Source organism: Stappia sp. MMSF_3263, assembly GCF_030733745.1.
GTDB lineage: Bacteria > Pseudomonadota > Alphaproteobacteria > Rhizobiales > Stappiaceae > Stappia.
In genome coordinates this window covers 57672-113825 of sequence record NZ_JASHIK010000008.1, presented here as the reverse complement: position 1 = coordinate 113825, position 56154 = coordinate 57672, and the positions used below count along the sequence as shown (strand labels likewise).

52 protein-coding genes and 2 pseudogenes (2 of these 54 running past the window's edge) are annotated in these 56154 nt (G+C 64.7%); 41 read left to right on the top strand and 13 right to left on the bottom strand.

The features are described 5' to 3' along the window. From aepX to RBB46_RS10980, 9 genes are all read left to right on the top strand, one after another. Positions 1-1551 carry the 3' portion of a phosphoenolpyruvate mutase gene (gene aepX / locus RBB46_RS11020; RefSeq protein WP_306029028.1) on the top strand. 87 nt of this gene lie to the left of the window's left edge, so 1551 of the gene's 1638 nt are visible here — the last part of the coding sequence; its start codon lies off the left edge, out of view; the stop codon is at positions 1549-1551. A 3-nt stretch (positions 1552-1554) separates the two neighbouring features. Continuing rightward, entirely contained in the window at positions 1555-2700 is a 1146-nt protein-coding gene (gene aepY, locus RBB46_RS11015; RefSeq protein ID WP_306029027.1) for a phosphonopyruvate decarboxylase, read from the top strand. After that, the gene (locus tag RBB46_RS11010; RefSeq protein ID WP_306029026.1) at positions 2697-3818 is read left to right on the top strand and encodes a 2-aminoethylphosphonate--pyruvate transaminase; all 1122 of its coding nucleotides are present in this window, start codon (positions 2697-2699) and stop codon (positions 3816-3818) included. Before aepY ends, RBB46_RS11010 begins: the two co-directional genes overlap by 4 nt. 587 nt (positions 3819-4405) lie before the next feature. After that, a complete protein-coding gene (locus RBB46_RS11005; RefSeq protein ID WP_306029025.1) occupies positions 4406-4528 on the top strand; it encodes a hypothetical protein in 123 nt (40 codons plus the stop codon). A 23-nt stretch (positions 4529-4551) separates the two neighbouring features. Further along, entirely contained in the window at positions 4552-5790 is a 1239-nt protein-coding gene (locus RBB46_RS11000; protein ID WP_306029024.1) for an aminotransferase class I/II-fold pyridoxal phosphate-dependent enzyme, read from the top strand. A 184-nt stretch (positions 5791-5974) separates the two neighbouring features. Beyond that, positions 5975-6517, top strand: coding sequence for a DUF4833 domain-containing protein (locus tag RBB46_RS10995; RefSeq protein ID WP_306029023.1), 543 nt, complete (start codon positions 5975-5977; stop codon positions 6515-6517). Between the two features lie 135 nt (positions 6518-6652). Next, positions 6653-7765 (top strand): inositol-3-phosphate synthase, encoded by a 1113-nt coding sequence (locus RBB46_RS10990; protein WP_306029022.1) that lies wholly within the window; start codon positions 6653-6655, stop codon positions 7763-7765. Next, positions 7762-8592: an SDR family oxidoreductase gene (locus RBB46_RS10985; protein ID WP_306029021.1), complete on the top strand. Its 831-nt coding sequence runs from the start codon at positions 7762-7764 to the stop codon at positions 8590-8592. The genes RBB46_RS10990 and RBB46_RS10985 overlap by 4 nt, the downstream gene beginning before the upstream one ends. A 5-nt stretch (positions 8593-8597) precedes the next feature. After that, a complete protein-coding gene (locus RBB46_RS10980; RefSeq protein ID WP_306029020.1) occupies positions 8598-9365 on the top strand; it encodes a phosphatidate cytidylyltransferase in 768 nt (255 codons plus the stop codon). 19 nt (positions 9366-9384) lie between these two features. On the opposite strand, the gene RBB46_RS10975 is transcribed toward RBB46_RS10980, so the two are convergent. After that, positions 9385-9864 (bottom strand): phosphatidylglycerophosphatase A, encoded by a 480-nt coding sequence (locus tag RBB46_RS10975; RefSeq protein ID WP_306029019.1) that lies wholly within the window; start codon positions 9862-9864, stop codon positions 9385-9387. Positions 9865-10049: 185 nt separating this feature from the next. Here RBB46_RS10975 and RBB46_RS10970 point away from each other — a divergent pair, with 185 nt between their 5' ends. Next, positions 10050-11261 carry an LptF/LptG family permease gene (locus RBB46_RS10970; RefSeq protein ID WP_306029018.1) on the top strand — a complete coding sequence of 404 codons (1212 nt, stop codon included), beginning with the start codon at positions 10050-10052 and terminating at the stop codon, positions 11259-11261. Between the two features lie 85 nt (positions 11262-11346). Next, a complete protein-coding gene (locus RBB46_RS10965; protein ID WP_306029017.1) occupies positions 11347-12501 on the top strand; it encodes an LptF/LptG family permease in 1155 nt (384 codons plus the stop codon). 47 nt (positions 12502-12548) lie between these two features. On the opposite strand, the gene RBB46_RS10960 is transcribed toward RBB46_RS10965, so the two are convergent. Next, positions 12549-13301 (bottom strand): phosphocholine cytidylyltransferase family protein, encoded by a 753-nt coding sequence (locus RBB46_RS10960; RefSeq protein ID WP_306029016.1) that lies wholly within the window; start codon positions 13299-13301, stop codon positions 12549-12551. Between the two features lie 189 nt (positions 13302-13490). Here RBB46_RS10960 and RBB46_RS10955 point away from each other — a divergent pair, with 189 nt between their 5' ends. Continuing rightward, complete coding sequence (locus RBB46_RS10955) at positions 13491-14141, top strand: CDP-alcohol phosphatidyltransferase family protein (protein WP_306029015.1); 651 nt, start codon at positions 13491-13493, stop codon at positions 14139-14141. Continuing rightward, positions 14138-15271, top strand: coding sequence for a glycosyltransferase family 4 protein (locus RBB46_RS10950; protein WP_306029014.1), 1134 nt, complete (start codon positions 14138-14140; stop codon positions 15269-15271). The genes RBB46_RS10955 and RBB46_RS10950 overlap by 4 nt, the downstream gene beginning before the upstream one ends. On the opposite strand, the gene RBB46_RS10945 is transcribed toward RBB46_RS10950, so the two are convergent. Beyond that, positions 15241-16248, bottom strand: coding sequence for a stealth conserved region 3 domain-containing protein (locus tag RBB46_RS10945; protein WP_306029013.1), 1008 nt, complete (start codon positions 16246-16248; stop codon positions 15241-15243). The genes RBB46_RS10950 and RBB46_RS10945 overlap by 31 nt on opposite strands. Before the next feature lie 159 nt (positions 16249-16407). Between RBB46_RS10945 and RBB46_RS10940 the strand changes: the two genes are divergently transcribed. After that, the gene (locus tag RBB46_RS10940; RefSeq protein WP_306029012.1) at positions 16408-18018 is read left to right on the top strand and encodes an FGGY-family carbohydrate kinase; all 1611 of its coding nucleotides are present in this window, start codon (positions 16408-16410) and stop codon (positions 18016-18018) included. Between the two features lie 29 nt (positions 18019-18047). Further along, a complete protein-coding gene (locus RBB46_RS10935; RefSeq protein ID WP_306029011.1) occupies positions 18048-18737 on the top strand; it encodes a CDP-alcohol phosphatidyltransferase family protein in 690 nt (229 codons plus the stop codon). Here RBB46_RS10935 and RBB46_RS10930 read toward each other — a convergent pair. Beyond that, a pseudogene (locus RBB46_RS10930) lies at positions 18697-19035 on the bottom strand (rhodanese-like domain-containing protein); the annotation flags it as partial. The gene RBB46_RS10935 and the pseudogene RBB46_RS10930 overlap by 41 nt on opposite strands. A 42-nt stretch (positions 19036-19077) precedes the next feature. Then, positions 19078-19455, bottom strand: a pseudogene (locus RBB46_RS10925) (FKBP-type peptidyl-prolyl cis-trans isomerase); the annotation flags it as partial. Positions 19456-19627: 172 nt separating this feature from the next. On the opposite strand from RBB46_RS10925, the gene RBB46_RS10920 reads away from it, so the two are divergent. The 18 genes from RBB46_RS10920 (at position 19628) to RBB46_RS10835 (ending at position 38255) form a co-directional block, all read left to right on the top strand. Further along, a complete protein-coding gene (locus tag RBB46_RS10920) occupies positions 19628-20446 on the top strand; it encodes a 2-keto-4-pentenoate hydratase (protein ID WP_306029010.1) in 819 nt (272 codons plus the stop codon). A gap of 124 nt (positions 20447-20570) precedes the next feature. Next, positions 20571-22670: a 3-hydroxyacyl-CoA dehydrogenase NAD-binding domain-containing protein gene (locus RBB46_RS10915; RefSeq protein WP_306029009.1), complete on the top strand. Its 2100-nt coding sequence runs from the start codon at positions 20571-20573 to the stop codon at positions 22668-22670. Positions 22671-23137: 467 nt separating this feature from the next. After that, entirely contained in the window at positions 23138-24418 is a 1281-nt protein-coding gene (locus RBB46_RS10910) for an ABC transporter substrate-binding protein (protein WP_306029108.1), read from the top strand. A 188-nt stretch (positions 24419-24606) separates the two neighbouring features. Next, positions 24607-25569, top strand: a complete 963-nt coding sequence (locus RBB46_RS10905) for a carbohydrate ABC transporter permease (RefSeq protein WP_306029008.1) — start codon at positions 24607-24609, stop codon at positions 25567-25569. Further along, complete coding sequence (locus tag RBB46_RS10900; protein WP_306029007.1) at positions 25566-26516, top strand: carbohydrate ABC transporter permease; 951 nt, start codon at positions 25566-25568, stop codon at positions 26514-26516. The genes RBB46_RS10905 and RBB46_RS10900 overlap by 4 nt, the downstream gene beginning before the upstream one ends. 107 nt (positions 26517-26623) lie before the next feature. Further along, on the top strand, positions 26624-26821 hold the full coding sequence (locus RBB46_RS10895) for a hypothetical protein (protein WP_306029107.1): 198 nt from the start codon (positions 26624-26626) through the stop codon (positions 26819-26821). Positions 26822-26827: 6 nt separating this feature from the next. Beyond that, complete coding sequence (locus RBB46_RS10890) at positions 26828-27943, top strand: ABC transporter ATP-binding protein (RefSeq protein WP_306029006.1); 1116 nt, start codon at positions 26828-26830, stop codon at positions 27941-27943. 1 nt (position 27944) lies between these two features. Further along, complete coding sequence (locus tag RBB46_RS10885; protein WP_306029005.1) at positions 27945-28958, top strand: ABC transporter ATP-binding protein; 1014 nt, start codon at positions 27945-27947, stop codon at positions 28956-28958. Further along, entirely contained in the window at positions 28959-29567 is a 609-nt protein-coding gene (dhaL, locus tag RBB46_RS10880; RefSeq protein ID WP_306029004.1) for a dihydroxyacetone kinase subunit DhaL, read from the top strand. Beyond that, positions 29564-29953, top strand: a complete 390-nt coding sequence (gene dhaM / locus RBB46_RS10875; protein WP_306029003.1) for a dihydroxyacetone kinase phosphoryl donor subunit DhaM — start codon at positions 29564-29566, stop codon at positions 29951-29953. Before dhaL ends, dhaM begins: the two co-directional genes overlap by 4 nt. An 11-nt stretch (positions 29954-29964) precedes the next feature. Next, a complete protein-coding gene (locus tag RBB46_RS10870) occupies positions 29965-30264 on the top strand; it encodes an HPr family phosphocarrier protein (RefSeq protein ID WP_306029002.1) in 300 nt (99 codons plus the stop codon). 32 nt (positions 30265-30296) lie between these two features. Next, positions 30297-31910 carry a phosphoenolpyruvate--protein phosphotransferase gene (gene ptsP / locus RBB46_RS10865; RefSeq protein WP_306029001.1) on the top strand — a complete coding sequence of 538 codons (1614 nt, stop codon included), beginning with the start codon at positions 30297-30299 and terminating at the stop codon, positions 31908-31910. Further along, the gene (locus RBB46_RS10860; RefSeq protein WP_306029000.1) at positions 31903-32334 is read left to right on the top strand and encodes a hypothetical protein; all 432 of its coding nucleotides are present in this window, start codon (positions 31903-31905) and stop codon (positions 32332-32334) included. Before ptsP ends, RBB46_RS10860 begins: the two co-directional genes overlap by 8 nt. Before the next feature lie 30 nt (positions 32335-32364). Next, positions 32365-33354 carry a dihydroxyacetone kinase subunit DhaK gene (gene dhaK, locus RBB46_RS10855; RefSeq protein WP_306028999.1) on the top strand — a complete coding sequence of 330 codons (990 nt, stop codon included), beginning with the start codon at positions 32365-32367 and terminating at the stop codon, positions 33352-33354. 52 nt (positions 33355-33406) lie between these two features. Then, positions 33407-34465 (top strand): sugar phosphate isomerase/epimerase, encoded by a 1059-nt coding sequence (locus RBB46_RS10850; RefSeq protein WP_306029106.1) that lies wholly within the window; start codon positions 33407-33409, stop codon positions 34463-34465. A 38-nt stretch (positions 34466-34503) separates the two neighbouring features. Then, entirely contained in the window at positions 34504-35676 is a 1173-nt protein-coding gene (locus tag RBB46_RS10845; protein WP_306028998.1) for a Gfo/Idh/MocA family protein, read from the top strand. A 122-nt stretch (positions 35677-35798) separates the two neighbouring features. Further along, a complete protein-coding gene (locus RBB46_RS10840; protein ID WP_306028997.1) occupies positions 35799-36869 on the top strand; it encodes a metal-dependent hydrolase in 1071 nt (356 codons plus the stop codon). A gap of 141 nt (positions 36870-37010) precedes the next feature. After that, a complete protein-coding gene (locus RBB46_RS10835; protein ID WP_306028996.1) occupies positions 37011-38255 on the top strand; it encodes an MFS transporter in 1245 nt (414 codons plus the stop codon). A gap of 11 nt (positions 38256-38266) precedes the next feature. Here RBB46_RS10835 and RBB46_RS10830 read toward each other — a convergent pair whose 3' ends face one another. The 3 genes from RBB46_RS10830 to RBB46_RS10820 are packed head-to-tail and all read right to left on the bottom strand — an operon-like array spanning position 38267 to position 43203. Beyond that, positions 38267-38998, bottom strand: a complete 732-nt coding sequence (locus tag RBB46_RS10830) for a hypothetical protein (protein WP_306028995.1) — start codon at positions 38996-38998, stop codon at positions 38267-38269. A gap of 51 nt (positions 38999-39049) precedes the next feature. Beyond that, a complete protein-coding gene (locus tag RBB46_RS10825; RefSeq protein WP_306028994.1) occupies positions 39050-41038 on the bottom strand; it encodes an adenylate/guanylate cyclase domain-containing protein in 1989 nt (662 codons plus the stop codon). Further along, positions 41035-43203, bottom strand: coding sequence for a caspase family protein (locus tag RBB46_RS10820; RefSeq protein ID WP_306028993.1), 2169 nt, complete (start codon positions 43201-43203; stop codon positions 41035-41037). Before RBB46_RS10820 ends, RBB46_RS10825 begins: the two co-directional genes overlap by 4 nt. A gap of 181 nt (positions 43204-43384) precedes the next feature. On the opposite strand from RBB46_RS10820, the gene RBB46_RS10815 reads away from it, so the two are divergent. From RBB46_RS10815 to htpG, 3 genes are all read left to right on the top strand, one after another. Continuing rightward, positions 43385-44431, top strand: a complete 1047-nt coding sequence (locus RBB46_RS10815; protein WP_306028992.1) for a Gfo/Idh/MocA family oxidoreductase — start codon at positions 43385-43387, stop codon at positions 44429-44431. After that, complete coding sequence (locus RBB46_RS10810) at positions 44428-45222, top strand: glycerophosphodiester phosphodiesterase family protein (RefSeq protein WP_306028991.1); 795 nt, start codon at positions 44428-44430, stop codon at positions 45220-45222. The genes RBB46_RS10815 and RBB46_RS10810 overlap by 4 nt, the downstream gene beginning before the upstream one ends. Before the next feature lie 107 nt (positions 45223-45329). Beyond that, complete coding sequence (gene htpG, locus RBB46_RS10805; RefSeq protein WP_306028990.1) at positions 45330-47291, top strand: molecular chaperone HtpG; 1962 nt, start codon at positions 45330-45332, stop codon at positions 47289-47291. Between the two features lie 54 nt (positions 47292-47345). On the opposite strand, the gene RBB46_RS10800 is transcribed toward htpG, so the two are convergent. From RBB46_RS10800 to RBB46_RS10780, 5 genes are all read right to left on the bottom strand, one after another. After that, positions 47346-47975, bottom strand: coding sequence for a LysE family translocator (locus tag RBB46_RS10800; RefSeq protein ID WP_306028989.1), 630 nt, complete (start codon positions 47973-47975; stop codon positions 47346-47348). Positions 47976-48072: 97 nt separating this feature from the next. After that, positions 48073-48543: a nuclear transport factor 2 family protein gene (locus RBB46_RS10795; protein ID WP_306028988.1), complete on the bottom strand. Its 471-nt coding sequence runs from the start codon at positions 48541-48543 to the stop codon at positions 48073-48075. Further along, entirely contained in the window at positions 48540-49814 is a 1275-nt protein-coding gene (locus RBB46_RS10790; RefSeq protein ID WP_306028987.1) for a DUF6421 family protein, read from the bottom strand. The genes RBB46_RS10795 and RBB46_RS10790 overlap by 4 nt, the downstream gene beginning before the upstream one ends. A gap of 3 nt (positions 49815-49817) precedes the next feature. Next, complete coding sequence (locus tag RBB46_RS10785; protein WP_306028986.1) at positions 49818-50366, bottom strand: hypothetical protein; 549 nt, start codon at positions 50364-50366, stop codon at positions 49818-49820. After that, positions 50363-51238, bottom strand: coding sequence for an aminotransferase class IV (locus tag RBB46_RS10780; RefSeq protein WP_306028985.1), 876 nt, complete (start codon positions 51236-51238; stop codon positions 50363-50365). The genes RBB46_RS10785 and RBB46_RS10780 overlap by 4 nt, the downstream gene beginning before the upstream one ends. Before the next feature lie 310 nt (positions 51239-51548). On the opposite strand from RBB46_RS10780, the gene RBB46_RS10775 reads away from it, so the two are divergent. From RBB46_RS10775 to RBB46_RS10755, 5 genes are all read left to right on the top strand, one after another. After that, positions 51549-52472, top strand: coding sequence for a LysR family transcriptional regulator (locus RBB46_RS10775; RefSeq protein ID WP_306028984.1), 924 nt, complete (start codon positions 51549-51551; stop codon positions 52470-52472). Positions 52473-52575: 103 nt separating this feature from the next. Beyond that, positions 52576-53406, top strand: a complete 831-nt coding sequence (locus RBB46_RS10770; protein WP_306029105.1) for a putative hydro-lyase — start codon at positions 52576-52578, stop codon at positions 53404-53406. Positions 53407-53428: 22 nt separating this feature from the next. Continuing rightward, positions 53429-54475, top strand: a complete 1047-nt coding sequence (locus RBB46_RS10765) for a TRAP transporter substrate-binding protein (protein ID WP_306028983.1) — start codon at positions 53429-53431, stop codon at positions 54473-54475. A gap of 25 nt (positions 54476-54500) precedes the next feature. Then, positions 54501-55049 carry a TRAP transporter small permease subunit gene (locus RBB46_RS10760; RefSeq protein ID WP_306028982.1) on the top strand — a complete coding sequence of 183 codons (549 nt, stop codon included), beginning with the start codon at positions 54501-54503 and terminating at the stop codon, positions 55047-55049. After that, positions 55046-56154, top strand: the 5' portion of a protein-coding gene (locus RBB46_RS10755; protein ID WP_306028981.1) for a TRAP transporter large permease. The gene runs 172 nt beyond the window's last position; only the first 1109 of its 1281 coding nucleotides appear in the window; it begins with the start codon at positions 55046-55048; its stop codon lies beyond the right edge, outside the window. Before RBB46_RS10760 ends, RBB46_RS10755 begins: the two co-directional genes overlap by 4 nt.

Genomic DNA, 56154 nt, shown 5'->3' with positions numbered 1-56154 from the left:
CCGGAACTTGCCTTCCTGATGGAGGCGCATAGCGGGCTTTCCGCCAAGATCGTGGAAGAGGCCGGCTTCGAGGGCATCTGGGCGTCGGGCTTGTCGATGTCCGCGTCGCTGGGCGTGCGCGACAACAACGAGCTGTCCTGGACGCAGGTGCTCGACATGCTCGAATACATGTCGGACGCCTCCAGTCTGCCGATCCTGGTCGATGGCGACACGGGCTATGGCAATTTCAACAATTTCCGCCGCTTCGTCGGCAAGCTGTGCGCGCGGGGCATCGCAGGCGTCTGCATCGAGGACAAGATCTTTCCGAAGACGAACTCGTTCCTGGGAGAGAACCAGCCGCTGGCCGACATCGAGGAGTTCTGCGGCAAGATCAAGGCCGGCAAGGACACGCAGAGTCATCCCGACTTCCAGGTGGTGGCCCGCGTCGAGGCGCTGATCGCGGGACGCGGCGTGGATGAAGCGCTGCGGCGCGCGCATGCCTATGCCGATGCGGGTGCAGATGCGATCGTCATTCACTCGAAGAAGAGTTCGGCTGACGAGATCCTCGATTTCTGCCGGCAATGGGAGAACCGCGTGCCGGTGGTTCTGATCCCGACCAAGTACTACCGTACGCCGACCGAGCGGTTGCGCGAGGCCGGAGCCTCGATGATCATCTGGGCCAATCACAATCTGCGCAGTTCGATCAAGGCGATGCGGGAGACCTGTGCGACCCTGCGGGCGCAGGAAACGCTGCTCGAGGTGGAAAGCGATGTCGCCCCGCTCGGCGACGTCTTCTCGCTTGCAGGTGCCCAGGAACTGGAGCAAGCGGAAAAGCGCTACCTGGCGGCGTCCAGTCCGGCGCGGGCCGTCATTCTCGCCGCGACGCGCGGCGAGGAGCTTGGCGCACTGACGGCAGAACGACCGAAATGCATGCTGCCGGTGCGCGGCAAGTCGTTGCTCGGCCGGCAGGTCGACGCGTTGAAGCGTCACGGGGTGGAGGAGATTCGCGTTGTGGTCGGTTATCGCGGCGATGCGGTGGCCGTTGCCGGTATCTCCAAGATCGACAATCCCGATCACCAGACGACCGGCGAGGCGCGTTCTCTGGCGCTCGGTCTCGGCTCGGAAGCCGCCGGCACGATCGTGTCCTATGGCGATATTCTCTACCGGCCGTTTTTCCTCGCGTTGATGGAGGATCGGCAGGAAGACATCGTCCTGCTGGTCGACCCGCGTGCCGAGGGGACGCGTAGCGGTCGCGATTCCGTCGCATGCACCGCACCGTTTACCGACGATCCGGGTCTCGAGGGCGACGCGCCGCGCCTGAGCGGTTTTGTGACCGGCGAAGGAGACGGTGAATGGGTCGGCCTGTTGAGAGCCAGTGTGGCGGGCACGGCGCGGCTTCAGGAGACACTCCGACGGATGGAGGCTAGCGGTGAACTGGATGAGGCGGATCTCGGCCGCGTGCTGACGGTGATGGCGGGTGAGGGAGAGGCGATCGGCGTTGTCTATGTGCGCGGTTTCTGGCGCAACGTGAACGACCTGATGGACCTCGCCCAGGCGCGGGACGCGGTGTAACCGATGATCGAGGCAGACGACTTTCTCGCCGGTGCCAAGCGGCAGGGCATCGATTTCTTCACTGGTGTTCCCTGCAGCTTCCTGACGCCGCTGATGAACGCGGTGATCTCCGACCCGGGCGCCCGTTATGTCGGAGCCACCAGCGAGGGAGAGGCCGTGGCGATCGCGGCAGGCGCCTGGCTCGCCGGTCGAGAGACTGTCGTGATGTTCCAGAATTCAGGGCTTGGCAATGCGGTCAATCCGCTGACCTCGCTCAACCACCCGTTTCGGATACCGACGCTTGTCATCGCCACCTGGCGCGGCGAGCCGGGTTTGGCGGACGAGCCGCAGCACGCGTTGATGGGCGAGATTACCGCGCCGCTGCTCGATCTGGTGGGAACGCATCGTGTCGGGTTTCCGACCTCGGCCGGGGAGATCGAGCCGGCCCTTGCCGTCGCGGTCACGCATATGCGGGCAACCGGACAGCCGGTGGCGATGATCCAGCCCAAGGGGGCGATTGCATCACGCTCGCTTGACGAAATGCGCCCGGAGCCGCTTCCCAGGGTCGAGGTCGGTGACTTCGGCGGCGCCGCCCCGGCGCGGCGGATGGATCTGCTTGCGGCGATCCGCGATATCGTTCCGCAAAGCGCGGGGATCGTTGCGACCACGGGGCATACGGGGCGTGAGCTTTACACGTTGCAGGACCATCCCGGCCATCTCTACTGCGTCGGCTCGATGGGGGGTGCCAGTGCCATCGGGCTCGGGGCGGCACTGAACACAGGGCGCCAGATCGTGGTGCTCGACGGAGACGGTGCCGCGCTGATGAAGCTGGGCAACATGGCAACGATCGGAGCGCAACAGCCCGACAACCTCACCCACGTCATCCTCGACAATGAACGTCACTTGTCGACAGGCGGTCAGGCGACGGTTTCGCCGGGTGTAGACTTTGCCGCGATCGCCAGCGCCTGTGGCTATCGCTTTGCCGCGCGCGCCAGCGGGTTGGAAGCGGGCCTTGCGGCAGTGAGGGAAGCGCTTGGCGCTCCGGGGCCGCGCCTGCTGCATCTGAAGGTCGCGGCCGAACAGGTCGCCGGTCTCGGTCGACCGGGCATCACTCCGGCAGAGGTCGCGCGCCGGTTCCGGACGCATCTTGACGAGAGCAGCGCGCGATGACGGGGGATGTCCGGGTCGGGACGGTGCTGCTGACGCCCGGCCCGTTGACCACCAGCGCAAGGGTCAAGGCGGCGATGCAGCGCGACTGGGGGTCGCGCGATCCGGAATTCGTGCGGCTCAGCGCAGCGATGCTTGACAGGCTTCGGGTGCTCGCCGGCGGAGACGCGGAGCATGTCTGCGTGCCGCTTCAGGGCAGCGGCACGTTTGCCGTGGAGGCAATGCTGGGCAGCCTCGTGGCGCCTCAGGAGCGGGTGCTTCTGCTCGTCAACGGGGCTTATGGCCGGCGCATGGCAGAGATCTGTCGACGGATCGGCCGGGATTTCGATGTTTACGAGGTTGAGGAGACTGCGACCCACGATCCCCAGGAACTGGGGCGCAGACTTGCCGGCGATCAGGGCCTTTCGGTTGTCGCCGCGGTTCATTGCGAGACGACCTCGGGGCTTCTCAATCCGCTGGAGGACATCGCGACGGTCACACGCGCCGCCGGCCGTCGCCTCCTTGTCGACAGCATGAGCGGCTTTGGAGCGCTGCCGCTCGATATGGCCGCGCTCGGCATTTCGGCAGTTGCGGCCTCGTCCAACAAGTGCCTTCAGGGGGTGCCCGGACTTGGTTTCGTGATCGCCCGGCACGATGAGCTCGAGGCGCGTGCCGGAGTGGCTCCTTCGCTCGTGCTTGACCTTCACGATCAGGCAAGGGCTCTGTCAGGCGACGGGCAATGGCGTTTCACGCCACCGACGCATGTCGTGGCGGCTCTTGTCGAGGCATTGGCGGAACTGGAGGACGAGGGCGGTCCGGCAGCACGCCTCGCCCGCTACCGGGGAAACCGCGACGCACTGGTCGATGGCATGCGCAGGCTGGGTTTTCGCCCGGCACTGGAACCCGAGCTGCAGGCACCGGTGATCGTGTCCTTTGTCGAGCCGAAGGCGGAGTGGTACCGGTTCGATCCGTTCTATGACGCGCTCGCTCGCCGGGGCTTTGCGATCTATGCCGGCAAGATGCGGGAACTCGGCACATTTCGGGTGGGGACCATCGGGGCGATCGATACCGGGGTCATCGAACGGTTTCTGGCGGCGGCAGAAGCCGTTGTGACAGAAATGAAACAGAAATTGATCCGCTAGCCTTGCCGGTCTGGAACGAGCTCCGTCCCGATGATATCGGCCAAAGCGGAGTCGGTTACAAAAAAATCAATTAAAACATTGGCTTGCGGAGTTTCCCAAGGGTAAGTTCACCTGCCCAGGCGTGCCGGAGGCCGTGGAAAACGTCAGCCAAGAAGGAAAGTGCGAGAAGCGGAGGCAGCTTGTCGCAGTCCTCCCCATATCTCGGTGTTGTTGCGTATCGGCAAAGGGCCTGTCTTGTGACCCAATCGGATGGTTTCAAAACCTAGCAATTTCCGCCTGTTGCAGGCCGGATGCGATCCTTGGTGACGCCTTTCGCAGCGCAGGCCACGGAACAGGCACCTGTCCGGCGCGCAGAGGGACTGCGGGGCTGTTGGGTCGTCTGATGGCGGTGAGCGTTTCGTTGGCTTACTCGACAGTACCACGCCTTTCGGCTATTTAGCGAAATCAGCCTGAACAGAATTCAATAGCGGCGGCTGGCGTCGGACCTTCGGGTTGGGGAGCTCTCTGGCGGGAGATGCGCCGGTTACGATCATCTTGCCGTTCCTGTCGTCGAGACAGGTTGCGGCTTCCAGACCGCCGGAAGACCGATGGATGACATCGGTGCATGCAGGACAGCAGAACCCCCTTGCGAGGTTCCTGCTGTGGGCGTCGCCGAAGCAAATATCGCAACTGAAGAAATTGACAAGGCCCGAATTGTTTTCGACAGTTGATCGGGTTCTGGGGGTAAACAAGAATGAAGCCTGATCGGCCGAGCTTTGCCGTAGTCGCTGAACGGCGTTTTCGCCTTGCCGGCAAGGCAATCATCGAACAGCACAACCCCTATTTTCTCCCGGTCGACCAGCAACGTGAGCTTTGCGAGCGGAACGGCATCCCGTTCATCAGCTTCGCCCACTACGACTATCTCGGCCTCAGCAAGCATCCTGACGTGGTCGCGGCGGCGAGCGAGGAACTGCACCGCCAGGGCACCGGCGTGGGCGCGTCGCGCCTCGTTGGCGGCGAGCGGGCCGGTCACCGTGTATTTGAGCGCAAGCTGGCCGATTTCCTGGGCGTGGGGGACGCGATGTCGCTGGTCAGCGGCTATCTCGTCAATGTCTCCCTTATCAACTACCTGATGGGGCCGCGCGATCTGGTGCTGATCGACGAACTGGCCCACAATTCGATTTTCGTCGGGGCCAAGAACGGTCGCTACGATCATCGGGTCTTTGCCCATAACGACCTCGACGACCTCGAGCGTCAGCTTGACGAGCTCAGGGGCCAGTATCGGAACGTCCTTGTTGTCGTCGAGGGGCTGTACTCGATGGACGGCGATATACCCGACCTTCCCAGGCTCGTGGCGCTGAAGGAAGCGCATGATGCATGGCTGCTTGTCGATGAAGCTCATTCCTATGGCGTTCTCGGGGCCACCGGTCGTGGGCTTTGCGAACATTTCGACGTCGATCCGAAACGGATAGAGCTGACCGTTGGAACCTTGTCCAAGTCCTTTGTGTCGTCGGGCGGGTTCATCTGTGCCGAACAAGGCGTGATCGAATGGCTGCGTTTCACGCTGCCCGGTTTCGTCTACAGCGTGGGCCTTTCGCCGGCGGCCCTGGGAAGCGCCCATGGAGCGCTAGACCAGTTGCAGGCCGATCCGCAGCGGGTGACGCGTCTCCACGATAATTCCCTCTACTTCCGGGATCGTGCCCGCGAGGCCGGTCTCGACACGGGTGCGGCCATCGGATGCGGCGTCGTGCCCGTCCTCTTCGCCACCTCGATGCAGACGATGATCGCATCGCAGGTGCTATTGGAGCAGGGCGTCTATGCACCGCCGATTGTCCAGATGGGAGTACCCAAGGACCAGCCGCGCATCCGCTTCTTCATCTCGGCGGATCACACGTACGAGCAGATGGACAAGGCAATCGGGATTGTCGCCGGAGTGGTCGCGGGAAACGCGGGCGCCGGCGGCGAGCTGCAGACGGCGGTGATGGGCGCCTGAGGGCGGACGCGGGGCAGGATCGGGCAGAGTGGGTCTTGCGATGAAACCGCACCGACGGAGCTTCTGGCGCGCCTCGCTTGCGGCCTTGCCATGGCGGCTGCTCCCTTCGCCTGTCCCTTGCGTGCTGGCCGCGGGCATCGCGATTGCGGCTCCTGCCGTTTCCGCGTTCGCCCAGGAAGGCACCGTGATCACCCATGGGAGCGCGCAGCAGCGCGCCAGCGGGTCTGTCGTCGAAGAGGTCGACAGCCTGCCGGTTGTCCGTCCGGACTTCCCGGTGCCCGACGATCCGGGCATGGTGTTCTACCTGCAGCGGTCCACCAACTCGAACACGGTCGTCTATGCCGCGCGGTTTCTCGACGATGGCAAGCTCGATCCGCGCCAGCCGATCGTGGCCTACTGGCGGCGCTTCAACACGACGGGCGAGCGGCTTGCGCTGAAGATGATCGAGGACAGTTTCGCTTTTGGCGTGCGCGCCCGCGCCACCGACGATCCGGATGTCTTCTCCCTTTATGTGGTTTCCTACCCGGAGCGCAGGGCGACCTTGCGCTTGGTCGAACCGGGGCGGGCGGAACTGCTGCTTCCGGTGGACGGGCGCCAGATGCGAATGCGCTACGCCTATGTCGATGTGGATGAAAGCGGCCTCATGCCGAGTGTCCGGGAAGTTGTGGTCACCGGCCACGATACGCAGACCGGCCGTGCGCTGGTCGAACGCATCCAGATAGAGTAACCCTTGCTCCGCCGGCGACCAGGCCGGCGGGCAGGAGATTTCCACCCGGAACAGGGTTTCCGGGTGTGGGCAAAGGATGCCCGGACGGCGCGCGGACCATGCAGCCGGGCCGGGTTCGGGGGTAACAACACGATCATGACCGCTTCTTCCGCCAGAACGATCCGCACTGCCGTTGTGGGTGCCGGCAATTGCGCCAGTTCGCTTGTCCAGGGCGTCGCCTATTGTCGCGCGCTTGGCGAGGCCGCCGTCGGCGTTCCGTTTCCCGTTCTTGCCGGATATCGCCCGCAGGATGTCGAGATTGTGCTGGCGCTTGATGTTGATGCGCGCAAGGTCGGTCGGACTGTCGGGGAGGCGGCGGTGGCGCTTCCCAACTGCACCGAGATCTTCCATCGGGACCTCTCGGAAATGACGGCGCCGGTGCTGCGAGGTCCCGATCTTGACGGGGTCTCGGCTTTCATGCGCAACCAGGCGCCGGATCGCAGCTTCGTCGTCTCGAGCGCACCGGCGCTCGACAAGGCCGGCATTGTCGCGGCGCTGCGCGCGGCCGAGGCGGAGGTGATGATCAATTTCCTGCCGGTCGGTTCGATCGAGGCGACGCAGTTCTATGCCGAATGCGCGCTGGAGGCGGGATGCGCCTTCGTCAACGGGATTCCGGTCTTCATAGCCTCCGACCCGGTGTGGGCTGCCCGCTTCACCAGCGCCGGTCTGCCGATCCTCGGTGACGACTTCAAGGCGCAGTTCGGCGCGACCATCACCCACCGGGCACTGGCGCGGCTTGCCGACATGCGCGGGGTCAAGGTCGACCGCACCTATCAGCTCAATGTCGGCGGCAATACGGATTTTCTCAACATGATGGACGGCGACCGCCTGGCGATGAAGCGCGAGTCCAAGACCGAGGCGGTGCAGACCGCGATGAACGCGCGTCTCACCGAAAACGAGATCCGCATCGGCCCGTCCGACTACGTGCCCTGGCTGGAGGATCGCAAGGTTGCCTATGTGCGGCTCGAGGGCAGGCTTTTCGGCGGGGTGCGCACCCATGTCGAGATGCGGCTCGAGGTCGAGGATTCGCCCAATGCGGCGGCGATGGCGCTGATCGCCATTCGTTGCGCGGCAATCGCCCGCGACAAGGGGCTTTCCGGTCCGGTCGAGGATGCGAGCGCATTTCTTTTCAAGCATCCTCCGGTTCAGATCGAGGATGCGGAAGGATATGACCGCCTTCTTGCTTTCGCCGGGGAACGGGCCGCGTGAGCACGGCGACCTCGTCCGGCGGCGACGCAATGCGCCCCGTGGCTCTGATCACCGGCGGCAGCAGTGGTATTGGCAGGGCGCTGGCATTGCTGCTCGCCCAGCGTGGATACAACCTTGCGCTGGTGGCCCGAGGGACGGAGCGTCTTGCCGAGGTCCGGGATGCCGTTGTCGCCGAGGTTCCGCACGCGCGTGTCGAGTGCCGCTCCGCCGATGTCGGCGATCCGGTGGCCGTCAGTGCCGCATTGGTCGACCTTGTCGATGTGCTGGGCGTGCCTCGCTGGGCCGTGATGAATGCGGGTATTGCCCGCCCGGGGCACTTTCTCGATCAACCGCTTGACGATCATGCCGCCCAGATGCGCACCAATTACATGGGCGCGCTGAATGTTGCTCACGCGCTGGCGCCGCGGATGGCGGCGGCGGGCGGCGGACGCATGGTCTTCGTTTCGTCTGGCGCGGCCTTCTTCGGCATCTACGGTTATTCGGCCTACGCACCTTCGAAATTCGCCATGCGCGGTCTTGCAGAAGTGTTGCGCGTTGAGCTTGCCCCGCATGGCATCGGCGTAACGCTGGCTTACCCGCCGGACACCGACACGCCGCAACTCGCCGCCGAAAACGAGACAAAGCCGCAAGCGACCCGGGAAATCACAGCCGGTGGCGGGTTGTGGTCGGCCGAGGCGGTGGCGGAACGTATCGTCAAGGGGGTGGAGAACGGGCGCTTCATCGTTGCGCCGGGCGCACAGATGACATTGCTTGCCCACGCGCACAGCCTGCTGGCGCCGGCTCTGCGGATCTGGCAGACGCGGGTAGCGCGCACCCGTCGCGGATAGGCGCGATGTCGACCCAGACACTCTCCTTCGAACTCGCCGCCGTTGCTGTTCTCGCCTGCCTGGTCATTGGCGCGGTGCTGCTGGGTGTCGGCAGCCTGCTGCCGGCGACGGCACCGCGCGCGCGTCCTCTCTGGCCGGTCTTTGCCACCGAATGTGCAATCGTTGCCGGCGCCCTGCTGCCTTTCGCGCTCGGATCGCCCTGGCTGGACGCGCTGCTCGGCCTGCTGGCCGTCCGGATCGCCTACGAGGCCTTGTGCGTCGCGGGCCTGCGCTGGCCGGGTGCAACGGCGACCCAGCGCATGCGGCTTGCCGTCGAGGTCGCCGTCTTTCCGGGCTTTCCCGTGCTGCTGTTCGTCATGGTGGCGCGTGAACCCGAAAACTCGGGACTGGTGCTCGTCTCGTTTCTTCTCGTCGAAACCTATGACAGCTATGCATTGCTTGGCGGAAAGCTGTTCGGGCGCCGGCCGGCCTTTCCCAGGCTAAGTCCCCGAAAAACCGTCGAGGGGCTTGTCGCGGGCGCCGTCATGCTGGGGCTGACGGCCGCGCTGGCCGGTCCGCTCGTTGTCGACTGGAGCATCGGCGCGTCGCTGTCCGCCGCGATCCTGATTGCGGTGACGGCGATTGCCGGGGACCTTGCCGGCTCGCGCTTGAAGAGGGCCTCCAGTGTAAAGGACTATCCGCAGGTGCTGCCGCGGCAAGGGGGGCTTCTCGATATCACGGATGCCTGGCTGATCGCGGCGCCCGCCCTTGTGTGGCTGGCGGGTCTTTGGTGAGACCGGGATTGTTCCGTCCTTACACAGCAAGCAATCGGGACACGGGCCAGAGTACGGCGATGGCATAGAGGGCGGCGGCGGCGTCATCGAGCATGATGCCGGTGCCGCCTTTCACATGGTCCTGCACCCAGTTGACCGGGAATGGCTTGACGATATCGAAGAAGCGGAAGGCAACGAAGCCCAAGGCCCACCACAGCGGTTCCGGCGGGAGGGCCAGGACGGTGGCGGCCGCGCCGAAGCTTTCATCGATGACGACGCATTGCGGATCGTCTTCCCGGCATGCCCTGGCGACAATCGCGGATGCCCATATGCCGATCATCAACATCAGAACCAGTCCGGCGACCTGGCCGGCTGGCGGGACAGTGCGGAGGAGGACGGCGCAAAGGAGACCCACCGCCGCGCCCACCGTTCCCGGCCAGACCGGAGACAGGCCGGCGCCAAAGGAAAGGGCGAGCGTATGCGCGAGGCCCTGCTTCACTCTATGAACAAGACGGGACATGGCGACGGCCCTATGATGTCGTGACGGAATCGCGGCGCACCCGCGAGCACGGGACCGATGCCGGTGCCGCAATAGCATGAAACATGACGGGGAGCGATGAGACGGAAGGACAATCCGGGACGGGAATGCCTGGCGGGGACGGAGCCGCTCGCATCGAACGAGGCAACCGGTCGGTGAGACCGTTGATGTCGCTTGCCGCGCGATCTCTCTTCCTGCGTGCCTTGGGCAGGGTCGCGATCGTCGTCGTGACGATCGAGATCGTATTCCTGGCGGAAAAGCTCACGGGCATCCTGGAGGAGGTGCTGGGCAATGGCGGTGACCTTGCTTCCGCGGTTTCCGTGCTGTTGCTCACCTCGCCCGAGATATTCGACTTCGCCCTGGCGCTTGCCTGTGTCATCGGCGGTTACTTCGCTTTCTCCGCCGCCCGTGAGGAGCGCGAGATGGTGGCGCTGTCGGCAGCGGGGGTTGCGTGGACCCTGCCGGTTCGCGTGGCTCTGTCGCTCGGCGGACTTGCCTTCCTTGCAAGCCTTGCCGTTTCCGGCGTGATCGATCCGCTGGCACGCAATGCGACGCGCACGGTTATCTTCAAGTTGAAGAGCGAACTCCTGTTCGACCGCATTACCGGTCCGAGCGAGGGTACCCTGATCGAGACGATCCGGGGCAAGACCTTCGCTGCGCTCTCCGATACGAGTGTTGATCCACCGCATGAGAGTCTTTTCGTTCACCAGCCCGGCGAGGCAGGGCGTTGGCGGGTGACGCAGGCCGGCGACTGGAAGCTGATCGGCCCCGACTTGAAGGGGGACTACAATCTCGGCCTGGGACGCGTCATCGCCTATGATTTTGTCCGGGTGGAACATCGCGAGGGTGCCGGAGTGCTCCGCCGGGGACGCGGCCCCAACCTGCTGGCGCTCGGGCAGACCGACATGGCGAACGTCCCGTCCCTTCCGCAGGTGAAGGTGGAGAACGTCTCCCTGCCGGTCAGTCTCGACAATATCCTAAACCATGCGCTGCGCCAGGATGTGGCGAGCGAGTGGACGGTGTTCGAGGCACTGGGGCCTGACGCGGCGGGCGGCGAGACGGCGCGCGAGGCGCGGCGGATTGCAGGCGAGAGGTTGGCGCGGGCCGTCGCGGTGCTGGTGGCGCCACTTCTGGCGCTGATTGCCTGTGCCTTCGCCGGGCGCGGCGTTGCCGGAATGCTGGCGATGCCGCTGGCATGTGCGACGCTTCTTGTCTTCGATATTCTCTTGCGCAACCTTCTCGGCGGCTTGTCGGCGGTTGAGCCTCGAATGGCGCTGCTTGCGGCGATGGGCGTGGGCGTGGCCGCGTCCCTGGCGGCGACCATGGCTGTTCGGGACAGGGCAGCGGCGCTTTTGCGGCCCGTGCGCGAGCGGGCTTGAAGCGATGACGATCACACCAGGCACGCCATATCCTGTACGGCACGGCCAGCCGGTTCCCTTGCAACGGACCGGAGCGCGCCCGCGCATGCCGATCCTCGGTCTTTTGGCAAGACGTGGTTTCACGCAACATCTGGGCGCGGCCATTCTGGTCATGGCCATGTTCCTGATTGTTGCGTGGGCCATCGATCTGGCCCAGACGCTGGACCAGGTGCTGGAGCAGGCCGGGAAACTCGATCGCAATCCCGCTCTGCTGCTGGCGACTTATCTCGGCTTGCGGGCTGTCGACATCGCGACCCGGTTGTTCCCTGTCGCCTGTTTCATCGGGGTCTTTGCGGCCGAACTGATCCGCCTCTTCAACCGCGAGACGACTGTGATGGGGGCGGCCGGCTGGTCTCCGCGACAGACGCTTGCCGTCGTGTGCCTGTTCGCGCTGGTGACGGGCGGCTTTCAGTTCGCGCTGGAACGCTGGTTGCGGCCCGCTGCCGTTTTCGTCCAGGCCGAACTGGAGCTTGGCGGCTACGGGCGGCGGTTTGCCGCCGGCGATTTCGGTGAGCCGAGCTGGTTTGTCGTCAATGGCGGTGCGCTCAAGGCCAGGGTCCTGAGGTCCGGGGAACCGGAGTTGACGGATGTTGAGTTCTACCGGGGTGTCGTGGCGGGCGACCTGAGGGACGTGATCGTTGCCCGACGCGGCGAACCGTCGAGCCGGCCGGGGTTCTGGCGGTTCCACGGGGTCGACCTGTGGGCGCGCCTGCCGGGAGAGGAGACCGGCACCGAGGGGCAACCCCCCGCCTTTGCCCAGACGTCGCTCTACCTGATCAGTCAGTATCCGGTCCTGGAATTGCGGCTGGATCTCCTGCCGGAAACGCTGACCTATTACGACATTCCGGCGTTCTACCTGCCCCAGCGGCCTCTTGAACGGCTGGCTGATGACGACAACCCGCTGAAGGGGCCGGATGTCGACGCTGCCTTGTGGCGACGCTGGGCGGCATTCTTCCTGCCGGGAGCCTATGCATTGCTCGGCGCGAGCCTTGCGCCGGTGGCAGGGACAGGGCGGATCGTCTCGCCTTTCAGGATCGTGATGCTGGCCCTTTGCGGCTATCTGGCGCTGGTGGCGACGAAAGTGTCGTGGGCGATGGGAGAGATCGGTGTGCTGTCGGGGTTCACCAGCAGCTGGCTTTCGATCGTTCTGGCACTGCTCGGGACGCTGGCTGCCCAGGCGGTGCTGTCACGCCCGCACTGATGAAGGGAACCGGCCGCTCCCGGAGTGTCCGGCACAACGTGCGGTCGTCAGCGCGCCCGGGCGGCGAGAATGCGCGGATACACCTGCTCGGCGGCGCGGGCCAGCATCGCCTCGTTGTCGACCTCGGCCCAGGCAAGATCAGTCACTTTCGGACAGGTCACGGGATGTGAGCGGGCAAGCTCCACAAGACCGTTTTCATAGTCTTCCATGGCGTTGTCGAGCACGAGATCGGGACCGATGCGCTTCAGGTAACGGACCGCGTCCCCGGTGAGATAGGTGAGGCCGACAAGCTCGCCATGAGGAACATCGGGCCAGCGATCGACAAGCTTCGACATATCGCGAAGACAGTGGTCGCCCTCTGTTTTGTCGGCCCAGACATGAACCTCGTCGCCCGCTCCGGTCGCACCTGACACAAGCAAGGCGGAGCGATCCGGTCGCGCGATGACGGTGGCGACAGCACGCGGTTCGAAAATGAGATCCGATTCGAGCAGCAGGCAGGGACCGTCCTCTCCCTCAAGCCCGACGAGCAGGCTTTGAAGCGAACCCTTCACCTCGAAATCGGGATTGTGCCGCAGGTCGAGATCGGGGCAACGGATTGCAGCCAGATCGCGATACTGCTCGGCAAGATGGCCCGTGACGACGCGAGCGTTGCCCATTCCATTGTCGGCCAGGGTCGTTACCGCCTCCTCGAGGAAGGTCCGCTCGCCGATCGAGATAAGGCCCTTGGGCGTCATGCGCCCGCGTTCACCCATCCGCACGCCGCGACCGGCGGCCAGAAAAATCGCTTTGATATCGAGCATGAAACCGTCGGAGTGTGGTAAGGCAGTCCAGTAATAGGGGAGGTGTCCGGCCGGGGCAATAGCCGGTTGGCACTGCTGAAAGCAAGCGTGAACGGGCGAACGGGGATGCAGCCGTCGATAACCGTAAAGGGCCTCTGGTCCGAATATCGGCGGGGGAAGCTAAAGGCGGAATTGCGAGGCGACTGGGCGGTGGCTGTTTTCTACCGGTTGCCGAGCATGCTTCTGATCGTGCCCCTGGCGCGACTTGGCGTTGCGCCCGTTGCGGTGACTGTTGCGGCGTTGGTCGTGGCGCTTGCGATGCTCCCTGCAGCGTTCCTGCCGTCGGTGCCGTTGGCCGGCACGACCGTCGTCTGTCTCGCCATCGCGTTTCAGGTGCTCGACTGCGTGGATGGGGGGCTGGCGCGGGCGACAGGCGGCACGAGTGTCCGGGGAGCGACGTTCGATTTTCTCGTCGACATGGTCCAGTGGGGAGTGCTCTACGCCAGCATCGGAATACTTGCGGACCGTGCAGGGGAGGGAGGCGCGTTCTGGAGCGCGATCGGGCTGGCCGCCGGCTGGAGCCGGCTTTTCGCGCGTGTCGTGCGCGATGCAGGCGAGCGTGCCGAAACATGCACGCCGGCTCCAGCGGTTGAGGCGAAGCAGGAACAGGTGACCTTCACGGGCCTGATCCTTGCGCTCCTGGCGGGACTGAGCGGGCTGATACCGGTGCTGCTCGCGTTTGCGCTGGCAACCGGCCATCTCGCAATTCTGACGCTGTTCCTGCTGGTCTACGGGCTTTCGGATATCGCCGAGGGGCTGAGCGGGGTTCTCGCCAAGGGGCGGGACAGCGGGCCGCGATGAAGATCGTCCAGATCTGTCCTTATGACATGACCCGGCCCGGCGGGGTGCAGTCGCATGTCCGCGACCTGTCCCGCTGGCTGAGAGAAGAGGGGCACGCGGTACGTGTCGTCACGCCGTATCCGCCTACCGGCGTTGCCGGCGGAGAGGCAACCTGTTGCGGTCGGGCGCGCATGGTTTCCATGTTCGGCACCCGGTTCGAAGTCAGCCTTGCCGGGCGGCGCGAATTGAGGGACCTGGCGGCGGATCTTCACGGATGGGGCGCGGAGGTCGTCCATCTGCATACGCCGTGGACCCCGCTGATGGCCTGGCAGATCTGGCGGAGGCTGCATCTCCCGACGGTGACAACGTTCCACGCAACCCTGCCCGCGGCCAATGCCGGTGGATTGTCCGGACGTGCGCTGCACGCTGTCGCCGGCTATTTCATGAAGCGCTCGCAGGCTGTCGTGGTGCCGTCGGAGGCGCCGCTGGCACATCTGCGCCCGCAAGAGCGAGGCATCACGGCGCATGTTCTGCCGCCGGCCGTGAACCTGGCTCCCTGGCGGGAGGCCGGTTCCGGGCAAGGGCAACGTATGCCCGGGCGGCTGGAGGTCGGCTTTCTGGGCCGGTTCGAGGCCCGCAAGGGCCTGCATGTTCTTCTCAAAGCCTGGCCGTTGATCGCCGCGCAGGTTCCGAACGCATATCTGACGATAGCGGGAGGCGGACCGCTTCTGCCGTCTGTCCGCGAAGCGATGGCGGGTATCCATGGCGATCGCATACGACTGGTCGACACACCCGATGATGCAACGGCGCGGCAACTGGTGGCCGGCTGGGATATCTTCGTTGCTCCCGCACCCTATGGCGAGAGTTTCGGTCTTGTGCTCGTCGAGGCAATGGCCGCCGGCGCGCTGCCGGTTGCGGCGGCCAATGCCGGCTACACCGGTGTCTTGGGGCACGAAGAGGGCGCCAGCCTGCTGGTCCCGCCTGAAGATGCAGAGGCGTTGGCCAGGCGCATTGCCGAACTGGCTGCAACGCCGGACCAGCGGGCCGCGCTGAGCCGCTGGTCGGCGGCGCGTGCCCGGGACCTTGATCTGCCGGCGACGGGCAGGCGGCTTGTGGAGATCTACCGAGAGGCGCTGGCGTTGCCTGGCTGAACGGCTTTCTCGAAACGCGAGGGACGCGGGTACCAGCGTTCGAGAGTGTGGCGCACATGGGCGACGACGCGCGGATTGGGGGCGTCTTCGAAGCTGTCGTTCAATGTGATCGTGGCGGGTTTGCGCCACTCCAGCCGGCGCAGTTGCAGCCAGGTCCAGGCGTACCAGTTCTCCAGCGACGCATAGCCGGCCATCTGCCGGACGTCCGCGCGGTCGGCCCGGGCGGCCGCATCGGTTTCCAGCGCGAAATGCGGATAGAGATATTCCGGAGGGACATTGCCGTGGGCCCGGAAACGGCTCTGGCGCGTGGCGGCGATCTCGTCGGCAAAATGCTCGCACATCCGTGCGAAGAGATCCCGGTCGATGATTTGCGGTCCGTGGGCAAGATAGGAAAAGGGTTTTGCGCCGAATGCCACCGCCAGCACCTCGTTGGCCCTGGCGAGCGCAAGGTTCCAGGGGCTCGAACTGGCCGGGTCGAGCGCTGACATCACGGGCGACGGCCGGTCTTCCAGAAAGACCTTCGACCGCCCGTCCGCCGCCTTGAAGTCTTCTGGCTTCAGCGGCCGGAATGCCAGCATGTCGTCCTCGAAATAGAGAAATTGGGGAGACAGGTCCGGGATCCTCGCCAGATGGCTGACGATGGCAAAGGAGTTGAATGTCGGCAGGACCTCCGGCGCCATGATCCGGTCGTGATGCACGACGCGGATGTCCGGATGGCCGGTGTCGAGCCATGCCGGCACCTGCGGCCGGCAGCTTACGATGTGAACCCGGCGCACGAAGGGCATGTAGGCTTCGAGCGAGCGCAGCGAATAGCGCAGAAGATCGAGATTGTCGCGTGTGCGATTGGGATTGGTGTCGCGTCGGTCGGTCGCGTGAGCGCGCAACGTTTGCGCATAGCCGGGGAAGCTGTCGTCGACCCATGTGTAGACGACGTCGACGCAATTGGGCTGAAGAGCGTCGGCTCGATCGGTTGGCATCGGTATGTCACCAGTCTCCGGAAGTCATGTGCGGACGTTGCCGTCCGTGGTGCCGATGCGGCCCCGGCCTGTTTCCCCGGTTCTCAAGGGGCGCCGAAATCTATAAACCCGATGCCGGCGAAGGAGCAAATGCTCTGGAGATGCCAGCAGGCGGGGGCAATGCAAGTGGGCGAAAACGGTTCTCAGGACTCGGATGTGCGCGATGCCGGGATTGCCGGTGCCGGCCGGTTGTCGCGCGACCTCGTGATTGCCGCCGATTTCGGGACATCCGGCGTCAAGCTTGCCGCGCTCGACAGGTCGCTGGCACTGAAGGCGGTCGCGATGCGGGCCTATCCATTGTCGCTTCCCGCGTCCGGCCAGGCGGAGCAGGCTCCGGCCGACTGGTGGAAGGCCCTCGCCGAAGGCATCGCGGACCTGCGCGGGCTGATACCCGATCTTGCCGAACGCGCCGCCGCATTGGTGTTCTGCGCACAGATGTGCGGTGTTGTCGCGAGCGACGCGTCGGGCACGCCCTTGCGTCCGGCGATCGTCTGGCTCGACAAGCGGGCCGGCACGATGTCGCGGCAGATGAATGGCGGTTTTCCCTCGCTCGCCGGCTATCGGCTCGACAAGCTCCTTGCATGGACCCGCATCGCCAATGGCGCGCCATCGCACAACGGCATGGATCCGCCGGCCAAGATGCTGTGGCTGAAACAGTTCGAGCCGGACGTCTTCGCCAGTGCGCACAAGCTTCTCGACGTCAAGGACTGGTTGTTGAACAGGGCGACGGGGCGCTTCGTGACGACTGCCGACAGCGCCAACCTCACATGGATGATGGACACCAGGAAGGGGCGGGAAGGCTGGTCCGCCTATCTTGCCGGACGGCTGGGTATTCCGCTCGACAAGTTGCCGGAGATCGTCGACGGCACCGAAACGGTTGGTGGTCTGCTGACGGATGCGGCCACCGAACTCGGGTTGGAGCCGGGATTGCCGGTGATTGCCGGTGCCGGCGACGTGGCGGCGACGGCCATTGGCTCCGGCGCGATGGCCGATGGCGAATTGCACGCCTATGCCGGCACCAGTGCCTGGCTCAGCGGGTTCTTCCCCTCCCGGCGAATCGACATCTTTCATTCCTTCGCGACAATTTCCTCAAGCGTCGGCTACAGGCCCTTGCTGATTGCGACTCAGGAAAGCGCGGGCACGGCCTTTGCCTGGGCCGCACGCCTGACCGGCGAGGCGGAAGGCGATGCCGATAGCGCACTTGCCCGTGCCTATGAAGGGATCGGTCCGGCGCGGGCCGATGACCCGCTGTTCGTGCCGTGGCTGGCGGGCGAACGGGTTCCCGTCGATGACGACCGCCTGCGCGGCGTGTTCTACGGGCTGGGCATGCAACATGACCGGAGCGCTCTGTTGCGCTCGGTGCTGGAAGGTGTCGCGCTCAACATGCGCTGGGCTCTCTCCAAGGTGTCGAAACAGAAGAGCGTGCTTCAGGACGCGCCCCTGCCGCTCGTCGGCGGGGCTGCGGTGAACCCGCTTTTTGCGCAGGGGCTTGCCGATGCTCTCAAACGGCGTGTCGTGGTTCGCGCACCCCGGCATGCGGGCGTTCGCGGAGCGGCGGCAATCGCCGGTACGGGCCTGGGCTGGTTTGACAGCGTGGAGGCCGCGGCGCCGGCGCTGGCGGCGGGGCCGGCCGAGACCTACGATCCGCAGCACGAGGGCATGGCCTTGAGCGATGCCCGCTCCGCCATGCTCGAACGGCACCGTTCGCGCCTCATTGCGCTTTATCGCTGAACCGGCCTTTCGGCCTCAAGGACAACGCCATGATCGACGGATTGTTCAAGCGCCATATCGACCCGCTGTGGGAACGCATGGCGAGCCCCCTCATCAAGGCCGGCATGAGCCCCAACCAGGTGACGGCAACAGGGCTTGCGCTCGTGGCGCTGAGCTCGGCGCTCTACCTTTGGCATGAAAAGCCAGCGCTGTTCGGTCTTATGCTCGCCTTTGCCTTCGCCTTCGATGCGCTGGACGGTGCCGTGGCACGGCGGCGCGACATGTGCACCAAGTCCGGCGGTTATTTCGATGCGATGGTCGACCGCTATCAGGAACTGGTGGTGCTCGCGGGGATCGCGGCGGTCAACGATCAATGGGCGCTTGCCCTGATCGCCTTTTCCGGCGGGGTCATGACCAGCTATGCGAAAGCACGCACGGCGATCGAGATCCCGATCAGCAACGAGGCCTGGCCGGACTTTTTCGAGCGGCTCGAACGGATCATTTTTCTTTGCGCGATGCTGCTTGCAGCGGGAGGGCTGTCGCTTGTCGGTCTGCCTGCCGGGACGACCATCGCCGCCGGCCTGGCGATCTATGCGCTTCTTGCGCATGCAACGTCGGTGCAGCGCATCCGGCGCGCGGTCTCATTGTTGCGCGCCGCCGACATGGCGCAGAAGGATGAGTGGGGGCCGGACGACGGCGTCAGCAAAGCCAGCAATTTTCCGGCAGGGACGCGGTCGTGACCTGGTTGCCCTCCGCGATCCAGTTCATGACGCCCTTCTCGACGCTGTCGATCTTGCTGTAGCCGGCGCGCTCCGCCAAATAGCGGGCGACAACGGAGGAACGACTGCCGGTTCGGCAGATCAGCACGACGGGATCGTTCCTGTCGGCCAGAGCCGTGAAGTCTGCGAGAAAGCCGGGATTCACCTTGCCGCTTCCATCGAAGAAGGTGAGGAGACGGGCGCCCTCGATAACACCCGTTTCCTTCCATTCCTCGGGTCGGCGAATGTCGACCAGAACAGCGCCGTCGGCGAGTTTCCGTTTCAGCGCATCATTGTCGAGACTGCCGAAATTGGCCTTCGAGACGGCGAGCAGCTCGACCTCGAAGCGCAGTATCGCGTTGGGCGGGATGACGCCGCCCGCACCACGCGCGCCATAGCCCAGTTCGGGAGGGATGACGAGTTCGCGCTTGCCGCCGACCCGCATCCCCTCGACCCCCTGATCCCAGCCTCGGATCACGCGGCTTGCCCCGAGCGGAAAGGAGAAGGGCTCGCCTCGATCGAGGCTTGAGTCGAACTTCGTGCCATTGGCGAGCCAGCCCGTGTAGTGCACTGTCACGGTCGACCCGGGAACGGCTTCCTCTCCGGTGCCGATGACGATGTCGCGGATTTCGAGTTCGGCGGCGACTGCGCCCAGCGACAGGGGCAAAAGGGCGCAAAGCGCGATAAGAAGTCTCAGCATCGAGATGATCTCCGGGATCGGACAATGGGTCTGGCGGAAGATAGCGCGGAGCCCGGCTATCGGAAAGCGGACCGTCGGAAGGGACGGGCGTGGCGCCGAGCTTGCCAGGTCCGGGAAGCCCGGCCATCGTGCCACGGCATCGAAAGAGCGCGCGAGAACAGGACCATAACCCATGAGAGATGACGACGCGGAACTAGCCAGCCGGCTGCTGGACCTTGCCGGGCATGCGGGGTCCTGCCCGCCGATAACGGATGACGACGCGACCTTCGGGCTGGTGCGGGCCTACGAGGTGTCGGCGGCCATCATCAAGCAAAGACGAGCGCGGAGCGAGCGCCCTGCCGGATGGAAGATCGGTTTCACCAACCGAACGATCTGGGACGAGTACGACGTTCATGCCCCGATCTGGGGACCTGTTTACGACACGACGGTCGCCGAGGTGGCAGGGCCGGACGTTTCCACCTGCGACATCTCGGGGTTGATGGAGCCTCGGATCGAGCCGGAAATCGTGTTTCGTATCGCCGCCCCGTTGCGGCCCGGCGCCGGAGAGGGGGAGTTGCTCGCCTGTATTGACGGGGTGGCGCTGGGATTTGAACTCGTGCAATCGCCGTTTCCCGGATGGCGGTTCCAGGCGGCCGACACCGTTGCGGCGTTTGCCTTGCACGGATTGCTGAGGCACAGGGCCTTCGCGCCGGTCACGCGCGAGAACCGGGATGCCTGGCTGGCGCGCCTTGGCGACTTCACGCTCGACCTCTTCAAGAACGGACAGCATGCCGATTCCGGACATTCGGAAAACGTTCTCGGCGGGCCCTTGAGTGCGTTGAAGGCGATGGTCGACGGCTTGCCCGATACCGCGCTCGCGACGGGGATAGGGGCGGGTGCCGTGGTCACGACAGGGACGCTGACCCGCGCCTTTCCCGTGGCACCCGGCGAGACATGGAGCACGCGGATCGCCGGGTTGCCGCTCGATGACATTACCCTTGCGCTGACGTGACCTCGGTGCACGAGACGTCCGGCACCTCCGATATTTTAAGATTGAAACACCTGACTTGGCCCCTAAACTGCGCCCGCCCGGCGGTCAGGAGCCGCCGTATAGCCATTTGCAAGGAGACGCCTTCGTGATCGAACCCGTTCGCTACTCTGTCGAGGACGGCATCGCGCTGATCGTCATCGACAATCCGCCGGTCAACGCGCTCTCCCAGGCCGTGCGTGCGGGCCTGGCCGCCGCCATCGGGCGGTTTACCACGGATGGAGAGGCAAAGGTCGCGGTGATTGCCGGCGCCGGGCGCACTTTCATTGCCGGTGCGGACATTCGCGAGTTCGGCAAACCGATGGCCGAACCGTTCCTGCCCGACGTGATCAACATGGTCGAGGCCTGTGCCAAACCGGTCGTCGCCGCCCTGCACGGGACGGCGCTTGGCGGCGGGCTGGAGGTTGCTCTGGGGTGTCATGTGCGCGTTGCTCTCACCTCGACCAGGGTCGGGTTGCCGGAAGTGACCCTCGGCATTCTCCCCGGCGCCGGCGGCACGCAGCGGCTGCCGCGTCTGGCCGGAGCGCCCGCCGCGCTCGACATGATCACCAGCGGCCGCCATGTCGGAGCGGTAGAAGCACTCAAGCTGGGCGTTGTCGACGCGGTGGTGGACGGAGACGACCCGCTGGAAGCGGGCAAGGCGTTTGCCCGCACCATGATCACGGACGGGAACAAGGGGCGGCGCAGCTGTGAACTGGATCCGGGCGAGAAAGACCCGGCTCTGTTTGCCGACTGGCGGGCAAGCACGAAGAAGTCGGCGCGCGGGCAGCTGTCGCCGATGGTCGCGATCGATGCAGTCGAGGCGGCCTTCGACCTGCCTTTCGCCGAGGGGCTGGCGCGCGAGCGGGCGCTTTTCACCGAACTGATGAATTCCGACCAGAGGGCCGGTCTGATCCATGCCTTCTTCGCGGAACGCGCCGTGGCGAAGATCCCGGAGGCGCAGGGAACAACGCCGCGAGACATTGCCTCTGTCGCTGTGATCGGTGGCGGCACGATGGGTTCCGGCATCGCGGTCGCGGCTCTCAACGCGGGATTGCCGGTTACCCTGGTCGAACGCGATGAGGCAAGCGCGAACCGGGCGCGCGGTATCGTGACGAAGCTGCTCGACGACGGCGTTCGTCGTGGCAAGCTGTCCCAGGCGCGCCGCGAACAGATCCTCGGGCGCGATTTCAGCACGGCAACCGACTACGCTGCGCTTGCCGAGACCGATCTCGTGGTCGAGGCGGTCTTCGAGGACATGGACGTGAAGAAGGACGTTTTCACCAAGCTCGATGCGGTGGCACGTCCGGGTGCGATCCTGGCAACGAACACCTCCTACCTCGACGTCGACGAGATCGCTGCCGTCACCGCGCGGCCCCAGGACGTCATCGGTTTTCACTTCTTTTCTCCTGCCCATGTGATGCGGCTTCTGGAGGTGGTTGTCGCCAAGGGGACGGGCGCGGATGTCGTGGCGACCGGGTTTGCGCTGGCCAAGCGATTGAAGAAGGTCGCCGTCAGGGCGGGCGTTTGTGACGGCTTCATCGGAAACCGCTTGCTCAACACCTACCGGAAGGCCGCCGACTACATGGTCGAGGATGGCGCCAGTCCCTACGAGATCGATGCCGCCCTGGTCGGCTTCGGTTTTCCCATGGGCCCATTCGCGGTGGGCGATCTTGCCGGGCTGGATATCGCCTGGGCAGGACGCAAGCGTCGTACGGCGACACGCGATCCCCGTGAAAGGGTCGTGGGTTTTGCAGATCGGCTGTGCGAGCGGGGCTGGTTCGGCCAGAAGACCGGGCGCGGTTTCTATCTTTATGAGGACGGTGCGCGGCGGGGAACTCCGGACCCCGAGGTGGAGGCCATCATCGCTGCCGAGCGTAAGGCAAAGGGAATCACGCCCCGCAGCTTCTCCACCGAGGAGATCGTCAAACGCTATATGGCCGCGATGATAAACGAGGCCTCGAAAATCGTCGAAGAAGGTATTGCCCTGCGTCCGCTCGATGTCGATGTGACGATGATTGCCGGTTACGGTTTTCCGCGCTGGCGCGGCGGCCCGATGCATCACGCGGACCGGACCGGTCTTGCATCCGTGCTTGCCGATCTTCGGCAGCTTCATGCGGAAGATCCGTTCTTCTGGGAACCGGCTCTCTTGCTTGCCCGGTTGGCCGAAGCCGGCGAGGATTTTGCTTCGCTGAACGGGCAGGGTTGAACCCCACTCCGAATTTTTTATCTGGGGCCCTGTTGCGCTGCCAGACGACCCCTTTTCTACAGGCACCGGGAGCCAGAAGCTTCCGGTGCTTTTTTTGGCATGCGAAGAAAATCGAACGGAAAATGTTTATAATCAGCGTTTTCATTTTTTCGGGCAGCCGCGTAATGATGTTACCTTGACCCGTTTCATATCGAAATTAATTCATTATTTTTCCGCTTTTGACACGCAATGGTTGTTGCGCTGCGGAAGAAATATGCGGCTTTGCAGCAACGAAATCGCTTGATTTGTTTAGCATTCACTATCCAACTAAACATCGCGGTAAACATCCGAAACGGGTGGAGTCCACGCGGGAGGCGGGGGCGCGGCCGGTGACTGCACATTGCGGGCCCGACACAACAGCCGCGAGACTGTGGGAGGATCACGTGAACAGATATCGGAAGACATGGGCTGCAGCCCTGTGCGGTACGATGATGAGCGGGTTGGCCGTCACGTCGGCACAGGCGGAAGACATCACCTTGTGCTGGGCTGCCTGGGACCCGGCCAACGCGCTTGTTGAGCTGTCGAAGGATTTCACCGCCGAAACCGGCATCGGCATGAAGTTCGAATTCGTGCCGTGGCCGAATTTCGCCGACCGCATGCTCAATGAGCTGAACTCCGGCGGAAAGCTCTGTGACCTGCTGATCGGCGACAGCCAGTGGATCGGCGGTGGTGCGGAGAACGGGCATTACGTCAAGCTCAACGACTTCTTCGAAGCCGAGAAGATCAGCATGGACGATTTCGCCCCGGCGACTGTCTATGCCTATTCCACCTGGCCGAAGGGAACACCCAACTACTGGGCACTTCCGGCGATGGGCGATGCCAACGCCTGGTTCTATCGCAAGGACTGGTTCTCCAAGCCCGAGATACAGGAAGCCTTCAAGGCCGAGTACGGTCGCGACCTGGTGCCGCCCAAGACCCAGAAGGAACTGATGGAGATCGCCAGGTTCTTCCAGGGCCGGGAGATCGACGGCAAGACCCGCTACGGCATCAACATCTTCACCGAACGCGGTTCCGAGGGCATCACCATGGGTGCGACCGGCGCGCTCTATGCGTGGGGGTTCAAGTACGAGAACACGCCGGGTAAATACGACATGGAAGGCGCGGTGAACTCGCCCGAGGCGGTGGAGGCGCTGGAGTTCTACAAGGAACTCTACAAGTGCTGCACGGCGCCGGGCTACACCGACAGCTACATGCAGGAGAGCCTCGACAGCTTCAAGTCCGGCCAGGTGGCGATGGCGATGAACTGGTTCGCTTTCTTCCCGGGCCTTTACAAGGACGAGCAGGTCGGCGGCGACAAGATCGGCTTCTTCGTCAATCCCGGGCAGAACGTCGAAGCCTCGACGCTTGGCGGACAGGGCATCTCCGTCATTTCCTATTCCGACAAGAAGGAACAGGCGCTCAAGTACATCAAGTGGTTCGCCCAGCCCGAGGTGCAGGCCAAGTGGTGGTCGCTTGGTGGCTACTCGGCCCACAACTCGGTCCTGAACGACCCGGGCTTCAAGGACAGCCAGCCGTTTGCGGCCGACTTCCTCGTGGCAATGGGGGGCGTGCAGGACTTCTGGCAGGAGCCGGCCTATGCCGAACTGCTTCTGGCCATGCAGAAGCGGCTGCACGACTACGTTGTGGCCGACCAGGGCACCGCCCAGGAGGCCCTCGACAAACTGATCGAGGACTGGACGGAGACCTTCGAGGACGAAGGCAAACTCTGAAACGCATCCCCAGTGACGCTCCCCCGCCGTGCAATCGGCGGCGGGGGAGATGCCGGAGTGAACCGGGTGCGGACATCCCGCGCAAGGGTACGGTTCGCGAACCTCCGGGAGATCCGGCCGGTCCGCGTCCTGCGCACTTCGCCTGAATCCTGCCTGCCGCCCGACCGTCGCCCAATCGGAACCTCGTCATGTCACAGCAAGAGATCAGCAGCAGCGTCGCCGAGCAGGTGGCCGGCCGGACGCCGGCCGGCGTTGCGCGGAAAGTGCGCGGCCTGTCGGACCGGGCGATCGCCTGGATCTTCATCGCGCCCACGATCGTGCTTCTGCTCGCGATCAACGTGTTCCCGCTGATCTGGACGGTCTATCTGTCCTTCACGAATTTTCGCGCCAACAGGCCCAACCGGGATGTCGAATGGGTGGGCCTGCGCAACTACGAGCGCGTGCTGACCGACAGCGACATCTGGCACAACATGCTGGTGACGTCGCATTTCCTGTTCTGGACGATGTTCTTCCAGGTGCTGATCGGCTTTGGCCTTGCATGGCTGATCAACAAGAACTTTCGCGGACATGGGGTCTGGACGACGATCATCCTGCTGCCGATGATGCTGTCGCCTGCCGTCGTCGGCAATTTCTGGACCTTCCTCTACCAGCCGCAGATCGGCCTCTTCAACTATGTGGTGAGCTTCTTCACCGGCGCCGATCCCTCCTCGTTCCAGATGATCGGCAGCGTCGACCTGGCGCCCTGGGCGATCGTCATCGTCGATACGTGGATGTGGACGCCCTACACGATGTTGATCTGTCTCGCGGGGCTGCGCTCAATTCCCGACTATATCTACGAGGCGGCTGAGGTCGACCGGGCCGGACCTTTCCGCACCTTCTGGTCGATCACGCTGCCGATGGTGATGCCGTTCCTGATGCTGGCGGTGCTGTTTCGCGCCATCGAGAACTTCAAGATGTTCGATCTCGTCGTTGAGTTGACATCGGGCGGTCCCGGATCAGTGACGGAACTGGCCTCGATCAACCTGAAGCGCGAGGCCTTCGAGAAATGGCGTACGGGCCTGTCCTCGGCCTTCGCCATCATCCTGTTCGTGACGGTGTTCGGCGCGGCCAACATCTACGTCAAGGCGCTCAACACGGTGAAGAGCAGATGAGCACGACAACCGCCCACTCCGTCGTCGCTCCGGGGCGCCGGACACGATTTGTCGCCGGCCTGCTGGTGGTCATCTACGCACTCGTCACCATGGTGCCGCTGGCGTGGATCTTCCTGACGGGCTTCAAGACGCCGCCCGATTCCATCTCCTACCCGCCGAAGGTGGTGTTCGAGCCCTCGCTCGAGGGTTACGTGAACCTCTTCACGACGCGTTCGCGGCAGACGCCGGAATACATGGAAAGCCTGCCACCGCCCCAGACCTGGTATGAGGAGCTGGTTCGCTCGCGGCACATGGTCATCGCCGGTCCGTCGAAATTCGGCGAGCGTTTCCTCAACTCCGTGATCATCGGTTTCGGGTCGACCTTCCTGTCGGTCTTCCTCGGGACGCTGGCTGCCTACGCGTTTTCCAGGTTCAAGGTTCCACTGGCCGACGATCTGCTGTTTTTCATCCTGTCGACCAGGATGATGCCGCCGATCGCCGTGGCGATCCCGATCTTCCTGATGTACCGCACGGTCGGACTTTCCGACACGCATCTGGGCATGATCATTCTCTATACGGCGGTCAACGTGTCGCTCTCCGTCTGGTTGCTGAAGGGGTTCGTCGACGAGATCCCGAGAGAGTACGAGGAAGCGGCGCTGATCGACGGCTACACGCGGCTGCAGGCGTTCGTGAAGGTGGTGCTGCCCCAGATGGCGACGGGCATCGCGGCGACGGCGATCTTCTGCCTGATCTTCGCCTGGAACGAATACGCCTTTGCACTGCTGCTGACCTCCGGGACGGCGCAGACGGCCCCTCCCTTCATTCCCACCATCATTGGCGAGGGCGGTCTCGACTGGCCGGCCATCGGCGCGGGCGTGACGCTGTTCCTGTTGCCGGTGCTCGTCTTCACCATCCTGCTGCGCAAGCACCTGTTGCGGGGCATCACCTTCGGAGCGGTTCGCAAATGACCGGGTCAGCAGACAAGGCCAGGCCGGCAGTGGCCGGCGGCGATCTTCAGAACGCGCGCGACAGGATCGCCGCACAGCGGACGCATCCGCCGGGTCATGCCGCGCGCCTGGCTGCCGGGGCAACAGGGGCGGGACGTCGCCGCCTCCTGCGGCGGGGGCCGTGGGAGCTGCTCGCGACGGTGCTGATCGGGCTTGGCGTTGTCATGCTCATGCAGCCATTCGCCATGACCCTCTTCACCTATTCCTTCATCACGATCCTGACCGGCACCGTGATGTTCATCATCGTCAGCCACTTTCCGGAATAGGACGCCATGGCGGAGATCAGGGTCGAAGCCCTCAAAAAGAATTTCGGCGAGTTCACCGCGGTGAAGGATTCCAATTTCACCGTCGCCGATGGCGAGTTCTTCGTCATGCTCGGCCCGTCCGGCTGCGGCAAGACGACGACGCTCAGGATGATCGCGGGACTGGAACTGCCGACGTCCGGGCGGATCTTCCTGGGTGGGGAGGATGTCACCTTCAACCGCGCCTCGCATCGCGACATTGCCTTCGTGTTCCAGCTCTTCGCGCTCTATCCGCACATGAACGTGCGCAAGAACATGGGTTTCCCGCTGGTCTGCCAGGGCATGCCGCGTGCCGAGATCCGCCAGCGGGTGGAGGAAACGGCGCGTTTGCTGCGGATCGACCACATTCTGGACAAGCCTGTCTCCGGCCTTGCCGGCGGCGATCGGCAGCGGGTTGCACTTGGGCGCGCCATCGTGCGCCGGCCGATGGCCTTCATGATGGACGAGCCACTGGGCACGCTCGACAGCGAATTTCGCGACCTGATGGTCCGGGAGTTGCGCGAGTTGCACAACTCGATCGGGGCGACGACGGTCTACGTCACCCACGATCAGCTCGAGGCGATGGCCATGGCCGACAAGATCGCGGTGATGAACCACGGCGTCATCGAACAGTTCGGCCATCCCCAGGAGATCTACGACCGGCCGGCGACGATGTTCGTCGCCGATTTCATCGGTTCGCCGCCGATGAATTTCCTGACCGTCGCGGGAGGCCTTGCGCCCGGCGCGCGTGATGTGGGCCTGAAGGAGGCGCGCATCGAGGTGCCGGAACTGCGCGAGGCGGCACCGGCGGAAACGCTCATGCTCGGTCTGCGCCCGGAACATATCCGCCTTGACGATGCGGGCCCGTTGCGCGGCGAGGTCTTCGGCACCGAGTATCTGGGCACCACGCAGATCGTCACGCTCAATGTTGACGACACGCAGCTCAAGGCGCGCCTGGCGGCGGATGTCAGGCTGCGCGAAGGCGAAACCGTCGGACTGTCACTCGATACTGCCCGGCTGTCGCTCTTCGACGCGGCCAGCGGGCGGGCGCTGGCGAGCGCCCGAGACGATGCGGTGCACGCCCCGCGCACGGGAACGGGAGGCTGACATGGCTACAGTGACCCTGTCGGGCATCAGCAAGCAGTTTGGCCGGACACGGGCGGTCGATGACCTGTCACTCAGTATCGCCTCCGGGGAGTTTGTGGTGCTGCTCGGTCCCACGGGCGCGGGCAAGACAACCACATTGCGGCTGATTGCCGGGCTTGAAACGCCGGATGACGGGCGGGTGACGATAGACGGGGCCGACGTGACGGCGACGCCTCCGGCGGGGCGCGATGTCGCTTTTGTCTTTCAGCAGTATTCGCTCTATCCGCATCTGAGCGTCTTCGACAATCTGGCTTTCCCGCTGCGCTCGCCGGCACGCAGGGTGCCCGAGGACGAAATCCGCCGGACGGTCGAGCAGGTCGCCGGAATGCTTCGCATCGGTCACAAGCTTATGAACCGCTCGACCCAGCTCTCCGGCGGCGAGATGCAGCGCGTTGCCATAGGCCGGGCGCTGGTGCGACAGCCATCGATCTATCTGATGGACGAGCCGCTGTCGTCGCTCGATGCAAAGCTGCGTGCGGACCTGCGCCTGGAACTGAAGCGGATCCAGCGCGAGCTGGATGCCACCATCCTTTACGTCACGCATGACCAGATCGAGGCGATGACGATGGCGGACCGTATCGGCATCCTGTCGGAGGGGCGACTGGTGCAGATCGGTACGCCCCGGGAGATCTATGCGGACCCGGACAATGTCTATGTCGCGGCTCGGCTCGGCCAGCCTTCGATCAATGTTCTGCCGGTGGGGGTCCTTCCGGCACCGGACGTGCCGGCCAACGCGTTTTCGATCGGTGCGCGCACGGAACATTTGCGCATCGCGCAGGCGGATGCCACAAGCGCCAATGCGCGGCTCGACTGGATCGAGCATCTCGGCGACCAGAACCACCTGCATATCCGCATCGGCGATTTCCGGCTGACGACGCTGGCCGATCCGGCAAGCGACCTTGCCTCCGGCGAAGCGATCCGGGTGGAAGCGGCTGCCGCGCTTTATTTTGACGAAGACGGAAAGCGGATCAGATAGATGAGCGATATCGACAAGGACGTCGGGTCAACCGTCGAAGCCGTGGCGCAGGCAATTATCGCCCATGCGGACGAACTCACCGAACTGGATTCGGCGATCGGCGACGGCGATCACGGGCACAACATGAAGCGCGGAATGCAGGCCGTGCTCGACGATCTCGATGCGCTCGCGGCCAAACCCTGGGACGAGGCGTTGAAGGCGGCCGGAATGCAGCTGGTGATGAAGGTTGGCGGCGCTTCTGGTCCGCTTTACGGGACGCTTTTCATGACGCTCGGCAAGACGCTCGACACGCCGCCGACACGGGCCGGCCTCGCCGCAGCCTTCGAGGCGGCCATCGAGGCGTTGATGGCACGGGGCAAGGCGCATGCCGGGCAGAAGACGATGCTCGACGTTCTGGTGCCGGCCGCCGCCGCCCTGAAGGAGGGCAAGGGGCCTGCGGAAATCGCCGCGGTTGCCGCAACTGCCTGCGCGCAGACCCGCGACATGCTGGCAACCAAGGGGCGGGCGTCCTTTCTCGGCGAACGGTCGATCGGTCATATCGATCCGGGCGCCCGTTCGAGCCAGATCATCATCGAGGCGATAGCCGCCCGTTCTGGAGATGTGAAATGAGCAATGTCGGCATCGCGATCGTGTCGCATTCGCCGCTGGTCGCGGAAGGAACTGCGGACATGGTCCGGCAGATGGTCGGCGACGAAGTTCCGCTCGCCTGGTGTGGCGGAGATCCGGACGGAGGGCTTGGCACCAGTGTCGAGGCGATCCTGAAGGCCATCGACGCGGCCTGGTCGGACGCGGGTGTCGCACTTCTCGTTGATCTCGGGGGGGCGGAGACGAATTCGGAAATGGCCGTCGAAATGCTGCCGGCCGAACGGTCGGGCAAGGTTGTCGTGTGCAACGCTCCGATCGTCGAGGGAGCAGTGATCGCCGCCACTGAAGCTTCGGGCGGTGCCTCGCTTGAAGAGGTGCGGCGCACTGCCGAGGAACTTTCGGGTCTATGAGGACGAATGACATGAGTGACGTGGTGCTGACGGCCAATGTGCTGCTGGAGCACGAGGTGGGCCTGCACGCCCGGCCATCGGTGAAGCTGACCAAGCTTGCCAAGACCTTCAGCGCGGCGGTTGAGGTCAGTCCTGGCCCGGATGGTCCCTGGGTGGATGCCAAGAGCATCGTCAAGGTGATGGCCACACGTGCACCGAAGGGCACGATCCTGCATTTCCGCGCAAGTGGAGAGACGGCGCAAGCCGCCCTCGATGCGCTGGTGAAGTTGGTCGAGGATGATTTCGAGACGGGCACGGGCGATACGGATTGACGGCAATGGCGCAGGTCGGGCGACAAGCTGAGATGCGAAAGGGACGGGCCGCCTCGCCGGGACTGGCCAGCGGACCTGTCGTCGCGCTTGAAGCGACTGCTATCCGGGCCGAGGCGACGACGGTTCGTCCGGCCGACCCGGCCGCAGAGCTTGCCCGGCTGGCACAGGCGCTTGAGGATGCCTCCGTGCAACTGAGCGTCCTGATCGAACGTGTCGATGAGGACGCGGCCGAAATGCTCGAGTTCCAGTTGGCGATGATCGAGGACGAGGAATTGTCCGCTCCGGCGGTCGCGGCGATCACGGGCGGAACCGCAGCGCCGGTGGCCTTCGAGGCCGCGCTGGATGCCGCCATTGCCGGATATCTTGCATCGGACGACGACTATTTCCGCGCGCGATCCGCGGATCTTGTCGACATCCGCAACCGGGTGCTCCGCCTGCTTTCGGCGCCCGGTGCCGCTGAAGGTTCGCAGGACCCGAAAGGCGCCATTCTCGCGGGCGTCGACATCACGCCGAGCCGGTTTCTGGAAACCGACTGGAGCGAGGGGGGCGGCATCGCGCTTGCAGAAGGAAGCCCCTCGAGCCATGTCGCGATGCTGGCGCGCGCCCGCGGCGTGCCGATGGTCACGGGCCTCGGGGCACTGGATGCCGCCAAGCGTGTGACGGCGATTGTCGATGGCGAGACGGGAACCGTCTGGTTCGACCCGGACGCGGCGATGCAGGCCCAGCACGAGGCTTTGAGAACCCGGCGCGCGCGCGAAGCCGGTGCCGCGCGGGCCTATCTCGACAAACCGGCGCGCACCGCCTGCGGTGAACCTGTGTCGGTAATGGTGAACATCGCCGAGCCCGACGAGGTGGACGGGATCGATCCCGCGCATTGCGACGGTGTCGGCCTGATGCGAACCGAGTTCCTGTTCCACGGACCCGGAGGCCTGCCGGACGAGGAGACGCAGTACCGGGCCTATCGCAAGGTTCTGGAGTGGGCGGCAGGGCGCAGTGTCACGATTCGCACGCTGGACGCCGGTGGCGACAAGCCGGTGCCGGGACTGACCATTGCCGAGGCCAACCCGTTTCTGGGGTGCCGCGGCATTCGCCTGTCATTGCTGAGGCCCGGAATCTTTCGGATCCAGTTGCGGGCGCTTGCAAGAGCTGCGGTGCACGGAAACCTCCAGGTCATGTTGCCGATGGTCAGTCAGCCGGACGAGATCGAACGTGCCGGAGGCCTGTTCGATGCCTGTATCGAGGAGCTGCGCGCGGAAGGTATTGAGGCGGTGAGGCGTCCGCCGCTCGGCATCATGGTCGAAGTGCCGTGCGTGGCAATCACGCCGGAGAGGTTTCTTGCTGCGGACTTCTTCTCTATCGGGTCGAACGACCTGACACAGTATGTGATGGCGGCGGGGCGGGACTCCGCCGAGGTGGCGGATATCGGGCGGGCGGACGATCCGGCCGTGCTGGCGCTTGTCGAGGCGACGGTGCGCGCGGGAGAGGCGGCGAAGCGGCCGGTCAGCCTGTGCGGTGATGCCGGCAGCGACCTTGCCGTCTTGCCGAAGCTGCTCGCCCGGGGGCTGCGGCGGGTGTCGATCGCGCCGGCCGCACTGGCCCGGGTGAAAGCTTCGATCGCGGCGATGCGGCTCGATGCAGATGGCTAGGGATCCCGTCAAGGAGACGCCCGACAGCGCCCAGATGGTGGCGCTCTACAAGAGTGTCCTCCAGAAGGTTCTGGACAAGCGCCCGTCCGGTACGCGGCAACGGGTTGCCGCCGCCCTTGGCAAGAACCGGAGCTTTGTTTCCCAGATCTCCAACCCGGCCTACTCCACGCCGATCCCTGCCGCGCATGTTGAGCAGATAATGGAGATCTGCCACTTTTCGCCAAAGGAACGGGAAGCCTTTATCGAGGCTTATGCGCTTGCCCATCCCAGGCACCAGGGCCTGGTCGACAAGGGGCCGAAGGTGCGCGCGCGGACGCTGTTCCTGCCCGATCTTGGCGACATGGAGCGCAATCGAAAGCTCGACGCCCTCATCGACGACTTCATCCGAAACCTGTCCGATCTTGTCGATGACGGGAGCGGATAGCGGCACTCTTTTCCGGTTTGGGAGGACTGAATGAAAAAGCTGATCAATTCCGTCGACACCGTCCTGAGCGACAGTCTGCGCGGGTTTTGCCGCGCGAACGGGGACATTCTCGTCGCGGGGGAAGACCTGAAGTTCATCCGGCGCAAGGAACTCAAGCAGGGCAAAGTGGGGCTGATTTCCGGAGGAGGTTCCGGTCACGAGCCGCTGCATGGCGGTCTTGTCGGTCACGGAATGCTCGATGCCGCGTGTCCTGGCCAGGTTTTCACATCGCCGACGCCGGACCAGATGATTGCCGCTGTCGAGGCGGTGGACACCGGCGCGGGGGCCCTCTTCATCGTCAAGAACTATGAGGGCGACGTGATGAATTTCGAGATGGCGGCCGAGATGGCGGTCGGCGAGGTTGCCACGGTTCTGACCAATGACGATGTCGCGGTGGAAGACTCCCTCTACACAACCGGCCGGCGGGGGGTGGCGGGGACGCTTGTCGTCGAGAAGATCGTCGGCGCCGCCGCCGAGGCCGGTGGTGACCTCGCAAGCCTCAAGGCGCTGGGAGACAAGGTCAACGCACGCACCCGCTCGATGGGTGTCGCATTGACCAGCTGCACTGTCCCGGCCGCCGGCAAGCCGATGTTCGAGATCGGCGATGGCGAGATGGAGATGGGCGTCGGCATACACGGCGAACCTGGACGACGCCGCGTGAAGCTTGCGACGGCCGGGGAAGTCGCCGCCGAGATGACCGGTGCGATCCTGCGGGATTTGGGGAACACGGCCTCCGGCGAGGTGCTTCTCTTCGTCAACGGCTTTGGCGCGACACCGGCAATGGAGCTTTATCTGATGTACGGGGAAGCGGCAGAATGCGTTGAGACGGCCGGGCTCTCGATCGCACGTTCTCTGGTCGGCAACTATGTGACGGCGCTCGACATGGCGGGATGCTCGATCACCGTGACGGTGCTCGACGACGAGATGAAGCGGTTCTGGGATTCGCCGGTCCACACTGCGGCGCTGCGGTGGGGGATGTAGGGCAGGAGGCATCTGACCGGAAGGAGTTTCCGGCAGCGACAGGGAGGAGACAATCATGAAGACGATGAAGGGACCGGGGATTTTCCTCGCTCAGTTCGCGGACGATGCCGCGCCGTTCAATTCGCTGCCATCGATTGCCGCCTGGGCGGCGTCGCTCGGTTACGCCGGTGTTCAGATCCCGACCTGGGACGGGCGGCTGTTTGACCTCGACAAGGCGGCGGACAGCCAGGACTATTGCGACGAGGTCACCGGTATCTGCCGGGAGGCGGGGGTCGAGATCACGGAACTCTCAACCCACCTGCAAGGCCAGCTCGTCGCCGTCAATCCGGCCTATGACGCAGCCTTCGACGGGTTTGCCGCCCCGCATGTGCGCGGCAACCCGCAGGCGCGGCAGGAATGGGCCGTCGACCAGATGATGAAGGCCGCGAAGGCCTCGCGCCGGTTCGGGCTCGACGCCAGCGTCTCCTTCCCGGGCGCGCTTGCCTGGCCCTATGTCTATCCCTGGCCGCAGCGGCCGGCCGGGCTCATCGACACGGCCTTTGACGAGCTCGCAAGGCGCTGGCGCCCGATCCTTGACGCCTATGACGAGGTGGGCGTCGATGTCTGCTACGAGATCCATCCGGGCGAGGACATTTTCGACGGCGCGACCTTCGAGATGTTCCTTGAGAAGGTCGGAAATCACCCCCGCTGCTGCATCAATTACGATCCTTCGCATTTTGTGCTGCAGCAGCTCGATTATCTGGCCTTCATCGACATCTATCACGAGCGCATCAAGGCGTTTCACGTCAAGGACGCGGAATTCAATCCCGACGGGCGGCAGGGCGTCTATTCCGGCTACCAGCCCTGGGTCAGCCGCGCCGCGCGGTTCCGTTCGCTGGGCGACGGGCAGGTCGATTTTGCCAGTATCTTCTCCAAGCTCGCCGCGCATGACTACGGCTCCTGGGCGGTGCTGGAATGGGAATGCTGCCTAAAGCATCCAGAGGACGGGGCGGCGGAGGGAGCCCCCTTCATCGCGCAGCACATCATCCGTGTGACGGAAAAGGCCTTCGACGATTTTGCCGGAACCGGCGCGGACGAGGCAGCCAACCGCCGGATGCTCGGCATTGAATGAGGTTTCCGACAGGAGACAGGCACCGGGAGGATCACGAGATGGCGATTGAAGGTGGAAAGGACGACGCGGCCGGCGGCCGCATCCGGCTCGGCATGGTCGGGGGCGGCGAGGGCGCCTTCATCGGCGGCGTGCATCGCATTGCCGCGCGGCTCGACGGGGAGTTTGACCTCGTTGCCGGCGCCTTGTCGTCGGACCCTGACAGGGCACGTGCTTCGGGCGCCGCGCTGGGCCTTGCGCCGGAGCGCAGCTACGCTTCCTTCGCCGAGATGGCGAAACGCGAGGCGCGCCTCAAGAACGGCATCGAGGCGGTCGCCATCGTCACGCCCAACCACATGCATTACCCGGCGGCGCGGGAGTTCCTGAAACGCGGCATCCATGTGATCTGCGACAAGCCGCTGACCTCGACCCTGGCGGATGCCCGGAAGCTTGCCGGACTGGCGGAAAAGTCCGGCGCGCTCTTTGTGCTGACCCACAATTACACCGGCTATCCGATGGTCCGCCAGGCGCGCGAGATGATCGCCTCCGGCATGCTCGGCGCCCTGCGCGTGGTGCAGGCGGAATACCCGCAGGACTGGCTTACCGAGCGGCTCGAGGCAAGCGGGCAGAAACAGGCGGACTGGCGCACTGATCCGGCTCGTTCCGGTGCCGGTGGCTGCGTCGGCGACATAGGTACCCACGCCTACAATCTCGCCTGTTTCGTCACGGGTCTTGCCGCTGAGGAACTGGCCGCCGATCTGACCACCTTCGTCGATGGCCGCAAGCTCGACGACAACGTTCACGTCATGCTGCGATTTTCGGGCGGGGCGCGTGGCATGCTGTGGGCGAGCCAGGTCGCACCGGGGAACGAAAACGGACTGCGCCTCAGGGTCTATGGCGAGAAGGGCGGGCTCGAGTGGGAGCAGGAACAGCCCAATCACCTCTGGTACACGCCTTTTGGCGAGGAAAAGCGGCTGATCACCCGGGGTGGTGCAGGCGCGGGTGCCGCCGCCGCTCGGGTCAGTCGCATTCCGGCCGGCCATCCGGAAGGCTACCTGGAAGGCTTTGCCAATATCTACCAGGAGGCGGCCCGTGCGATCCGCGCCGCGCGCGACGGCGGCAAGCCGTCCGCAGACGTGGTCTACCCGACGATCTCGGACGGGCTCGCGGGCATGGGATTCATTGACGCTTGTGTGCGGTCCTCGACACGCAACGGACAGTGGGTAAGGCTTTGAGTGAGTGACGCCGGCGTTCCGCCGGCGCTGGCTTTTCCCGTGCAGCCGTCCTATTTGGGACGCTGCAAGGTCGTGCGGCCGTGCGCCCGACCCGCCACCCGTATGGATCGCAACACCCGCCCATGGATTCACTCACCCAGTTCGTTCTCGGCGCGGCGGTCTCGACGGCCCTGCTTGGCAAGACGCTCGGCCCGCGCAAGGCTGCGCTCGTCGGCGGCGTCCTGGGCACCCTTCCGGATCTCGATGTCTTCCTTCCCTTCGACGATCCGGTCGACAGTTTCGTCCTGCATCGCGGCGCGACCCATTCGCTGTTCATTCAGGCATTTGCCGCTCCCGTTTTCGGCGAGGCGCTTTTGCGTCTGTTCAAAACACTGCGGGACAAGCGCTTGCTGGTCTGGCTAACCGTTTATCTGTGCTTCGCCACGCATGCGTTAATCGATGCAATGACGGTCTATGGCACGCGCCTGTTCTGGCCGTTGTCGCCGGACCCCGTCGGTGTCGGTTCGGTGTTCATCATCGATCCGCTCTATACGCTGCCGCTGCTGGTTGCCTCCGTCTGGGCGCTGTTTCGGAGCACCTGGACGCCAGGCCTTGCCCGGGCCACTGTCGCCGCACTCGTTGTAAGTACCGGTTATCTCGGCCTCTCCGTTCTCCTGCAGGCGCATATGGAGAGCAGGGCACGGACGATCTTCGCGGGAGCGGGGTTGGCACCGGAGCGTGTCTTTGCGATCGCGGCTCCCCTGAACACGGTCCTTTGGAAGGTGATCGGACTGGAGAACGGCCGCTATCACAATCTCTATCTGTCGCTTCTGGATGGTGATGCTCCCCCTGTGGTCTACACGCATGACAGGGGCGGCGACATGCTGGGATGCCTTGAGGGGAATCTGGCTTTCGCCAAGCTCGACTGGTTCAGCCGCGGCTACTTTCGCGCCGAACATGTGGGTGATCGCATCGTCGTGTCGGACCTGCGCATGGGACTGACGCCGGCCTATGCGTTCCGCTTCGCCATCGCGAAACGCAACGGCGCCGGTTTCGAGCCGATCGTGCCGGAACGCGACATGACCTACCGGCGAACGAGCGAGGGCGATGCCGACTGGCTGCTGGCGCGAGTTGGCGGACAGCCGTCGCTTCGTCACGCTGAAGCGGATGCAGCGGGGGCGTCGCCCGTCGTGCCTGCGGGTCGTGCCTGCTGAATTGCATTTTGCCGCTACGGCAGCAAGTCGGTTGCCGGGTTTTGCCGTTGAAACGGCGCTGTGGCGGATGTAACCGGGTAGGATCACAAGAAACCGCGCCCGGTCGAGACGCGGTTCGCTCCCGGGAAGGACGCCCAGACCATGCAGGCTCGCGAGATCCACGACGCCGGCGGCGTCGACAGTGCGTATGCGTGGCTGCGCCTCGGCCTGTCGATGCTGCTCGCAACGATCGGCGGCGCCGGCATGTGGTCGGTCATCGTCGTCTTGCCCGCCGTGGAACGCGAGTTCGGCGTCGACCGCGCCGACGCCTCGCTGCCCTATACCGCGACGATGGTCGGTTTCGCGCTCGGCAATCTTCTGATCGGCAGGTTCGTCGACCGTTTCGGGGTGACAGGACCGCTGGCTATCGCATCGCTCGCGCTGGGATCTGGATTTCTGCTGGCCTCCCAGGCCGGTTCGATCTGGGTTTTTACCGCGTTGCAAGGTGCGTTGATCGGCTTCGGTTCGGCGGCGACGTTCGGGCCGCTGCTTGCAGATGTCTCCCACTGGTTCGACAAGCGGCGCGGCCTGGCGATGGCCGCGACGGCGTCCGGAAACTACCTCGCGGGCGCCATCTGGCCACTGGTGCTGCAGGCGGCGATGGCCGAACACGGCTGGCGCGGCGCCTATGTGCTGGCCGGCACGGTCTGTCTCGCGGTGCTGGTGCCACTCGCCTTCCTGCTCCGTCGCCCGCCACCCCATATGGCGCGCAAGGGGGCTCCGGTTCCCAAGGCCCCGCCACCGCCCAAGAGGTCGACGTCGCTCTCTCCGGGAATGCTGCAGTTCCTGCTGATCATCGCGGGGCTTGGTTGCTGCGTTGCCATGTCGATGCCGCAGGTGCATATCGTCGCCTATTGCGTCGATCTGGGCTATGGCGTGGCACGCGGCGCGGAGATGCTGTCGTTGATGCTTGCCGGTGGCATTGTCAGCCGGCTTGCCTCGGGCGTTCTGGCCGACCGTATCGGCGGGCTGCCGACGCTGCTGATCGGGGCCGTACTGCAGTGCCTCGCCCTGCTGCTCTACATTCCCTACGACGGCCTTGCGTCTCTCTATCTCGTGTCGCTGATCTTCGGCCTGTCGCAAGGCGGCATCGTATCGAGCTATGCCATCGTGGTGAGGGAGTATCTTCCAGCGCGCGAGGCAGGCCGCCGGGTCGGCGCGGTGATCACGGCGACGATTGTCGGCATGGCCATCGGCGGCTGGATGTCGGGCTGGATCTACGATCTTACCGCGTCCTATCAGGCCGCGTTCCTGAACGGTATCGCCTGGAACCTGCTCAATATCGCAATGATCGTGCTGATCCTGTTGAAGAGCGGCCGTCCCAGGGGGACAGCCGTCACGGCCTGATCCTGGCGGCGCTACTCGACGGGTGCTCCGGCATGGAGACGCTCGATCAGTGCCAGCGCCTGCCGCCTGCAATCCTTCTCGGCCAGCCAGGCGAGAACCCGTCCGGCCGGCGCATCGCCCAGCCCGTCGGGCAGAACCGACAAATCGAAGTCCCGCAATTCGCTTCCAAGCGAGACGATCAGCCGGCCGTCTTCACGTGCCATTTGCTCAGGCACAGCGAGCCGATGCTCTCCGGCCGGCCATGCGATCCCTTCGTGGCGACCGGCAGCGCTGCGCAGCGTAACGGAGGTGGCGCCGTCGGCGTTGCGGCGCCACAGGGTCAGCTTGCCGGTGCGCACGCAGCGCGGGCCTGAACTGTCGGCGCTCACATCCCAGACCCCGGGAGGGGGAGGAATATCGCTGGCGCCGGTGCGGGCCGCGCCGAGGACGGTCGAACTTGCTTCCGGCGAGCCGATCAGCCGCTTCAGCACGTTCCAGTCGGTGTCGTCACCACCGGACGCGGCGGTGTCCGCAGGAGGGACGGGGCCTTCATGGGCTCCGTCGAGATTCGTCATGCGGCCACTGCGCTCGATCAGGGTCAGTCTTGCGCCGTCCGGGAGTGAGAGGCTTTCGTCGGCCGATATTTCTGTTCCAGGGGCGTAGAGGGCGGGTGCCTGTGTCGCGGCAATGACGACATAGTCGGCGAGTGCCGATGCCGGGGAGGCCGCGATCGCTGCGGCAATGAGGAGGTACGTGGCTCGCATGGCGGTCTTGTCCCGTTCCCGTGTCGCTCACCCTCCTGCCACAGGTGGTGTCTATTTGCCCTCAAGCACCAGTGTCGCCCCGTGCTCGCCATCCTGCAAGCGCTTCACGTGAAGGCGTGCGAGCGGGTCGTCGGGGCGCTGACGCAGCACGGCCTCGAAGGCAGCTGCGGCGGCCGGATCCCCTGCAGTCATCAATTGGTAGGCGTTTCGGTAGCTTTCAACCCAGGCACCGCCTTCTTCACATTCGTCCGGAGAAAGGGGCACGTGGCAGGGCAAGGGGGTCGAACGGCCCTTGAGCACGAGTTCCGCCGCCGGCCGGACAGGACAGCCGCTGCTGCCGGCGGCGACCGTTTCACTCATCAGGATGCGCGTGCCGAGAAAACGGTTGGCGCCTTCCAGCCTGGCTGCGGTGTTCACCGTATCGCCGATACCGGTGTAGTCGAAGAAACGGCTGCCGCCGAAATTTCCGATCACGGCCTCCCCGCAATGCAGGCCTATCCGGGTCGCGCCGAGCGAGATCCCGCGCGCTTCCAGCCGTTGCCGGTAGCCCTGGGCGAAGCCGTCAAGTGCGAGGGCCAGGGCAACTGCCCGGGTTTCCTGCTCGGGGTCATCGTCAGGGGCTCCGAAAAAACCGACGACGGCATCGCCGATGATCTTGTCGATTGTCGCACCGTGTTCCGTCATCAACCGGCACATCTCGTCGAGATAGGGGTTGAGAATGTCCGCCAGATCGCCAGGGGGTAGTTTTTCCGACAGGCTGGTGAAGCCTTCCAGGTCGGTGAAGATGTAGGTTACGCGCCGCTTCTCGCCGCCGAGCGCCAGCGCCAGACGACCACTTGCGATGCGGGCAACGATGGACGGGCTGACATAGCGGGAAAACGCCAGCCGCAGGAACGTGCGCTCGGAGCGTTCGGCCTGCCAGCGCGACAGGGACATGAGGGCGGCGGCGGCGAGCGCTGCTAGCGGTGGGGCCACCAGTGGAGGAAGAAGAGAACCTGTGCCGACAAGCCAAAGGCTGGCTCCGGTCCAGGCGACGAGGGCAAGCGCGAGACAAAGGATCAGCCACCGCGGCGGCCAGGGCAACAGGAAGAGAAAGGCGGCAAGCAGCGCCGCGCTCCCCGTCATCGCGACGCGCATCGCGGGCGGTGCCACGGGAAGGGACAGGCCTGCCAGTCTCTGGGCAAGAATATGCGCATGGATGACGACCCCGGGTATTGTCCCGGCCTCACTGCCCTGTCCCGTGACGAAAGGCGTCGGGTGCCGGTCGATGGTCGGCAGGTCGGTGCCGACCAGAATGTATTTTCCAGAAAGCCAGTCGTTCGGCAGCAGCGAAACGACATGGGCAGGATAGATGGGAAACGGGGCGGACGGGGCATCCGGTTCCGCTGCTCGCTTTGCGGAGTAGAGGATGCGGCTGGACCCCGTCGTCTCGTCAGGCATCGCAACGGGGGCACCGGCGATACTTGCGGCGAAGGTCGGTAGCCGTGTGCGGCCGTCGCCCCTCGGTTTGGGTAGATGGCGGACCACACCGTCGATCTCGTCACGCCCCAGTGCAATCAATCCGTGTCGGCGCGGCAGGACGTGCTGTTCGATATACGCGTTCTGGCGTTCGGTCAGCCCGTCCGCTTCGGTTGCAAGCGCCAGCGTGACCGGTATGCGGGCGCGGTCGATGGCGGCGAAGAAAGCGGCATCCTTGGCCGGGTCGCTCGGCTGGTCGACGAGAATATCGATGCCCACCGCACGGGCACCGGCGGCGTCAAGCCGGTCGATGAGTGCGGCAAGAAAACCCCGATCGATGGGAGAGCGATAGGGAAAGGCGGCAAGCGTGTCCTCGGTCACCACCACGACCGCGACACGCGATGTGACGTCTCCCGTCGGGGCAGGCGCCAGACCGAGGGCAAGGTCGCCGGCAAGAGGTTCCAGCCGCGCCGCGGCCAGCAAGGCGATGGCTGAGGCGACCACGGCGACGAACAGGGCCAGTTGCCAGCGGCGGCGGGACTGCGGCGCGCTGGCGGAAGGTCCGGCGGACGTGGCGGTCATTGCGGGGCGTCGAACCGCTTCACGCCTGAACGCGTGCCGTCGCGATAGGTCAGTTCCACCGTCACAAATCGGGTCGACGCGGGTATGTCGGTATGGACCGTCGAGCCCGGACCGGAAGAGGGAACCGCATGCGGATTGTCCGGATCACAGGGGCCTGTTTCGAAGACCTGATCCGGCGTTTCCGTGTCGAGGCCATAGCGCACTTCCTCGATGGCGCAGCGGTAGCTGATCAGGTGGGTGAAGTAGACAAGCAGCTTGCCGTCCCAGTCACGGAAACTGAGCCAGCCGGTGGAGAGCCGTTCCAGAATGTCCTTCTGGCCGGAAACGAGTGCATCGCCTGGGGCAAAGTTCACCTTGAAGGGGCCCTGCTTCTCGCCGCGAATATCTCGGTAGCTCACTTCGATTTCCGTGTCGCCCGCGTTGCCCGGAAGCTCGAAGGCCGGATAAGGGATCGGCCGGCCAGTGGTCGGATCGACCGCGCCGTTGACGAAACCGGTGGAGCGCTCGTCTTCGCCTGGAAGGCGTACGAAAATTTCCTGCGTCCTGTCGGCGATGGCCAGTGTCAGCATCCAGCCCTGGTTGGAGCGCATGGCGTTGAGGCGCACCGGATTGGCCATTGCGGACGGGTTGATGAAAGACAAGGCGGCGAGGCGCGTCTTGGCGTCCTCGATCTGCTCCGCCGCCACCTGCTGGTCGAGATAGAAGCGCAGGAAGCGGCCGGTCTCCACCTCTTCCATAAAACGGCTCAGCAGGTCGTGTTCGCGTGTCTTGTCGGATGCCGACTGCTGGCCGAGGCGCGCGATGCCGTAGTCCTGGGACAAGGCATAAAGCGCGGGCGAAAAATCGGGATTGGCATCAAGAAACGCGGAAAGGCGGCGAACGCGCTCGCCGCGTTCCTCCAGCAGGATCTCGGCGAAGAGGGTGGTCGGATCGCTGCGCCCCTGCGACAGGGCGCGGTAGATCTCCTGGGCGCCGCCACGCCCTTCCTGGATCTTGAGGACAGCCTGGAAGCGCAGGTGCGGGTCGACCTGTGGCATGCCGAAGGCGAAATATTTCAGGTAGTCCTGGCGGGCACCGGGATAGTCGCCCCGGATCTCGCGCAGCCGGGCATTGGAGTAGAATTCGTGCGGCTGGGTCGGGTTCTCGACGATCAGCGAACGGCTTGCAAGTTGGGCGAAGAGGCGTTCGACGTCGGCACCTCCCGCACCTGTGCCGGCCTCCTCGAGCCGTGCCTTGGCGAGGGCGGCGAAGGCGCCGTCCGGATATCGGTCGAGATAGGTCCGGATCTGGTCCTTGGAGCCGCTGTCCTTGACGTCGTTCCAGAGCTGGAGTTCGAGCTGCACCGTCGACGTGCCGGCCGTGGCGGAGGCGCTGGGGATCGCGGAGGCATCGGGGAGGAACGTGATCTCGGCAGTCAGCGATGAATGGTCCCAGGGGACCTGCTCGCCGCCGGTTTCCTCAACAACGCGCCGGCGAACGGCCTTGAAGACGGCTTCGATGCTGCGGCCGGGCACCAGAAGCTCGGCAGCGATGGCCGAGGTATAGGGGCTGTTCAGCCCCGTTCCGTCAGCGGCCGTGCTGCCCGGTGCGGTGGCAAACGAGATGAAGCTTCCGCGTGGCGTGCTTTGCAGGAGTGCCAGGCCGTTGCCACCGGTTCCGGCGGAGCGGCTGAGTGCTGTGTTGCGACAGGCATCGAGAATGACGACGTTTGCCCCCTTGTGGGCCTTCTCCACGGCGGACAGGACCCAGTCGACCGCCAGAGCCTCGAATTCCGCATCGACCTCGTCACGCAGGTCCGCGCCGATCGGGGCGAGATAGTTGCGCCCTCCTGCCTGGAAACCGTGACCTGAGTAGTAGACGGCGGCGATCGAACCCTCGCCTGCCTTGGAAAGTGTGTCGGTGAAGTCGCGCACGGCGCGCTTCATGCCGCGCAGGTCCGCATCCAGCACCGTGTCGACGGTGAACCCCGCCTGACGCAACGTGTCGGCGATGAGGGCCGCATCATTGGTCGGGTTCTTGAGCGGCGACAGGGCATCGCCGGAATAGCCCCCGTTGCCGATGACCAGCGCGAGCCGTTCCGCTGCCCGGACCTGGCCGGCAAGCAGGATTGCCAGAATGGCGAAGATCGCGGCGAGCAGGAGAGACAGGCGGTTCCGGTCTGTCATTTGGCGGCGTTGCGTCGATCTCATCCTGGCACGTCCTTGTTCTTGCTACGCTCGACCCGTCATGGTGGATTCCAGCCGATCCGGCACCGGGCGTCAATCGGTGCGTTTGGAAAGTGCCGCCCCTTGCCCTGGCGCCGGCGATCTCCCAGGATCGCGACGTCGCCCAGAACAAGGATCGTACATGACTTTGCGTGTTGGATTTTCAGGCTTCGGAGCCGCAGGCCGGTTTCTCCATGCTCCGCTGGTGAAAGCCGCAGGGATGGAGGTTGCAGCGGTCGCGACGTCGCGTGTCGAGGAAGTTTCGGGCCTTCATCCCGGCGCGCGCGTTGTTTCCGGCTTTGAGGCGCTGCTCGATGTTCCCGGTCTCGACCTGATCGTCGTGGTGACACCGAACGCGCTTCATGTGCCGCAAGTCGAGGCCGCGCTGGAGGCCGGGCGCCATGTGGTCGTCGACAAGCCGGCGACGCCGACACGGGCGGAAGGTGAGGCGCTTGCCGACCTCGCCGAAGCGCGGGACTTGAAGCTTGCCGTCTATCACAATCGTCGCTGGGACAGCGATTTTCTGACCGCGCGCCGTGTGCTGAGCGAAGGGCGCCTGGGGGAACTGCGCGGGCTTCGCATGCATTGGGACCGTTTCCGTCCGCAGGTCCTCGACCGCTGGCGCGACCGGCCGGCCGTGGCGTCCGGCAATCTCTACGATCTGGGGTCGCACCTGATCGACCAGGCGCTCCTTCTCGTGGGGACGCCGGACTGGCTGCAGGCGGATGTCTTCGCGCAGCGTCCAGGGGGTGTCACCGATGACGGGTTCGAGGTTCTCATGGCGAAGGGCGACTTGCGCATTTCCCTGGGTGTGACGCTGATCGGGGCCACGCCCCGCGACCGTTTCCGGCTGGAGGGGCTGAATGCCGCCTATCGCAAGACCGGGCTCGACGTCCAGGAAGACCAGCTGCGTGCCGGTGTCTCGCCGCTCGATCCGGCTTTCGGTGTCGAGCCGGAAGGCCAGTGGGGCGAGTTCGTCGACGGGGAGGGGGCGCGCAGCCCCGTCCGGCCCGAGCGCGGAAGCTGGCTGTCCTTCTACAAAACGATGCGAGAGGCAATCGCCAGTGGCGGCGAGGTGCCCGTAACGATGCGCTCGGCGGCCAGGACGATCGGTGTCATCGAGGCGGCGCATGCCTCCGCGCGCGACGGGCGGAGGATCGCGCTCGACACCGAGGGGCGCTGGCAATGAAAAGCCCGAACCCGTCGCCGCGATTCTCTCATCCCTATCTTGCCGAACCCGGGTTCCACGCCTTCGCTCATCGCGGCGGCGGGTTGGAGAACCCGGAAAACAGCCGGCAGGCATTCGCCGCCGTCGCGGCAATGGGCTACCGCTACATCGAGATCGACGTTCAGGCCTCGCGTGACGAGAAGGTCTTCGTGTTCCATGACGACACGCTGGAGCGGACGACGGACGGCGTCGGCGTTCTCTCGGAAAAGGCCAGGGTGGATCTTGGCGGTGTGCGGATGGCGGGTGGCGAGACACTGGTGACACTCGCGGAAGCCCTGGAGAGTTTTCCGGCCATGCGTTTCAACATCGACATCAAGACGGATCATGCCCTCGAGCCGACACTCGACCTGATCGCGCGGATGAACTGCCTGGATCGTGTCTGTGTCGCATCATTCTCGGACGCACGCCTTGCGGCGGCGCGCAGGCGCTTTGGCCAGGCGTTGTGTCTGAGTTCCGGGCCTCGCAGTGTCGCCGCCTTGCGGTTCGGTGCCTGGGGCATCCCGGTGGCATTGCCCGATGTCGCCTGTGCGCAGATCCCGCTTGCCCAGTATGGCATTCCCCTGGCAACCGCCGGCTTCGTGCGTCACTGCAACGCCAAAGGCGTGGCGGTCCATGTCTGGACCATAGACGAGGAGGCCGAAATGCGGCGCCTGATCCGGCTGGGGGTCAACGGCATCGTGACCGACCGGCCTTCCCTCTTGCGCCGGGTGGCGATCGAGGAGGGCGTCTGGTCAGGTGTCGCGGGTGCTTGATTCCGTGCGGCGGGTCACCGATATCTGGTCCGCCAATGCAGGCAGACCTGCGGGAAACCAGGCGACACGACGATCAGCACAGCGAGTGAACGGGGTTTGAAATAAAAATGAGCACTGAGCAGAAGACCGCCGAAACCGAAGGCGCCGCTCCGCAGAGCCATGCCTTCCAGGCCGAGGTTGCGCGCCTGCTGCATCTGATGGTCCACTCGGTTTATTCCAACAAGGATATTTTCCTGCGGGAACTTGTCTCCAACGCGGCCGACGCGTGTGAACGCTTGCGCCACGCGGCACTCACGGACCCGGACCTCACAAGAGACAATCCGGATTTCGCCATCCGGCTGTCCGCGGACAAGGCGGCGGGCCGTCTCGTCGTTTCCGACAATGGCATTGGAATGACGCGCGAGGAAATGATCGAGAACCTCGGCACCATCGCGCGGTCCGGCACGCGGGCGTTCATGGACAAGCTCGGTGAAGCAAGGGACGGATCGGCGCTGATCGGCCAGTTCGGTGTCGGCTTCTACTCGGCCTTCATGGTTGCCGACCGCGTCGAGGTGACAAGCCGGGCCGCGGGTGCGCAGGACGGCTGGCGCTGGCGTTCCGACGGACTGGGAAGTTTCACCGTCGAGCCGGTTGCGGCCGACGACCCCGATCTGCCGGTGCGCGGGACACAGGTTGTTCTGCATCTGAAAGAGGATGCCGCCGAATATGCGCAGGCCGGGACGATCGAGCGGATCGTGCGCGCCTACTCGGCGCATGTGCCGGTGCCGATCCTTCTTGCCGAAGCGACGCCGGAAGGCGATGCCGCGGAAGGTGGGGATGAGCCCAAGGAACGGCAATTGGCTGACGGTTCGGCGCTGTGGACACGGCCGAAGTCGGAGATCGGCGAGGACGAGTATCGCGAGTTCTATGGCCATGTTTCGGGCCAGTTCGACGCGCCGGCGCTGACACTGCACTACCGCGCGGAAGGGCGGCACGAGTATTCGGTGCTGCTGTTCCTGCCGTCGATGAAGCCGTTCGACCTGTTCGACCCGGACAGGAAGGGGCGGGTGAAGCTTTATGTGCGGCGGGTGTTCATCGCCGATGATGTCGAGTTGCTGCCGGCCTGGCTGCGCTTCGTGCGCGGCATCATCGATTCCGCCGACCTGCCGCTCAACCTGTCGCGTGAAATGCTGCAGCACAATCCGGTGCTTGAGTCGATCCGCAAGGGCGTCACCAACCGGGTCCTGTCGGAGTTGCAGAAGCTGTCGGAAAACGATGCGGAAGCTTATGGCAAGCTCTGGGAAACCTTCGGGCCGGTGCTGAAGGAAGGCCTCTACGAGGACTTCGAGCGCAGGGAGAAGCTGCTGGGGCTTGCCCGCTTCCGCTCTGACAGGTCGGGTGACAATGGCTGGCGTTCGCTGGCCGATTATGTCGCCGACATGCGGGAGAACCAGACGCAGATCTTCTATGCGACGGGTTCCGGTTTGGATGCGATCAAGGCGAGCCCGCATCTGGAAGGCTTTCGCGCCCGCGGCGTCGAGGTGCTTTACCTCTCGGATCCGGTCGACGCGTTCTGGGTTCAGGTGGCGCAAGGGTTCGACGGCAAGCCGTTCCAGTCCGTTACGCAAGGGGCTGCCGCACTCGATGGCATTCCGCTGAAGACTGGCGAGGCTTCCGAGAAGCCGGGCGGGGAGGCGGAAGGCGAGGGTGCCGACATCGGACTGGTGGCCGCGTTCCTGAAGGAAACACTGGGGGAGCGGGTCTCCGATGTGCGCGTTTCCGCAAGGCTTGCGGAAAGCCCGGTCTGTCTTGTCGCGCCGGAAAACGGTCCTGACCGGCAGCTTGAAAAGCTGATGTCACGCCAGCAGGGCGCCGGCGGGGGCGCGTTTGCGCCGGTGCTGGAGTTCAATCCGTCTCACACATTGCTGAAGCGGCTTTCGGGCGCCCTGTCGGGTCCGGGCGACAGGCAGCACCTGGCCGACACGGCCTTGCTGCTCTTCGACCAGGCCCTGATCCTTGACGGAGAGGTGCCGGCCGATCCGGTCGCATTCGCGCGCCGGCTTTCGGCTGTCATGGACAAGGGGTTCTGAGGCAGGAAGGCGCGGGGTCCCGGTTTTCGGGACCCCGGTTCCGACGGTCGCGGTTCAGGCGCGCTCAAGGATGACGGGCACCATCGAGGCGACCAGGAGAACGGCCATTGCTATGTTGAAGCCGCGCGCAAGCTTCGGGTTCTCCAGGAGCGTTCCGACCGCGGCGCCGAAGGCCAGCCACGGCAGGCATCCGATGGCGGCCGCAACGACAAAGACGCCGGCAAGCGTGCCCGCCTGATACAGAGCACTCTCGCCATCTGGCTGCATGTAGGCCGTGATCGCGCCGGCCGCGACGATCCACGCCTTTGGATTGACCCACTGGAACAGGGCAGCCCCGATGAAGCCGCCCCGTCGGCCGATGTCGCGCGGGCGCATTTCATCACTGCTTGCAGGCGGACCCACGGGTGCGGTCGCGATCTTCCAGGCGAGCCAGAGCAGGACGAGAACGCCGACGATCCGGATCGCATCCATCACGTAGGCAATGGTGAATAGCGTCCCGCCAAGGCCGATGGCGAGGGCGAAGATCATTGCCGCGAAGCCGAAGACGATGCCCCAGAGCGCGGGCATGCCCCGGCGAATGCCGACGCTGCTGCCGATCGCCGTCAGAAGCACATTGTTGGGGCCCGGCGTTGCCGAAGCGACAAAAGCGAAGGTGGCGAAGGCGATCAGTTGCTCAGGTGCCATTCAGGAAATCCGCCAGAAGGGCGACGACAGACAGTGCCATTGCCGCCAACAAGACCCGTGCTCCGGCCCACCTGACGACAGGGCAGCCAGTGCGGTGCTACGCCCGTGCAGGCGGGCGCGAGTAGTCGGTTTCATCGACCATTGACCAGCCTGCCCCGGCATAATCGTAGCCGCCAAGTTCATTCGGTCCGGCGGAGGGATCGCGCGCGGTGGCGTAGTAGACCCGCACCTCGTTGATCCGTCCCTGCGGAGTGAAGGCGAACACGTCGACGCCCCGGAAATAGATCTTCTGAGCGGGCTTTACCGCCGTCCACTCCGCCATTGCCGACCGGCCTTGCGCATCGGCAAAGGCGGTGTCGAGCAACCAGTAGGACCCGTTTTCCCGTGCATCCCTTCGCCATTGCTCGAACAGGCTTTCCACATCCCGGAACGGGCCGAACATACCCTTGGGCAGATAGTGGCAGGCCCCCTCCTCGAACAATGCGAAGAAAGCACTTCTGTCGCCAGAGTTGCAAGCGTCAAAATAGGCACGTACGGCAGCGACGGCGTGGTCTTGCGAAGACGTCATGCGGCATCCTTTCGGCTTGCAAAAAGTTCCGCCGCTGTGAAGCTCAAGGCTGTCGGCGGGGCGATCGATGCGAGAGCCGTGCCCTCGACCACCGACGGTCGTGCGAAGCGTTGCCCGCTTGCGCCTTCGGGCAGATATCGGCGCACGAGATCCTTCGCGCGCGCCAGATAGTTCGTATCGTTTTCCCGCTCGATTGCCTCGACGTCGCCGATGAAGTGCCTTGCCGCGTTCTCGAGTGCGCCGGCGTGGATTTCAAGACGGCCGTCGGAGAGCCGTCGCAATGCCTGTTGTTCTTCCAGCACGGCAAGCAGGATCAGACCGGTGCCGCTGTCGAAATTGCGATACCAGTCGGGCTCCAGCGGGTATCGGAAAGCCCGGTCGAGCAGAATGAACTCGGCGACGGCGTCGCCGTCCGGAATGCCGCCGGCGCGACAGGCGAGAAGCGATTGCAGGTCGACCTTGATCTCTTCGAGAAGACCGGTGAACCAGCGCGTCTTGATGGAGACATGCCGGTTGAACGGACGCGGACCCTGATGATGGAAGTAGTCGTGCAGATAGCCCCAGACGCATCGTGCCTTGTAGCAGGCGCGCGGATCCGGCCGGGTCGGGTTGGCGATCCCGATACCGGATGTGGCACGACGCGCGGCCGGAAGCGTGATCTCGTTGAAGATGCGGTGGAACTTGTTGAAGAAAAAGACGGCATAGCGTTGCCGGTCGACCGGCGTTGCGGCCTGGATGTTTTCGGGGAAGAAGACGATGTTGTTGCCTTGCAGCAACCCCCGGCTGCCGGCAACCAGATGTGAGGACTGGCATATGTTGGCGGGATGGGGAAAGCGCTCATAAAGGTCGACATAGGCGGTGTCGCCCGGTTCCTCGCGCAGCGAGAGAAAAGTCTCGAAACGCCAACCCTCGCGACCGCCATTTGCCAGACGCAAGGGGCCTGCGAAGAAGAAGGGCTCGCCGTCATCGGGCGGACGAATGGCATCGCGCGCCGTGGTGAAATCGGGTGCCGTGGCAAGACCTGCCTGACGCCAGCGTTCGGCATCCGCGCAAAACGCGGCACCGAAAGCGGGCTGCCCGCAGACGCCGGCAATCTCCTTCGTGATTGCCGCGATGGCGGTCAGCAGGTGTTCAGCCTTGCCGTGCAGGTCCGGCGTGATGCTGCCGTCGGCCGACTGCAGGGAGCCGAGCTCCTCGACCGCCTGGATGAAGGATGGTTCTAGCAGGCTGTCGATGCTGCCGGCCCGGTCGATTGTTGCTGTGGCGGCCATGCATCACGCTCCGGAAGTGGGGACGTGAATGGTGAAGCCCATCGGCACCGCGCCGTGATCCTTGAGGACTGTCAGCCCTTCCTGTCGCGCGGCGGCCAGCGTGGTGATGCAGGCGTCCATCTTCCCGCTCCGGCACAGTCGCGCCGCTTCCGAGTTGCTTGTGGCGAGATGGGCCTCGACGCCACCAGGAACGAGGGAGCGCGGCGCGGGATGGGTCGCGACGGTGCGGATCGGGATGCCGGCGTCGCGAGAGGCCAGAACCATGTTGAACGTGTCGAAGAGAAACAGGTCGGCCAGCACCATGCGCCCGAGATAGGGGAAGACGAGCTGGTGCAGGTCCGGATAGACGACGCAGCCCAGAAGCGCGGAACCCGGTTCTACGATCACCTTTTCGATCGCATCTTCCAGGGTGGCGTGGAGGGCGATGTCCGCTTTGAGGCCGCGGGCATCGCAATAGTGATGCGCAGCTGCCTCGCAGTTGGTGCCGGCCGGACCCAGGGTGCGTATCAGGGTGATGGTCTCGGTTGCAGTGCCGGGAACATGGATGTTCATGCGATGGCCTCCTGTACGGTGGACGCGGATCGGGTGAGTTGCAGATATTTGTCGCGCAAGCCGGCCGTCAGCGGGCCGCAGGGCAATGTGCGGCTGTCGAGACGACTGACCGGCATCACCTCGTAGGCCGTGCCGGTCAGGAAGATCTCATCCGCCTGATTGAGGTCGGTAAGCGTCAAGGGCACCACATCGAGCGGCGCGACACCGTCGAGCAGGCCGATCACCGCACGGCGCGTCAGACCGTCCAGAAAGGACGTGGCGGGCGGCGTCGCGACACGGCCCTCGCGGACGATGAAGATGTTGGCGCCGGTGGCCTCGGCGACCATGCCGTCATGCGTGAGGACCAGAGCGTCGTCAAAGCCGGCCTTTTCGGCGGCACGGCGGTTGATGCTGCCAAGCAGATAGCCGGCGCTGGCCTTGGCCTGGACCGGAAAGCTCTCCGGTGACGGTCGCCGCCATGGAACATCGCTGCTGAGGGCAAGCCCGCGTTGGGAGGCGTTGTCACCGAAAACGGCCGGCCATTCCCAGATGAGCAACCCGAGGCGGGTCTCGTTTGCAGGGGCATGCACACCCAGGTCAGGACCGGCGTTGTAGACGAGGGGGCGCAGATAGGCGTAATCGAGCCGGCTGCGAACGATGATCTCGCGGCACAGGTCGATGCATTCGGTGACCGGCATGTGAAAGTCGAGACCAACCAGTTCGCAGGAACGATACAGGCGCCGGATGTGCTCACGCAGCAGGAACGGGGTCCCGCCATAGACCCGGACGCCCTCGAAGACACTGGTGGCGTAGTGCAGCGCGTGAGTCCACAAGAGGTTCGCCGAACCGTGCTCGACAAAGCGTCCATCCTGGTAGGCGAGCCCTGACTTCATCAATGTGCCTCCTGGTTGAGCATGTATGTACATGCAACCAAGAGTTATTGTTGTCGATGGTGTCAATTTTGTGTTGAGCAGGACGGCTGGCCAATATCGTTTTCGAATGGCAAGTAGCTGTTTTGGATAATATTTCCGGATCGCGAAAACGGCATGCGAACGGACTTGCGAAGCCGGCTGCCGGGCGGGTGTGCATGGGCGTCCGGTGTGGCGAGGCGCTCCGCCTGTTGGGTGGCTCTTGAACCCGGGCTCCGGTTCCCGGAGGATGCCGGTCGCGGTGATGACCGCGCCGTTGGGAGGAAGCGCGGGCATGTTCGAGTTGAAGGATGTCGAGATCCTGCAGGATATCGTCCGGGCCGGCGGGTTTCGCGCGGCGGCGCTGAAATACGGCCTGTCGCAATCGGCGATATCGAACCGCGTGCTGGCGCTTGAGAAGCGCCTCGGCATCCAGCTCTTCGACCGCGGTAAGCGCCAGGTGCGTCTGACGCCGGTCGGGCGCCGGTTCCTGGAGGAGGCGCAGCGCCTGAGCGCGGCACGCGATCGGCTGGTGCAGGAGATCACCAGACCCGGCGGTTTGAGCGGTACGATCCGCATCGGCGTGGCGGAGACGATCGTTCACACGATCCTGAGCGAACTCCTCAACCAGCTGAAACACGCGCATCAGCGCGTTCGGTTCGAGCTGTCCGTCGACACGTCGAGGCAACTCGGCGCAGCGCTTGCCGACGACCGCCTGGATGTCGCGATCATGTTGCGCGAATGCGTGCCGAACGGTGCCGCCGTGGTGCCGCTGTCGCCGCAACCGCTTGGCTGGTACGAGAGCGCTGCTGCCAGCAGCGCATCCGGCGACGGTTTCAGCGACACGCCCCTGGGTCTGCGGGATCTTGCTGCCAGGACGATTGTCACCTTTCCAAAGGCAACGCCTCCCTTCAGGGAACTCGAGGCCATTCTGGCAGCGCCGGACCTGCCGCAACCGGACCTGCATGGCTCCGCGTCACTGTCGACGGTGATCCATCTTGTCGCCGACGGCTTCGGCATTGGCGTGTTGCCGGTTCGGATGGCCGAGGCCGATCCGTTTCGCAGTGGAATTCGCCGGTTGAGGGTCGAAGAGGCCGCCGCCCTGAGCGCATTGCGGTTCGTCGTGGCCTACATGCCGGAGCGGAATCGGGAAGTGGGAGAAGAGGTTGCGGCAAAAGCGCTGGCCTGTGATCATAATGATCTTGAAAATAGATCATAAAAATATTAAACTGATAACTTGACAAGATCATGAAGGCTCGCAATCCTCCTTGGCAAGAATGAGGGGGGTGAGCGTGTCTGTGTCTTCCGCGATCGATAGCGCCTTGGCGTCAGGCGAGGGTTTCCGGCAGCTTTCCGCGCCTGACCTTCGCCGGGCTATTCGCGACGCACGTTTTCGTGGCCCGACCGCGGGCTATGGTCGCGGCTGCCTGCAGGGCAATCTTGCGATCCTCCCGGCCGCCCAGGCGGGCGATTTCCTGCGCTACTGCGTCAACAATCCCAAGCCCTGTCCGCTGATCGGTGTTTCCGAGCCGGGCAGTCCTCACCTGCCCGCCCTTGGCGCGGATCTCGATGTTCGCACCGATGTTGCCGGCTATCGGGTGTTTCGCCGGGAGGAGGACGGATATCGTTCCGCCGCCGACCTTGCCGATGTCTGGCGGGATGACCTGGTCACGTTCGTTCTGGGTTGTTCGTTCTCGTTCGAGGACGCGATCCTCCGGGCCGGGATCCGGCTTGCGCATGTCGAGGCCGGCTGCAACGTGCCGATGTATGTGACAAGCCTCGAAACGTCTCCTTCGGGGCCTTTCGGCGGCCCGGTCGTCGTCTCGATGCGGGCTTTTTCGGCGGCTGACGCCATCCAGGCCGTTCTCCTGTCCGACCGCTACCGGCTTGCGCATGGAGCGCCGGTACATTTCGGCGACCCGGCGGAGATCGGTATCGCAGATCTGTCGAGGCCCGACTTCGGCGATCCGCCGAACCTGCGCCCTGGTGAAATCCCCGTGTTCTGGGCCTGCGGCGTGACCCCGCAGATGGCGATCCGCCAGGCCCGGCCGGAAATCGCCATTACCCATGAGCCCGGCCACATGTTGGTGACCGATCTCTCCGCCGATGCCGCCGAATTCTCCCTCGGCGGCGTTCGGCCCGCTTCGACGTGAACGAAAACCAGAGGAGTCCCACATGAAGCGCATTGCATCCAAGTTTCTCGCCGTGACCGCCCTGTCGCTGGCATCCATGGCGCCGGCCGCGGCGGAGACGCTGTCGGTCGTCGGCAGTTGGTCCAACCTGCCGCTCCACCAGCAGTTCGAGGCGCCGTTCTGGACCAAGACGCTGCCCGCCGCCGATAGCGCCATCGAGGTGCAACTCACCACGCACAACCAGATGGGCATCCAGGGCGGCGACGTGTTTCGCATGCTGGGCGACGGTGTCTTCGATGTCGGGATGACGGTGGGTGATTATGCCGTTGGCGATGCGCCGGAGCTCGAGGGGCTCGACGTGCCGCTGATCGCGACGACGACGGACGAGGCCAAGGCGATGGTCGAGGCCGCGCGGCCGATGGTCGACGATATCTTCGCGCAGCGGTTCAATGCCAAGGTTCTGGCCATTGCTCCCTATCCGCCGCAGGTTGTTTTCTGCAAGGGAGATGTTGCCTCGCTTGCCGACCTGAAGGGCAAGAAGATCCGTGGCTCGGGCCGCATGACGACGAAGTTTCTCGAGGCGCTGGGCGCCGAGGGCGTCAATGTCGCCTTTTCGGAAGTACCGGGTGCGCTGGAGCGCAGTGTCATCGATTGCGCCGTGACCGGATCAGGTTCCGGCTACAGCGCCGGCTGGTGGGAGGTCACCGACACGCTCATGACCCTGCCGCTCGGAGGATGGGATCCGGTTGTGACGGCGATCAACATGGACAAGTGGAACAGCCTTTCCGAAGAGATGAAGAGCCTGATCGCAACCGAGGTCGCGGCCAAGTTCGAGGCTCCGGCCTGGGCGTCCGCCGCCGCGTCGATGTCGACGGACACCGCCTGCCTGACCGGCAATGGCGAATGCCCGGCCGGCAACCCGGCTTCGATGAAGCTGGTGGAAGCGAGCGAGGCGGACATCACCACGGCGCGCAAGATCCTGACCGAGACGGTGTTGCCGGAATGGGCGGAGCGCGCCGGTCCGGATTGGGTGAAGCGCTGGAACGACAGCGTCGGCAAGACGACCGGCGTTACCGTTGCAACCAACTGACCCGGGAACCGGCGGAGACCGCGACATGATTGAAGTGCTTGCCGCGGCTCTCCGCCGCATCAATTCGGGACTGGCGCTGGCGGTCGGCATCGTGCTGCTCGCCACCGCCGGCTTCGTGGTTGCGGACATAACGCTCAGGCAGTTCTCGCATTCGTTCGGCGGGTCGGACGAAATATCCGGCTATGTCATGGCCGGCGTCGCGAGTTGGGGCCTGTCCTATGCGCTCACGGAGCTTGCTCATGTGCGCATCGATCTGATCCGCCTGAAGCTGCAGACCCGCGGCAGGGCGATGATGGACCTGTTCGCCATGACGGTCTCGGCCGCGGCGGTCTCGGTCATCGCCTATCAGGCCTGGCCGGTTCTGGAAAAGTCGCTGCTGCGCGGTTCACGGGCCAACACGCCGCTGGAGACGCCGCTGTGGATCCCGCAGGCGATCTGGTTCTCCGGCTGGGTCTGGTTCGCCGTCTCCTCCTGCCTCGTGGTGCTGCTGGCGCTCGTCATGGTCATGCGCGCCGACTACCCCGCTGCCGATGCGCTGATCGGCGCGCGCGGCGAAGTGGAGGAGGCGAAATGATCTGGAGCGTCGCCGCCGCCCTTCTCGGTCTCCTGTCCCTGTCCATTCCCGTCGGCATCGTTCTGTTCCTCCTGGGTTTCGGCATCGACCAGTTCTTCTCCGCCTTTCCGTTGATCCGGGGGCTCGGCCAGGTGGTCTGGTCGGCATCGGACTCGGCCACCCTGATCGCCATTCCGTTCTTCGTGCTGCTCGGCGAGATACTCGTGCGCGGCGGTATCGCGGAGAAGACCTATGCCTCTCTCGACAAGTGGATGTCGTGGCTGCCCGGCGGGCTGATCCACGCCAATATCGGCACGGCAACGATGTTTTCGGCCACGTCGGGGTCGTCTGTCGCGACAGCAGCGACGGTCGCCACCGTTGCCATGCCGCAGGCCGAGCGCCTCGGCTACGATCCGAAGCTGTTCTCCGGTGCGATTGCCGCCGGCGGCACGCTCGGCATTCTCATCCCGCCGTCGATCAACCTCATCGTCTACGGCTTCCTGACGGAAACCTCGATCCCTCGCCTGTTCCTCGCCGGACTGCTGCCGGGCCTGCTGATGGCTGCCGCTTTCATGCTGGTGACCGCCATCCTCTGCCGGTTCCGTCCGGCGCTGGGCGGTCCGAGCCGCAGCTTCTCCTGGGCCGAGCGTTTTTCCGGCCTGGTGCACTTGCTGCCGATCTTGGTCCTTTTCGCGGTCATTATCGGCTCGATCTATGCCGGCTGGGCGACGCCGACGGAATCGGCCGCGGTGGGTGTTGCCATCGCGTTGCTGATCGCGGCCGCAAACGGCGGCGTTTCGCTTGTCATGATGCGGGAGAGCCTGCTGGGCACCGTACGCATCACGGCAATGATCATGCTTGTCATCGCTGGCGCCTATTTCCTCAACTTCACGCTGGCCTCGGCGGGGCTCGGGCGTGAGTTGCAGGACCTGCTCGGCAATCTGGGACTTTCCCCGTTCGGCACGCTTCTCGTCGTGATCGGTCTCTATATCGTGCTCGGTTTCTTCATCGAGACGCTGTCGCTGATGGTCGCGACCATTCCCATTGTCGTGCCGATCATGGCCGGCCTTGGCTATGACAAGGTCTGGTTTGGCATCCTGATGATCGTGCTTGTCGAGATGGCACT

What these genes read in the sequence shown, in the direction of transcription:
- RBB46_RS10950 (WP_306029014.1), top strand. Translation starts at nt 14,138, where the DNA reads ATGAAGATCGTCCAGATCTGTCCTTATGACATGACCCGGCCCGGCGGG.
- RBB46_RS10965 (WP_306029017.1), top strand. Translation starts at nt 11,347, where the DNA reads ATGCCGATCCTCGGTCTTTTGGCAAGACGTGGTTTCACGCAACATCTG.
- RBB46_RS10775 (WP_306028984.1), top strand. Translation starts at nt 51,549, where the DNA reads ATGTTCGAGTTGAAGGATGTCGAGATCCTGCAGGATATCGTCCGGGCC.
- RBB46_RS10935 (WP_306029011.1), top strand. Translation starts at nt 18,048, where the DNA reads ATGATCGACGGATTGTTCAAGCGCCATATCGACCCGCTGTGGGAACGC.
- RBB46_RS11000 (WP_306029024.1), top strand. Translation starts at nt 4,552, where the DNA reads ATGAAGCCTGATCGGCCGAGCTTTGCCGTAGTCGCTGAACGGCGTTTT.
- RBB46_RS10825 (WP_306028994.1), bottom strand. Translation starts at nt 41,038, where the DNA reads ATGACCGCCACGTCCGCCGGACCTTCCGCCAGCGCGCCGCAGTCCCGC.
- RBB46_RS10940 (WP_306029012.1), top strand. Translation starts at nt 16,408, where the DNA reads ATGCAAGTGGGCGAAAACGGTTCTCAGGACTCGGATGTGCGCGATGCC.
- RBB46_RS10815 (WP_306028992.1), top strand. Translation starts at nt 43,385, where the DNA reads ATGACTTTGCGTGTTGGATTTTCAGGCTTCGGAGCCGCAGGCCGGTTT.
- dhaL (WP_306029004.1), top strand. Translation starts at nt 28,959, where the DNA reads ATGAGCGATATCGACAAGGACGTCGGGTCAACCGTCGAAGCCGTGGCG.
- RBB46_RS10830 (WP_306028995.1), bottom strand. Translation starts at nt 38,998, where the DNA reads ATGCGAGCCACGTACCTCCTCATTGCCGCAGCGATCGCGGCCTCCCCG.
- RBB46_RS10780 (WP_306028985.1), bottom strand. Translation starts at nt 51,238, where the DNA reads ATGAAGTCAGGGCTCGCCTACCAGGATGGACGCTTTGTCGAGCACGGT.
- RBB46_RS10795 (WP_306028988.1), bottom strand. Translation starts at nt 48,543, where the DNA reads ATGACGTCTTCGCAAGACCACGCCGTCGCTGCCGTACGTGCCTATTTT.
- ptsP (WP_306029001.1), top strand. Translation starts at nt 30,297, where the DNA reads ATGCGAAAGGGACGGGCCGCCTCGCCGGGACTGGCCAGCGGACCTGTC.
- RBB46_RS10870 (WP_306029002.1), top strand. Translation starts at nt 29,965, where the DNA reads ATGAGTGACGTGGTGCTGACGGCCAATGTGCTGCTGGAGCACGAGGTG.
- htpG (WP_306028990.1), top strand. Translation starts at nt 45,330, where the DNA reads ATGAGCACTGAGCAGAAGACCGCCGAAACCGAAGGCGCCGCTCCGCAG.
- RBB46_RS10810 (WP_306028991.1), top strand. Translation starts at nt 44,428, where the DNA reads ATGAAAAGCCCGAACCCGTCGCCGCGATTCTCTCATCCCTATCTTGCC.
- RBB46_RS10910 (WP_306029108.1), top strand. Translation starts at nt 23,138, where the DNA reads ATGATGAGCGGGTTGGCCGTCACGTCGGCACAGGCGGAAGACATCACC.
- RBB46_RS10845 (WP_306028998.1), top strand. Translation starts at nt 34,504, where the DNA reads ATGGCGATTGAAGGTGGAAAGGACGACGCGGCCGGCGGCCGCATCCGG.
- RBB46_RS10900 (WP_306029007.1), top strand. Translation starts at nt 25,566, where the DNA reads ATGAGCACGACAACCGCCCACTCCGTCGTCGCTCCGGGGCGCCGGACA.
- RBB46_RS10945 (WP_306029013.1), bottom strand. Translation starts at nt 16,248, where the DNA reads ATGCCAACCGATCGAGCCGACGCTCTTCAGCCCAATTGCGTCGACGTC.
- RBB46_RS10800 (WP_306028989.1), bottom strand. Translation starts at nt 47,975, where the DNA reads ATGGCACCTGAGCAACTGATCGCCTTCGCCACCTTCGCTTTTGTCGCT.
- RBB46_RS10785 (WP_306028986.1), bottom strand. Translation starts at nt 50,366, where the DNA reads ATGAACATCCATGTTCCCGGCACTGCAACCGAGACCATCACCCTGATA.
- RBB46_RS10790 (WP_306028987.1), bottom strand. Translation starts at nt 49,814, where the DNA reads ATGGCCGCCACAGCAACAATCGACCGGGCCGGCAGCATCGACAGCCTG.
- RBB46_RS10860 (WP_306029000.1), top strand. Translation starts at nt 31,903, where the DNA reads ATGGCTAGGGATCCCGTCAAGGAGACGCCCGACAGCGCCCAGATGGTG.
- RBB46_RS10760 (WP_306028982.1), top strand. Translation starts at nt 54,501, where the DNA reads ATGATTGAAGTGCTTGCCGCGGCTCTCCGCCGCATCAATTCGGGACTG.
- RBB46_RS10840 (WP_306028997.1), top strand. Translation starts at nt 35,799, where the DNA reads ATGGATTCACTCACCCAGTTCGTTCTCGGCGCGGCGGTCTCGACGGCC.
- RBB46_RS10765 (WP_306028983.1), top strand. Translation starts at nt 53,429, where the DNA reads ATGAAGCGCATTGCATCCAAGTTTCTCGCCGTGACCGCCCTGTCGCTG.
- RBB46_RS10905 (WP_306029008.1), top strand. Translation starts at nt 24,607, where the DNA reads ATGTCACAGCAAGAGATCAGCAGCAGCGTCGCCGAGCAGGTGGCCGGC.
- RBB46_RS10980 (WP_306029020.1), top strand. Translation starts at nt 8,598, where the DNA reads ATGTCGACCCAGACACTCTCCTTCGAACTCGCCGCCGTTGCTGTTCTC.
- RBB46_RS11010 (WP_306029026.1), top strand. Translation starts at nt 2,697, where the DNA reads ATGACGGGGGATGTCCGGGTCGGGACGGTGCTGCTGACGCCCGGCCCG.
- RBB46_RS10820 (WP_306028993.1), bottom strand. Translation starts at nt 43,203, where the DNA reads ATGACAGACCGGAACCGCCTGTCTCTCCTGCTCGCCGCGATCTTCGCC.
- aepY (WP_306029027.1), top strand. Translation starts at nt 1,555, where the DNA reads ATGATCGAGGCAGACGACTTTCTCGCCGGTGCCAAGCGGCAGGGCATC.
- RBB46_RS10990 (WP_306029022.1), top strand. Translation starts at nt 6,653, where the DNA reads ATGACCGCTTCTTCCGCCAGAACGATCCGCACTGCCGTTGTGGGTGCC.
- dhaK (WP_306028999.1), top strand. Translation starts at nt 32,365, where the DNA reads ATGAAAAAGCTGATCAATTCCGTCGACACCGTCCTGAGCGACAGTCTG.
- RBB46_RS11005 (WP_306029025.1), top strand. Translation starts at nt 4,406, where the DNA reads ATGGATGACATCGGTGCATGCAGGACAGCAGAACCCCCTTGCGAGGTT.
- RBB46_RS10970 (WP_306029018.1), top strand. Translation starts at nt 10,050, where the DNA reads ATGTCGCTTGCCGCGCGATCTCTCTTCCTGCGTGCCTTGGGCAGGGTC.
- RBB46_RS10975 (WP_306029019.1), bottom strand. Translation starts at nt 9,864, where the DNA reads ATGTCCCGTCTTGTTCATAGAGTGAAGCAGGGCCTCGCGCATACGCTC.
- RBB46_RS10960 (WP_306029016.1), bottom strand. Translation starts at nt 13,301, where the DNA reads ATGCTCGATATCAAAGCGATTTTTCTGGCCGCCGGTCGCGGCGTGCGG.
- dhaM (WP_306029003.1), top strand. Translation starts at nt 29,564, where the DNA reads ATGAGCAATGTCGGCATCGCGATCGTGTCGCATTCGCCGCTGGTCGCG.
- RBB46_RS10885 (WP_306029005.1), top strand. Translation starts at nt 27,945, where the DNA reads ATGGCTACAGTGACCCTGTCGGGCATCAGCAAGCAGTTTGGCCGGACA.
- RBB46_RS10890 (WP_306029006.1), top strand. Translation starts at nt 26,828, where the DNA reads ATGGCGGAGATCAGGGTCGAAGCCCTCAAAAAGAATTTCGGCGAGTTC.
- RBB46_RS10920 (WP_306029010.1), top strand. Translation starts at nt 19,628, where the DNA reads ATGAGAGATGACGACGCGGAACTAGCCAGCCGGCTGCTGGACCTTGCC.
- RBB46_RS10835 (WP_306028996.1), top strand. Translation starts at nt 37,011, where the DNA reads ATGCAGGCTCGCGAGATCCACGACGCCGGCGGCGTCGACAGTGCGTAT.